Below are 56,969 nucleotides of genomic sequence, written 5' to 3'. Positions count from 1 at the left end.
CATCCCGCAGCTGTTCATGCAGTTCGGTGTCGACAAGGGCTTTTACAAAGACGAAGGCCTTAACGTCACCGTCACCCCCATCCCTGGCGGTTCCCAGCAGGTTACAAGCGTCCTGTCCGGTGCGACCGACCTGACGGGCAACGACGTGGTCACCTGGGTCAACGCCCGCGCCCAAGGGCTCCCGTTGAGCCTCGTGGGACCGGGTAGCGCCGCCACAGCAGATCCCAAGGCCGACTTCTCCACCGTCCAGGTGCCCGCCGACTCTCCGATCAAGAAGCCCGGCGACCTCGCAGGTAAGACCATCGCGGTCAACAACCTCAACAACATCGGGACCATCACCATCCGGGGCGCCCTCGACAAGGCAGGGATCGACTCCTCGCAGGTCAAGTTCGTGGAGGTCGGTTTCCCGGACATGCTTGCCGCCCTGGCGAAGCAGTCGGTCGATGCGATCTGGATTATCGAGCCCTTCAGCAGCATCGGCCTGGCCAAGGGCAACCGGGCCATCATGTACCCCTACGCGGAGTACGACCCGAGCATGCAGATCGGCCTCATCGCCACCTCGACCAAGTGGGCGGCCGCGAACCCTGATGCCGTGACGAAGTTCCAAAAAGCGCACACCCGGACCGCCGACTACGTCGCCAAGAACCCTGACGAGTTCAAGGCGGCCCTAGCAAAGCTGCAGGGCGTCCCGGCAGAGAAGGTCGCCGGGGTCTCGCTACCGGTGTGGAACCAGAACGTTGACTTCGGATCCATGCAGCAGGTCGCCGAGAGCATGGTCAAGTACGGCATCCTGACCGCAGTGCCCAATATCAAGGACAACGTGCTCCCCGGCGCCTGAGGGCCCGCTCAACGCACAGTTCGCTCGACCGCCCTCTGGTGCCTGTCCGTGCGTCCGCACGGACAGGCACCAGGGGCGCTGTGCGTCACCAAGTCTTGTTGCGCGGCGCCCTTGATATTCCTCCTGACAGAATCGCGTTCCCTGCTTGTTCCGTAGGAGGGGTCATGGGTGTTCACTGCGTCACATGGCTCTCATCACCAACCTCGCCTCAGGGCAACGGGCGGGGTTTGCCCGCGGGTCGAAGACGCCGTGGCTGCTCCCGGCGGCCGCGGTCCGCGGAGGGCTCGGTGTCCTCGCCGCTCTGATTCTCCTGGAAGCGGCGAGCCGCAGCGGGCTCCTGCCGGCGCAGTACTTCCCCCCGGTCTCCTTGACCTTCCTGCAGCTACTGCACGAGCTCACGCAGGCGACACTCTGGGTGGCGGTCGGCCAGACCATGGCGGGCTGGGCCGCGGGCCTGCTCCTCGCGGTGGTTGTGGCCGTCCCGGCTGGTTTGCTGATCGGCTCGGTCAAGCCCCTCTTCCATGCTTCCCGCATCGTCGTGGAGTTCCTCCGGCCGATCCCCTCGGTGGCCCTGGTGCCCTTGGCCGTGCTGGTCTTCGGGGCCGGCCTGGAAATGAAGGTCTTCCTTGTGGTCTTCGCCTGCACGTGGCCGCTGCTCTTCCAGACCATGTACGGCGTTCGTGACGTTGACCCGACGGTCCTCGCCACGGCTCGCGTCTACGGGCTGCCTGCCCACGCACGGTTTGTGAAGGTGGTCCTGCCCAGCGCCATGCCCTACATCGCCACCGGCTTGCGCATCAGTGCGGCGATCGGGCTCATCCTGGCGGTGACGGCGGAGATCGTCGTCGGTGCGCCGGGGATTGGTCGCCTCATCTTGGACGCCCAGTCGGTCAACGCCACGACCACGATGTACGCCCTGGTCGCTGTCACCGGCCTTCTGGGGCTGCTGATCAACCTCCTCGTCCGCCTCGTCGAGAAGCGCGTGCTGGCGTGGCACGTCTCGGTCCGCGGGGTCACCCTGTGAGCCGCCTGCGGATCATCTCCCTCGAGCTGATCGGGCCGGTCGCGGTCCTGCTCGCCTGGTTCCTCATCACGCAGTCCTCGCACTCGTTCTACCTCGCCACGCTCGGCGACATCTGGAAGGCCCTGCGGGTGAACTGGCTGCCCGGTGGCCTCGTCAACAACGGGCTCCCCAGCCTGTACCGGTTCCTGATCGGGTACGGATTGGCGTGCCTGCTCGGCGCTGCGGGCGGACTGCTCATCGGGCTCAACCGCTGGCTCGCCGACGCTCTCGACCCGATTGTGCAGTTCCTTCGGGCACTGCCGGCGCCGGTCCTCATCCCCTTCGGCATCCTCGTCCTCGGTATTGGCGACGGGATGAAGATCGCCATCATCGCTTTTGGTGCCGTGTGGCCGGTTCTGCTTAACACGATCGACGGCGTTCGTTCGGTCGATCCCACACTGCTCGACACCGCACGGGCCTACCAGATGCCCGTCTCGGCACGGGTCCGGCGCGTCATCGTGCCCGCCACCCTGCCGCAGGTCTTCGCCGGCATGCGTACCTCGCTGTCGATCGCACTAGCCCTGATGGTCATCAGCGAGATGCTGGCCAGCACCGACGGTATCGGCTACTTCGTACTGCTCAGCCAGCGCCAGTTCCAGATTCCGGCGATGTGGTCGGGCATCGTCGTGATCGGCGTCCTCGGGTTCGTCTTCAACATCTTGTTCCTGGCCGCGGAGCGACGGGCCCTTCGGTGGCACGCCGGCCTGCGCGGCCATATCGATGCATGACCCACGACGCTTGACCCACGACTACGGAGACTCACGATGCTGGAAGTCCACAACCTGTCCAAGTCCTACGGGCACGGCGCCGGGGCCACCACCGCAGTTGGCGACGTCTCGTTCACCATCGAAGCCGGGTCCTTCACCTGCCTCGTCGGCCCATCAGGATGCGGCAAGACGACCCTGCTGCGCTGCCTGTCCGGCCTGCTCGAGCCCACGTCCGGGACCGTCCTGTTCGACGGCCAGCCGGTCACCGGGCCCCCTGAGAAGATGGCCTTCGTCTTCCAGGACTACAGCCGTTCCCTCATGCCCTGGATGACGGTACGACACAACGTGGAGCTTCCCCTCCGGTACCGCAGCATGGACAAAAAGGAACGGGCGGCGGTCACCGACGAGGCGCTGGCGGCGGTACGACTAACCGCGGCGGCCGAGAAGTACCCCTGGCAGCTCTCCGGTGGCATGCAGCAGCGCGTCGCCATCGCCCGGGCGCTGGCCTATCGGCCCGAGGTGCTGCTCATGGACGAACCCTTCGCCTCCGTCGACGCCCAGACCCGCAGCGAGCTCGAAGACCTCATGCTGGACCTCTGGTCCACCTATGGCATGACGGTGCTGCTCGTCACGCACGACATCGACGAGGCCGTCTACCTTGCAGACCGGGTCCTCGCCCTCAGCACGTCCCCATCGCGAGTCACCGGCGAGTTTCACATCGACCTGGCGCGTCCGCGGAACCAGATCAACACCAAGGACCTCCCGGCGTTCGCGCACCTGCGGACCGACGTCCTCAAGCTGATCCAGAACTCCTCGTCAACAGCACAGCACGCCCCGGCTCCGGCCGCGGTCGCAGGCCACGCCTGAGGCTCCAGCGGCACGGCCGGCAGCGTGAACGCCGACCGCTGCTGCCCGCACGCTCTGCGCCGAACCGCCCCCTGCCCTCTCGGCCTGGGTGGGGTGCACCCGTGAAGACGACAGCGAGGAAACACCCATGGCCATGAACAGTGCGGCGGCACCGATCAACGACGAGCGCACCCTGGAGCGCGCGCTCCAGGACGCCGAGCTCGTACCCCTCATGGCCACCCTGGCCTACGTCACCGGAGACCTGAGCCTGGTCGCGCCCGAGCTCCAGCCTCCCCGGCGGGGCAAGAACGCTCTGATCGCGCCTCAAGGGGGCATGCCCGCCGATCTGCAGGCTCTCTGTCGTGCACGCGCCCTGACCGCGCTGCGCCGCTTCCGCGACGGCGGGTCGGTCGTGGCCGACGAGCCCACACCGGAGACCCTGCGCGCGATCGTGCAGTACGTGACGGGAGAGCTTGCCGAGGGCTACGAAGACCTCGCGCTGCAGGAGCTGGGGATCACGACAGCCGACCAGGAGGGGCGCCGCTGGACGAAACCGGCGGTGGCACCCGACGTTGAGCTGTCCGTCGTCGTGGTCGGTGCCGGAATGTCCGGCCTCGCCGCCGCCCACAAGCTCCACGAGGCTGGCATCCCCTTCACCGTGCTGGAACGCAACGCGGACGTGGGGGGCGTGTGGCTCGAGAACGACTACCCCGGCTGCCGACTCGACACGAACAACTTCGCCTACAGCTACTCCTTCGCCCAGAAGGACGACTGGCCCCAGCAGTACTCAAGGCAGCCGGACATCCGGGGCTACTTCCACCGCATCGCCACCGACTTCGACCTCCGCCCACACATACGGTTCGGCGTGGAGGTAACGGCACTGAAGTTCAACGAGACGGACTGCTCCTGGTCGGTCTCCACACGCGGTCCCGACGGACAGGCGTCAGAGCTACGCTGCCAGTCCGTCATCAGCGCCGTAGGACAACTGAACCAGCCCTCCTACCCCTCAATCCCCGGCCGAGACCACTTCCGCGGACCCTCCTTCCACACCGCCCGCTGGGATCACGACGTCGACCTCGCTGGTCTCCGCGTGGGAGTGGTCGGCTCCGGCGCAAGCGCCTACCAGGTCATCCCCAGCATCGCCGACGAGGTCGCCGAACTGCGCATCTTTCAGCGGACACCCCCCTGGGCCCTGCCCGCACCCAGCTACCACGACGACATCGCCGACGGGCTCAAATATCTCTTCCAGCACGTGCCCCAGTACCACCGGTGGTTCCGCTTCTACCAGTTCTGGATCGCAGTCGAGGGCATGCGGGACTTCGCCGTGGTCGACCCCGAGTGGAAGGGCGCCGGCGCAGTCTCTGCGGCCAATGACTCCCTACGCTCGGTCCTCACCGACCACATCCGCAACCAGTACCTGCACCGGCCGGACCTGCTGGACAAGGTCCTGCCGGCCTACCCGCCCTACGGAAAGCGGATGCTCCGGGACAACGGAGTCTGGGCCCAAACGCTCCACAAGGAGCACGTGATGTTGGTGACCGACGGGATCGAGGAGGTCACCGAGAGCGGAATCCGGACCACCGACGGAGTGGAGCACGAGCTCGACGTCATCATCTGGGGAACGGGCTTCTCAGCGTCGAACTTCCTCGCGTCCATGTCGGTGACCGGTCGCGGCGGTGCTGACCTGCACGAGACATGGGCTGGTGACGCACGGGCCTACCTGGGGATCACCGTGCCCGGGTTCCCAAACCTGTTCTGCCTGTACGGACCGAACACCAACCTGGTCCTCAACGGCAGCATCGTCATGTTCTCCGAGCTGGCAATGAACTACGTCCTAGAGTGCTTGCACCTACTGCTCACAACAGGCCACCGGGCCATGGATGTCCAAGCCCCGGTCTTCGAGGCCTACAACCAGAGGGTCGACGAGGCGAATCAGCTGATGGCCTGGGGCGCCCCCGGCGTCACCAACTGGTACAAGAACGCGACAGGCCGGGTCTCGCAAAACTGGCCGCACTCAACCCTGGACTACTGGGACATGACCCGGCGGCCGAACGCATCGGACTACGAGTTCCTGTAACGGCGACCCCGGTGCACTGAGCGGCGCCCACGTCATTGGATCGGCACCGCGGGCCCCCAAGCGTTCGCTAAGTGCCTGCTGCTCGTCACCTCGCCGAAGTACTGTTCCACCGTGCTGACGGTCGCAGCATGGGCGCCGGCGTGGTAGCTGGCGCAGCAGTCCTCGACAAGCGACACGTTGTACTCGTGGAACAACCCATCGCGCAAGGTCGACTCCACGCAGACGTCGGTCGATACACCGGCAAGGAGCAAGGACGTAATACCCGAACTGCGCAGGACGACATCCAGGTTGGTCCCGGCGAAGGCGGAGTACCGGTGCTTGACCACGATCGGCTCACCCGGCTCCGGGCTCACACGATAAAGCTTCGCCCCCCATGAGCCAGTGCGGCAGATCGAGTCGGCGGCCCGCGTCGCCGCGGCAGTGATGGACCGCCGAGACACCCAAGCCGGGCTGTCCGTCGTGTCGTCGTGCGTGGTCTGGACGAAGACGACGAGCACTTTTGCGGCTCGTGCAGCCACGAGAAGGTGCTCCAGACGAGGGACCATAGCGACTGCGGCGGCGACGTCGTTGCCGGCAGCGGCGCAGACACCGGCCGGGTCGCAAAAGTCGTTTTGCACATCGACGACAACGAGGGCGGTCGTCCTCGGGTCGTGCCGAAACGAAAGACTTGCTGGTGGTCCCGCCAGCTCATCACCCAGGGGGTAATTCATCGAGGATTCTCTCCAAGCCGCCGGTCTCGGCGAAGCGCGTCGGGTAGATGCACGACGATACCAACTGTCCCATCGCAGCCCAGTCCTCACAGCAGAATTTGCCCCGAAATTCTTCCTTTATACCGGCGGTACCACTATTTTTCTCAGTGAACGGCTAGCTCCAGCGACGGAGGAACCCAAACGCCTCGAGTGCACGCCAGCAGCCCTCTGGCGACGCGCCGTCGACCCGGGCCGACCTGTCAGACCCCACGCCAGCGGGCTGTTATCGACCAGAGCCACGACACGACTCAGCACAGGTCCAATCCCTTCCCGAGGAGAGTCATGCTCATAGATGCACCGACGTCGACAGAACCCCTCACTGCGGCAAAGAACGTTCCGCGCGTGATCCGTGGTGCACCCCGCTGGATAGTTAAGCGGATTGCCCGCGCGCGCGCTGCGCACCCGTCGCCCCACGGTGCCCATACCCACACGGACCTGCACGAGAGCAGTAGTTGTGGCTGAGCGCGTACGCGCAGGAGGTGAAGTGCTCCAGCTCACTGCGGCACGCTCCCTTAGTCGGGAGAGACGTCCGGTACCAGAGGCGGCAGCGAACGAAGTCGTCGTCGCTCCCCTGGCCGTGGGGCTGTGTGGGACCGACCTCCACGCTTGGCGCGGACGGCTCGACCGGTGCCCAATCGTCCCTACGCACGATGGAGTGGCGGAGGTCATCGAGGTCGGGCCCGGTGGCGACACCTCGCTGCTCGGTCGCCGCGTCGTGATTGATCCTGTCGACGCCTGCGGCGCGTGCACCTCGTGCCGTCGTGGTCACGTGGGCGTCTGCACAGACGGTGGTTACCTGGGTATGACCATCGACGGTCTTCTCGCAGAGCGCGTAGCACTTCCCGCCGCCCGGGTCGTCCGCGTGCCGAACCACATCTCCGACATGGACGCTACGGTGCTCGAGCCGGTCGCGATCGGTTGCCGCATCGTGGCACTGACGCAGGCTTTAGGGTCGCAGCCCGCGGCTTGCGTGATTATCGGCGGTGGACCGCTGGGCCTACTTGTCGGTTCCGTTCTGCTCCACGTCGGATGGTCGGTCACCGTCGTCGAGCCGCAGCCTGCACGGCGTAAAATTGCAGAGCAGCTACGTATGTCTGCAGTTGCACCCGACGACGTATCGGACTCACGCGCGCACCTCGTGGTGGAGACGTCCGCCGCGGCGCCCGGCACTGCCGCAGCGCTGCGTGCGGCAGCGCCAGGCGCAGTGGTCGTCATCCTCGGCAGATCAACGGGGGGCATGTCCTCCGCAGAAATCCTGCTTCGCGAGCTCACCGTGGTGGGCCTACGCGGCGGCTCCGGGTTCTACGCAGCCGCTGTTCAGCTGGTCGCGAACGGAGCGGTCACCCCTTCCGCCGTCATCAGCCATATTTTCGACCGCAACGACGTGGAGCGCGCATTCGCTGCGCATGACGGGGACGCCTCTCCCCTGCGGGCGGTGCTGCGCCGCTGACCTCACCCCCAGGACGTCGGCGGGCCCTAAGGTCGACCACCCCTCGGGAGGCGGCGATCCCGGTTCGCATCTTTACAGGCGGGCTGGGGTGAGGTCGGCGAGGGCCGGGAGAACTTCTGTGGCGAGGAGCTGGACGGTTTGGGCTGATTCGTCGTAGCTGGTGTCACCGAAGGCCACGTCGACCGCGACGTAGGTGATACCCGCCTGCTGCGCTTGCTCGGTGAGGTAGGTCAACGCGTCCTCGGGGGTCCCCGCGAACGCTCCGCCCTTGTCGTGCCACTCCGCGAAGTCCTTGCCCGTGCGCTTGTCGAAGGGCGAGGGCAGCCCCGCCTTGAGCCAGGTGTGGTCGGTGTTCGCCCGCCACGGGCCGAAGGCCCGGTTGGCGGTGTGCATGGCTTCCTCGGCGGTTGGCGCGACCACCATGTTGCGGGTCACCGCGGTCAACGGCAGCTCCGAGGCTGGCCTCCCCAGCTTCGCCCACTCGGCTCGGAACCGGTCGGTGATGGGCCGTACCGACGCAGCGTCGAGCAGAGCGGCCACATTCAGGCCCAGTCCCGCAGCCCACCCGGCCTTCTCCGGGTCAGCGATCCCGTACCAGAGGGGCAGCGCGCTCTGCACCGGGGCAACAACCATGGGCACAGAACTGATGTCGTAGAACTCGCCATGGAAGTCCAGTACCGGGCAGCTCAGGCCGCGGCGCACGATCTCGACCAGCTCGCTGAAACGTGCGCGGGTGGTGTCGTGGTCGATGCCGTAGTAGCCGACCTCGACGGGGGAGATCCCGCGACCCATGCCGATTTCGAGGCGACCGCCACTGAGCTGGTCCAACATCGCGATCTCCTCGACTAGCCGCACCGGGTGGTACATCGGCAGGGTGTTGACGAAGGTACCGATACGCAGGTTCTCCGTCCGCTGGGCCACCGCCGCCAGGAACAGGTTCGGTGACGGGGCCACACCCAACGGTGTGCCGTGGTGCTCAGCCAGGTGATACGCACGAAAACCCAGTGCGTCGTAAAGCTCCGTGAGCCGCAGCCGCTGCTCATACTGCTCACCGGGGCGCAGCCCGTTGGCATCGATGTGATCCATGATTCCCAGCTGCACGCCTTCTCCTGTCCGCGCCACCACGCTCAGCGCAACCCATCCCAGAAAGTTCGTACCAGGCCCCGCCGCCACGACCAGCGCTACAACAACACCCTCAAGGGCATCCCCGCTAATAACCAGTCGAGCACCACAGTCACCGTGCCACGACCACGAACAGAGCGCGTCACCACCCCACCGTTCCCGCGCGATGGCACCGCCCGGACGGCACCAGCCACTGCCACAGCCCGGCGCCCGGGTCCATCCCCGCGCGGCAGCACGCCGTGACCCACGGGGCGTCAGGACCGTTCGCAAGTCCGGCTCGCACGCTCCCGTCAGCCTGAAAAGGGTTTGCTGCAGGTTCGAAGGGGAGCGTGGCCTGGCCCCACGCCGCGCCACACAGGGGCCAGTTCAGGGTCGGTGCACTCACTCCCTGAGCGACGAGCAGCGCGTCGACGGCATGCTCAGGTCGCTCGGCGGGGAGCCCCCCATGCTGATCGCCGTGGTGGTGCTGCTCGTGCAGTGGTCCCACCACGACGGGCATGGCCCCGTGCTCGAGGGCCAACTTGCCTCGGCGACCGATCTCGGGCTCCACCGTGTCCACAACCTCGAGCCTCACCTCCCCCGGCGGCGAACGCACTTGAGCGAGCTGCGCGGCGACATCTGACGACCCAACACCGCAAGGCGGACCACCCCGTTCGCAGCCACAGGTCGGTGACCGAAGCCGGATGGACAACTCGGACAGCCTAGACCCCAACGTCCCGTACGGGATACCATACTGAATTATGGTCCAACTACTCCGGGCGGCTACTTGGCTGAAGGAGCACGGTAAGATAACGGCGGCAGCAACAGTTGTAATCGCGGGAACCGGGATTATTACGCCACTTGTTGTTGGCGGTGGCTCGGGCGAAGGCTCGACCACCAACAATATGAGTGCCACGGGCGGGAACAATAATTTTTGCGCCAACTCCAACTGTGTCATCAACCCGGCCCCGACCACTCCTGCGTTGTCACTTGCTCCGCCCGTGTCCGTCAACGTGGCCCAGAACTGCCCTCTGCCGGACTCGAGCGTTCCCACACCGCTTTCAGTCACCCTATGCGTGACCTTCTGGTGCCATGCCCCAGTTCTAGCTTCGAACGGCGAGAGCATCTCAAGCGAGTACCAGATTAAGCTGCGCCCGCTAATCTCAAACCAGGGTGACACGGCGATTAACATAAGCACTGATAAGTCTAGCGCCCTCCGCTTACTTGTGAGCGGGAGCGACATCGTTAAGAACTGGCAGCCACAACGGGCAACCCTCGATTACGGCGACATGCCGTTCCAGATCAGTTACAACGGAACGACAGCCTGGGCGGTTGCGCCTAACCGGCCGCGCACCGAGGTCCCAACAAGCAACGGCGAATACACCGGATTTGCCAACACATGGAACCAACCAGCAGAGCTGGGAGCGCACGAGAACGCAGGTTCGATCGAGCCCGTCAAAGATCTACAGGACCTCGTTTTCAACGTTCCACTTCCGACCATTCCGACGATCGGAGCGGTGCAGGGCGTCTACGGTCTAGCGTTGGTGAGCTACGCCGCCGGGGCGCCGAAGGTGACTGCATACGCGCCGATTGGCGACTGGCAGCATCAGGTAGTCGCCAGCAGCTTTTAGTAACGTTCGAAGTCGGACCCGCAATTGCTGGTGGTCGTCCAGCGGCAGTCGGGTCATAGCAAGTGACCGTCATGTTGGGGGGTACGACCCCTTCGATGCCGCCGCGGTAGGGGCACGGTGGTTTCGACCCCCGTGTCGGCGTCTCACAGGGATCGGACTCCGGGTCGGAACGGTCGTCCGTCGGGAAGGCCGCACGGCGGGTCTGATCGGGAGTGGTGCGACAACGCTTTCTTTAGCGCCAACTGCTCCTCGGGTCAAATACCGTGCTTGGCGAGGGCGCTCAGGTGGTCCGCCCCGCGCCTCGGGCTTCGAAGTGGACAGCGCTCAGGTTGGAGAGGTGACGACATAACAGAACGGCCGGCCGAGCTGCGGTGGATCCACGCGCGGAAGTGGCAGGCGGTCTTCGCGGCCATTGTGCTGTCAGGCGTCGTGTACGTCGTCCTCAGCGCCGTGACATCGCGTGGTTTCGCCGTCGGTCCGTTGCTTTCGACGCTGGGCATTGCAGCGGTCGGAATGAGCTCGGCGACCGGTCGTCGCCAGATCACCGGCCGGTGGTAGCCCACCGCGAGGATCCGTTCACCGATCCCTGACCGGGCGCCGCCGAGGCCTCGATCAAAAACCGTCATCCGGTGGGCGAGACCCGCTCACCCGCGCCATAGGGCCCGTTATGCATCGTTCGGCAGGCTGGTTAGGGCGCACGGATCGATCGCTAGGTGCGGCCGTGCCGACACCGGACGACCGTAGGCCCGGCGACACGAAATGCCGCCGTTGCCGGCGCCGGACGGCCGGTGGTCATGGGCCCTGAGCGTTGTGGCGTGCCCGCGCAATCAGACGAGGCTTGGCGGGAGGACGATGTCAGCCGGGTGTGCGAAACTTCCGGGTACAGGAGGGCACGTGTCTACATCATCACGATTTGATCGGTTCATCGGCAATGTTTCGCTAAATGCTGCTCAGCGGCAGGAGGCTCAGGATCGAGTCAAGTCGGTGGCGTCGAAACTTAATGAGCGCTACTACCCGAACGTGGCCTACACGGGCTCGACGAAGCTGCTGATCGGGTCGCACGCCAAGCGCACGCGGGTGCGGCCACCCCGCGATGTCGACATGGTCTTCATCATGCCGATCTTGCAGTACAAGCGTTACGACGAGTACGCAGGCAACGGACAGTCGCAGATGCTCCAAGACGTCCGCGCGGTCATCGCACAGCGCTACCCGAGCACTTCGATTAGCGGAAGCGGGCGAGTCGTCGACGTCAAGTTCACCAACGGACACTCAGTGCAAGTCGTCCCCGCCTTCGAGGTAACCGGGAAGTTCCTCCTAGCAGACTCGCACGACGGGGGCAGTTGGCAGCTCTCCAACTACCGCGAGGAAGCGGCGTTCGTCGACCGGTCGGACAAACGAACCGCTGGCAACACCCGTAAACTAATCAAGATGCTGAAGGTGTGGCAGCAGGAATGCAACGTGCCGATCAAGTCGATCGTTCTTGAGTTGAGAGCGGTCAACTTCCTCAAAGACTGGCCACACGCCTCCAAGTCCTCGACATATCACGACTGGATGATGCGCGACTTCTTTAAGGAGTTGCTGAACTACACAAACGGAACGTGTAAGATTCCTGGCATTGACGAAAAATGCCAGTACGGGGATGCATGGGCTGCCAAAGTTCGACGCGCGTACGCCAACGCTCTTGAGGCGTGCGAGGACGAGGCCAGTAGTTATGAGTACCTAGCGACTGAGCACTGGCAGAAAATCTTTGGATCGATGTATGTCGGCCCCTGACGAAATAAACATCGCCAATTTACGCGAGAGTCTCGGCCGCGTGGTCTATAGCCACAAAACGCACGAAAAGGCGCGCGAGATCGAAAGCGCCAAAACGGCTGTGATTAAGTGGTTCAACATCATCCTCACCGCGTTGACCGCCGGCTCTATCTTCAGCGCGCTAACGACGGATGAGCACGTGCTCCTCGTTATAGGCGCGGTGATCTCAATGATCGCCGTCGCCTTCGTCGTGTTCCAGCTGAGCTTTGATCCGAGGGGTTCCGAGGAACGTCACCGTGCCACGGCGAAGCAGCTCTGGCTGATACGCGAGCAGTATCAGTTGCTGCTCGTTGACATGATGGAGACGCAGACCGCGGGCCAGGATCTGTTGGTACGGCGGGACACGCTCGTTGCCGACCTGGGGATCGTTTACTCCCAAGCACCGAACACGAGTCCACGCGCCTACAAGAAAGCACAGACCGCGCTGCAAGTGAAAGACGACATGACTTTCAGCGATGAGGAGATCGATCGCTTCCTCCCGTTAGTCCTTCAGACGACGAATCGCAAACCAGACTGACCAGACGAGCACTCGGCACAATCGGCGCTCGCGCCCATCCTCACTGCGCTCCGTAAGCGCAACCCGGACCGGAACCGTGGGAGCGCTACGGGGGTGCAACTGCCGGTTGGTCCCGTAGGCCCTGTCCGGAGGTCGTCCCGGGAGCGGGGCGTGCTGCGGCACAAAGGAGCGGGCACGCACCGTTGCGGGCCGTGCCGCGGGCGCCTCGGGTGGGGCGGTCCCTCCCCGCGCCTAGCGTGGACTTCCGATCACGTTCGGAATAGGGTGGGTCCATGACCATGGCGTACCTGCCCGCGGCGACGCGGCGTTCCTCGGACCTGAGCAAGCACGCGGCCGAGGTGTTCGCCGAGGCCGAGGACCACCCCGTGACGGTGACCCGGCGAGACGGCGAGTCCCTGGTGCTCATGTCCCAGCGCGAGGCCGAGGCCCGTGCCGGCCTGCTGAACTTCGCCGCGCAGCTCATCACGGTGACCCTGGAGGACGGCGGCACCCTGGCCGAGCGGATGTCCAAGCCCTTCCCCTGGATGCTCGCGTTGTCACCCGCGGACCGAACCACCTGCGCCCACGAGCTCGTCGACGCCGCGCGCGCCTCCTTCGCCACCGACCAGCCGCACCTGGCGATCGCGGAGCTGACGTCCTGGCAGGAGACAGCGGTCGCCATCGCGGCCGGGCTGCGCAGCGTGGACGTCGACTGGCTCGACGGCGGCGACGTCGTGGCGCGCCCGTAGGCGTGGCAGGCAAGCGGGGTGAGCTGGTACCGCGCCCACCCAGGAAGCTCGAGTACGAGATCCGCTTCGGCACCACCAGTGCACAGCGGGGCTGGCAGGACCTTGTTGCCACCACCGGCAACCAGATGGCCGACGTCTGGGACTTCCTGACCCGCACCCCCGACACCACGACGCCGACCAACTACCGGCTCAAGGGCGAGCTGGGCAGCATCCACCGCGGTGGGGCCACCCACCAGCGGTGGCAGCACAAGCCCACCGAACGAGGAACCGCCCGGATCTGGTTCTACATCGAGGGCCAGACGGTGCACCTAGAGCAGGTGCACACCAGCCACCCCCACCAGACGAAGTAGCGGCAGGGCCACGCCCGGCTCGCCGCCGGCCTGCGTGCGGCGCTCCCCGCCCTGCACTCGGCCATGTGCGCAACAAGCTGTTGCGCACCTTCCGGGTTGCTCTCAGTGCTCGGGGCACACCAGCTCGGGGGCCGTCACCCACCCGGCGGCCACCAACCACCTCCGTGCGGGGTAGGCCACCGACCCCGGGGCGCTGTCCTCGGCGAGGGCCCCGGTGATGATGGGCCCGTCGCCGCAGCGGGTGCACTCCACGTCGACCACCGCCCCCCGCGGCTGGCAGGTCCGGCAGTGCCGGGCCTCGACGACGGCACCAGGGGTGGTGGGGTCGGGGTGCAGCCACCGCACCGCCAGGTCCGCCCGCAGCTGGGCGGCCTCCTGCCGGGTGCTGGGCTCGAGCCCGCAGGAGGGGCACGACCGCCCCGACCGCTCCCCCACCACCGGCGCGACCGACACCACCGGGGGCAGGACCGGTGCCACTACCGGTGCGGTCACGACGGCGGGGGTGGTCTTGAGGTGGCGGTACAACGTCGTGCGGCTGACCCCCAGGACGTCGGCGACCTCCGTCAGCGGCGTCCCCGCGGTGACCATCCGCAGCGCCTGCTTCGTCTTCGCCGCGGTCATCACCGTGGGCCGGCCCCCGACCCGACCCCGCCGCCGGGCGGCGGCCAGCCCGGCCATGGTGCGTTCCCTGATGAGATCACGCTCGAACTCCGCGAGTGAGCCGAAGATGTGGAACACCAACCGGCCCCCGGGGGTGGTGGTGTCGATGGCCTCCTGCAGCGACCGGAACCCGATGCCACGGTCGGCAAGACCGCGGACGGTCTCGATGAGGTGCGGCAGCGACCGACCCAGGCGGTCCAGCCGCCACACCACCAGGGTGTCCCCCGGACGCAACGCGTCCATCACCGCAGCCAGCTCTGGTCGGTCGGTGATCGCACCGGAAGCGGTGTCGGTCCACGACCGGAAGCACCCCGCGGCGCTGAGAGCGTCGTGCTGCAGCGCAGCGTCCTGCTCCAGGGTGGAGACCCTCGCGTACCCCAGCAGCTCACCCACGAGGCCGCACTGTTCCACAACTCACCGTCAGGCCGTCTGGCGACACAGAGGTTTCGGGCACCAGTTCTGCACCCACCACTCCCCCACCCTGTCGGGAGCAGCGTTGTGACTCGCAGCGTTAGTTGGCGCTGCCCTGGTCGAGGAATGTGGCTCGTCGGCATGACGCGTGGTGAGGCGTCAGGTCGATGAGCGGTGGCAGCTACCGCATCGAGTGCGTTCAGCGGTGCGCCTTCGCGGGTCCGTGTCGCCAGAACAGTTCCGTGTCACCGAGGCGTCGCCGATGGCCGTGGAACGAGCATGTCAGCCAGACGCACCGCACCGAGGTCGACAGGATGACCGTTCCACTTCCTTGGTAGTGGGACGGTGTCGTCGCCGGGCTGTCCGGGGTGCTGGGTTCCTGGTGGCGGCCATCCCACAAGTCAGGTCCACAAGTCCGTCTTAGAAGTGCCGTACGGATCCGACCTCCGGTACGGTGCGGGGGTGGAGCTGGGGTACGCGCGGGTGTCGACGGCGAAGCAGGACCTCGAGCGGCAGATCGACGCGCTGCGGGTGGCCGGGGTCGCACCGGAGCGGATCTACCTCGACAAGAAATCCGGGGCCACGACGAACCGGCCCGGCCTGCAGGCGGTGCTGGGCTACGCCCGCGACGGCGACGTGATCGTGGTCCACACCCTCGACCGGCTCGGGCGCACCGTGCGCGACACCCTGAACTTGATCCACGAGCTCTCCGAGCGTGGTGTCGGGGTCCGCAACCTCGCCGACCCGATCCGGGTCGACTCGGCGAACCCGGGCGACCCGATGGGTCAGCTCGCGGTCGTGCTGCTGGCGTTGTTCGCGCAGATGGAGCGCACCTACACCGTGGAGCGGGCCGCGCACGCCCGCGCGGTGGCGACGGCGAAGGGCCGCCGGATCGGGCGGCCGAGCGTCGTGGACCCGGACAAGCTCGCCTACGCCGCGCACCTGCGAGAGACCGGGCACACCATCGGTGAGATCGTCACCAAGAGCGGTATCGCCCGCACCAGCCTCTACCGGCACCTGCCGCCCCGACCGGCCGAGCAGCTCACGGTCGCCGCGCCCGCCGGCGACGACGCCAGCCCGCCGGCCACGTCGCCGCCAGCGTTGACGGCGCCAGCGTTGACGGCGCCGTAGGCCAGGAGGGTGCGTGGTGACCGGGCGGCTCAGCGCGCAGGACAAGGTCACCCTGTTGCGCGAGCACGTCGACGGCGGAGTGCCCCTGACCCGCCTGGCCGAAGACGCGGGTGTGCCGGTGCGCACGCTGAGCCGGTGGGCAGCTGCCTACCGCGACGGCGGCAGCGTGTCGTCGCTGGAGCGCAAGACGCGCAGTGACCGCGGCCGGCGGCAGCTGCCGAAGGACCTGGTGGACATCATCGAGGCCCTCGCGCTACGCCGACCGGCGCCGACCACCGCGTTCGTGCACCGCCGGATCAGCGACCTCGCCCACGACCAGGGGCTCCCGGCGCCGAGTTACTCCACGGTGCGAGGGATCGTCGCGGCCATCGACCCGGGACTGCGGACGCTCGCGCTGCACGGTGACACCGCCTACCGGGACCAGTTCGAGCTGGTCCTGCGGCGCACGGCCGCCCGCCCCAACGAGCAGTGGCAGGCCGACCACACCCTGCTCGACGTGCAGATCCTCGACCGACAACACCAGCCGGTGCGGCCCTGGCTGACCGTGGTCCTGGATGACTACTCCCGCGCGGTCGCCGGCTACACACTCCTGCTGGGCGACCCGACCGCCGAGCAGACCGCTCTCGCGCTGCACCAGGCCGTCCGCGGCAAGGCCAACCCTGCCTGGCAGGTCCAGGGCCTGCCCGACGTGCTCTACAGCGACCACGGCAGCGACTTCACCAGCAACAGGCTCGAACGGGTCTGCCTGGACACCCACATCCGGCTCATCCACTCCCGGGTCGGGGTCCCGCAGGGCCGGGGCAAGATCGAACGCTTCTACCGCACGATCACCAGCGAGCTGCTCCCGCACCTGCCGGGGCACATCCCGCACGGCACCCACGGCCAACCGATCTCCCCACCCACCCTCAGCACCGCCCAGCTCGACGCCGCGCTCGAGCAGTTCATCATCGGCGAGTACCACCAGCGGCCGCATTCGGAGACCGGGCAACCACCGGGGCGGCGTTGGCTCGGCGAGGGCTGGATCCCCCGCGCCCCGGGCCACCCCGAGGACCTCGACCTGCTGCTGCTCACCGCCGCGACAGGCCGGGTCGTGCAGCGCGACGGGATCCGCTTCAACAGCACCCGCTACCTCAGCCCCGTCCTGGCCGCCTACGTCGGTGAGACCGTCACCATCCGCTACGACCCCCGTGACGCCGCCGAGCTCCGCGTCTTCCACGACGACGGCTACCTCTGCCGGGCCATCGCCCCCGAGCTCGCGACCGGAGCCGTCACCCTCGAGCAGGTCCAGGACGCGCGCAACCGCCGGCGCCGAGCCCTCAAACAGCAGCTGCGTGAGCGCCGCAGCCTGGCCGACTCCCTACCCCCCGACCACCGCTACGTCCCGGACCCGGCGCCATCGCCCGATGCCACACCCGCTGGACCACCTGACCCGCAGGTCCCCGACCAGCCTGACCCTGGCCCACGACACCGGCTGAGGACCTATGCCAGCGACTGAGCCCACCAACGACCTCAGCATGCTCGGCACAGACGACGACGGCCGACGATTCCTCTCCGGCACCTTCGGCGAGCTCAGCCCCGCCACACCAGCGACCAACCCGCCGACGTTCCTGGTCACCACCGAGCACCGCCGGTTCGCCGAGTTCGCCGACACCGTCCGCACCCACCGCTACATCGGGCTGTGCTGGGGACCACCCGGGGTCGGCAAGACGCTGTCCGCCCGGCACTACGCCGGCACCGACGACTGGGCCCGATGGCAGCACGAGCTCACCACCGGCGCCGAGCCCGGACCGGTGCCCGAACGCGTCCGACAGAGCCGGACCGCGCTGTGGACACCGACCGTCAGCGCCACCACCAAGGAGGTCGACCAGGCACTACCCCGAGCCTGCCAACAGATCTCCTACGCCATCGACTACCACCAGCACGGCAAGGTCGACCCCTTCGTCCACACCGACTCCGCCGGGTCCGGGCTCACCGAGCTGCTCATCATCGACGAAGCCGACCGGCTCAAGACCACCGGCCTGGAACAGGTCCGCGACTACTACGACCGACACCGCCTCGGCGTCATCCTCATCGGCATGCCCGGCATCGAGAAACGCCTGGCCCGCTACCCCCAGCTCTACAGCCGAATCGGCTTCGCCCACCAGTACCGCCCCCTGACCAACGACGAACTCACCGCCCTGCTCACCCGCCGCTGGCAGGCCACCCCCACCACCGACGAAGGCGAGCAGCTCGCCCAGACCGTCGCCACCGCCACCGTCGCCCGCATCACCGGCGGCAACTTCCGACTCGTCGACCGACTACTCACCCAAGTCGAGCGCATCCGCACCATCAACAACCTCCACACCATCACCCCCGAAGTCGTCGAGGCCGCCCGCGAAGCCCTCCTCATCGGCCGCTGACCCACGGCCACATAACGCCGCCAGATATCCGCCAGACAGCGGTCCGAGTCACAGAGCAGCGTTTCGGGTGGGGGTGTGTGCCAGAACCGGCCGTGAGCGGCGCACCCGGCGCGGTAGTGAACCTGGCAACCGGGTCGGCGACCTGAAGGTGCCGGCAGTGCTCGCTCGGTGTTCCACAACCGCTCGTATTCGTGCTCATGAAGCGCACTGCATGAACATGCGGGCGGGTGGGGTGACGGGTCGCTCGGTTGGCTGGCTGCGCTCACGCGGAGCCCGCGGTGGAAGCCGCACGAAGGGGGCTGCTGCACGCCCACCCCAATACCTGACCTCCAGTAGCCGCGGAGTCGGGGCCTCGCGGGTGTTGACGCGTGTGGAGACCGGTGCTAAAAAATCGGCAGACACAGAGGGATCACCTGAGGCGCTGCACGGGGCAGCGCATGAGTGCGCACAACACAGTCCAGACCCAACCCGACGGAGGTGATCGCTGCGAGGCACATCATCTGGTTGCAGTCCTGACGTCTCCCCTACGTCGAAGGGCCCGGTTGCTTCGGCAACCGGGCCCTCCGCGCAGCGCGGGGTCCGCGCAGTGGTTCACAACCGAGCGAATATGCACCCACCCCGCTCGACTGTCGAGTTCTCCAGTTCAGCCCGGAACACGGGCCATGCGCACCAACGGGCGGCAACGGCGCCCAGCCGACGGCTTGGCCCGCGTTCGCCCCCGTGGTGGTGAACCGCACACGGAGGACACTGCACCTGTGAAGCCTGGTGAGCGGTTGGTGACCGTGCTCGTGACGCTGGCCGTCCCCGACACCGCTGACGCCGACGATGCCGCCACCCTCATCGCCGTGGCCGCCGACAGCACCGCCCTCACCGTCATCCACACCACCGGGGTCGAGGGCCACCTCCCCCTCCCAGGCAGCACCGTCATGCGCGGCCGCCAAGAACGACCCTGGCTGGTCCACTCCGTCAGCGCTGACAACGCGATCCTCACCGACCTCGCCGGTGGCGTCATACAGGTCGCCCTGACCTCCCTGCACCCCGACCAGGTCGACTCCCCCACCGACCCCACCGCGGACACCGAGCCCACCGCGGGCGCAACGGAGCGCTCCGCCGCCGACCACCGCACTGACCTCGCCTGAGCTTCGGGTAGCCGCAGCCGTAACAAACGCCCAGACCCCACGCCGGCGTTTCATAACCGACCGAATTAGACGCGCGGTCGGAGTGGTCACCCTGAGCAACGACCTTGGCCCGAGGTCGGACGACGACCACTATGCGACTGCTCGACCGCGTCGGTACTCGCCCCGGGGCCGACGTACCGTGGGGAGTGCCCGGAACCCGTCGACGACACCCGGCGACCCGACCTCTCGCCGCACTGGCGGCGGCCGTGACGGTGGTCCTCGTCGGTGGCTGCGCGGGCCGCACGGAGGCAGTACCCCCGCCTGCGACGGGTGCGGCGACCCGCCCGCCGACCACGGGTGCGGCGACGCGGCTGGTCGTGATCGGGGACTCGCTGAGCACCGGGTTCGCCACCCCCGGCGACCCCTGGACACGGCAGGCACTGTCACTGTTCACCGCACGCGGCCAGCACGTGCAGATCACCAACGCCTCCGAGAACGGCGCCGGATACGTCGCACCCGGCGACAACGGCAACGTCTTCCTCGACCTCGTCAACCGGGCCGTCCTCGCCCAGGCCCAGATCGTCGTCGTCTTCGGCTCCGACAACGACGCCGGCCAACCCGATGTCGCCCCGGCGATGGCCCAGACCCTGCACCAGGTGCGGGACCTCGCACCCACCGCCACGCTGCTCGTCGTGGGGCCCCCATCGGTCCCGGCCGACCCTGGCGTCGACCTGACCACCATCCGCGACGACCTCGCCACCGCCACCACACAGGTCGATGGGCACTTCCTCGACCCCCTCACCCTCGGATGGTTCCAAGGCCCCGAAAGCCAGTTCGTCTCCGACGACGGCGAACACCCCAACACCGACGGCGAGCTCTACCTCGCCCAGCAGATCGTCGACGCCGTCGAACCCCTGATCGTGCGCTGACCCCCACAGAACAACCACCAACAGACCCACCGGGGCCGGTCCGCCAGAGCCTGCCGTCAAAGTCCGGGCGGTGTTTCACAACCGAGCGAATGAGCAACACGGGTCCAGCGTTGCCACCGCCCGGCAACGGCGGTCCCGACGTGGCCGACGTGGCCGACGCGTGGTTTCGGCGCCAGCTGGGCCCTCGCTCGCGCGGGGCTCATCTGTATCCGCCAGGACCCGACAGCATGCGACTGCTACCAGCAACGCCCACGACGGAGAGCCAGCCGTACTGGTGGTCGGTGAGCACCTCGACCCAACCGCGCCCTGCGCCGCGTCGAACGGGCCGACAGAGGTCATCGACCGGCTTGCGCCCATAATGGGAGCCGCGAGCGTCGGTGCGACGCAAGCATGGGGAAAGGGCAGGGCGTGACCACAGGGGCTGGCAACGAGATATTGGGTCGGGCAAAGGCCGTCAAGAACGACGAATTTTACACTCAATGGGCAGATATCGAGCGAGAAATGAACGCATATCTTGAGTACGACCCAAACGTTTTTCGCGATAAAGTCGTACTCCTCCCATGTGATGATCCCGAATGGTCCAACTTTACAAAGTTCTTCGCTCTTCGCTTTATGGATTACGGAATTAAACGGCTCATCTCCACTTCGTTTGCGCCCGACAGTAACCCTGCCGGGGACCTTCTTACGCCCACGCTCTTCGAAACCGAAGACCCGAAATTTGATAGCCGACGAACGCGACTCAACGGCAAGAAATTTGTCCTTGAGCCAAAGGATCTCAATAAGGACGGCGTCGTAAATATCGACGACCTCCAGTGGGACTACCTGGAGGGGGACGGCGATTTTCGCAGTGCAGAGGTCACCGCCTTACGTGATGGGGCTGACATTGTCATTACGAACCCTCCGTTTTCATTGTTCCGCGAGTTCGTCGACTGGCTGGTTGAGGGCCGCGTGAGGTTCTCGATGATCGGCAACCAAAACGCGATTGCCTACCGAGAGGTATTCAGACGGATCAAGGACAACCAGATGTGGCTCGGGAAAGGATTTCCGCGCAACATGGCTCATTTTCACACGCCGTATTCTGTCCACAGTCCGTGGGTTGAGCAGCGGGGCGAAGGTATCGTCCGGGTTCCCGGTGTTCAGTGGTTCACCAACATAGAGCATGGCCGCCGCCACGAGCCACTCCAACTGATGACAATGACGGACAATCTAAGGTACAACAAGAAGCTGATCGGGACACTTGGTGGCGGGACTGAGTATCAGCGATACGACAACTTCGACGCGATCGAGGTGCCCTTTAGCGACGCGATTCCATCTGACTTTGACGGCGTCATGGGCGTGCCAATCACGTGGCTGGCTAAATACAACCCAGATCAATTCGAGATACTGGGTACAGACGAATCCGACCTTCGTCCGACGAAGACGTACTCGGCTAAGCGAAAATTCGTCGATGGTGTGCTAGCGAAATCAAATACTGGATCGAAGGGGTGCTACATCCGGGCGGACTCTTTCGGCGCTGGGACTTACTTCGACGTCGGGTACCCAGTCAAACGCATGTACAAGCGCATCTTTATCCAGCGAAAGACTGGCTAGTGAAGACCAACCTCAAACATTATACGGTTGCGAAGGCCCTCGACGGGTTTGTCTACAACGAGCTGGAAGGTAAGGGGCTGTTCGGGCTGTCCGGAGCACTTACGATTCAACCGGAGTACCAGCGTAACTACATCTATAACGACGGCAAGAAGGACGTCGCCGTCATCGACTCGCTCTTGAAGGGCTACCCGCTAGGCCTGATCTACTTCAACGTCACCGCTGACGGGCTCGAAGTCCTCGATGGACAGCAGCGCATCACGTCTGTCGGCCGGTTTGTCACTGGCAAGTTCGCGATCAAAGTTGAAGGCAGGGAGCAGACGTTCTCCTCCTTGCCACCTGAGGACCAAGGCCGAATCGTCGACTCAGAGTTGTTGGTCTACGAGTGTTCAGGAACAGAACGCGAGATCAAGGACTGGTTTCAGACCATCAATATTTCCGGCGTTCCGCTCACCCCCCAGGAACTCCTGAACGCAATCTACTCCGGTCCGTTCGTAACACTAGCCAAGGCAGAGTTCTCCAATTCGGCCAATGCCAACCTCCAGAAATGGGGCTCATACATCAAAGGCGACCCGAAACGGCAAGAAGTTCTCGCCGAGGCGCTTTCCTGGGTCGCCACCAGCCAGCAGCTCAACGTTGATGCCTATCTTGCGCAGCACCGACTCGACGACTCGATATCTGGCCTCAAGACCTACTTCACGTCGGTCGTGGATTGGATCGGGAGTGTGTTTATTCGGACACCAGACAAGGAGATGCGTGGCCTGGAGTGGGGTCGGCTTTACGAGACATTTCACTCGAAGTCGTACAATGCTTCGACGGTCAACGCTCGGGTCTCCAGCCTACTTGGTGATCCTGCGGTCCATAAGCGCCGAGGTGTCTACGAGTACGTTCTTGGGGGCGGGACTGACCCGCGCCTCCTTGCGGTGAGGGTCTTCGACGAAAAGACCATCGCGACGCGCTACGCCCAGCAAACGGTCAACGCTGAGGCCGGGGCTGCGTCGAACTGCCCGGTGTGCGCGGCCGGGGGAAATACCAACAAGACGCGAATTTACAGGCGGAGCGAGATGGACGCTGACCACGTAACGGCTTGGTCTAAGGGCGGCGCGACGGACTTGGCAAACTGCGAGATGCTTTGTATTCCACACAACCGCTCGAAGGGCAACTTCTAGTAAGTCGGTGCCGCGCGGTTGATCGTGAATTCATCTGGGCTTGGATGCGTCGTCGACACCCTCTCAGCACGTCTTAGTGCTCACTGAGGGGCTCCGCCAGCCCACCATCTCGCCACCCTCAAGCTGTCGTTCGTGATGTTCCGACATCCCGGCCGGGCACATGGAGATTGCTGCCGACCCAGTCCCAGCTATGCGAAACCAACGCAACAGCATGGCCTCTTGCGATCAGCCAGCACGCCGGGTAACGCTCTCGCGGGACCGCGTGCGTCTGTCGGAGACGGCGTATACGGTCCATCAAGCCGAAGGGAGGCAACGCCGTGCCATGGGATCCGCCGCTGGACCTTGTGGGCGACCGTGCCCTGCTCAAGATCTCGGCGACTAACATGGCCGACGACTGTGCATGCGGACGACGGATGGCGTTCAAAACGCGTCCGAAGGTCAAGGCGGCATCGTGGCACCAGACCTACTCGGACGACATGCCGTTCGTCCTGAGGGACGTGCACGAACTCGTGGCGGAGGCGCACCGAATTGATGGTATTGATGACTACGCCGCCCTTCACGCCTGGCTGCTGCGCCAGCTCGACGCCCGAGGCGTCCCTCGGCTGATCCGGCCATACGTCGAGACCGCCGTGGAGAACGTCCTCGATGTACACGACTCGATTGAGGCGGACCTCGGCCCGCTGCAGGTGCTGGCTCTAAACCCTGCCGTCGGGCCGCCCGCCCGACGGCTCACGGTGTGGGGGACGCTCTACACGACGGTCGACGGTGTGCGTGAGGTGCGTCGCGTCCGAGTCGGGTCCGCCCACGACGTCCCCACCGCCGCGGACGTGGCTTGGTCTACGACCGCGGCATACGTCGCCGCGACGGTCTCCAGCCTTCCTGCGGCGCGCCGGGTACGCGTCGTCGAAATCGGGGCCGGGGACGCCAGCTGTGCTGTCCTCTTCGACGGCACACCGGACGAGGCGACGACAATATTCGTCACCGAAGGCCGTGATCGAGCAAGGGCGCTGGTGGAGCAGGACCACGTCGTCCCATGCCGGTCGTGTGGTGATTGCAAGGTGACGGGTGTCTGCGGGGGCCCGGTTCAGGTCGACGGGATGCTCGGACAGACGGCCGTGGGCGTGGTCTCGCGCTCCGTATCGCCTACCGCGCTCGAGAAGTACGCGCGGTGCCCAGCGCAATGGCTCCTCGACGCGGAGGCCCACCTGCCGAAGGAGCCCGTTGATAGCGACGCGATAGTCCGGGGGGACGCGGTGCACCGCTGGTTGGAAACCGCACATCACCGCGGGACAGCCTGCAACGAGGCCGACCTACCTAACCCCGCGGGCGGCGCCGGGCTAGGGCTGGCGGGCGGAGTCCTGACACCTGACGATTATGCGGCGGCCTACCCCTACCTGCGCGGCCACATCGCCGTGTGCCCGCTCCAGACCCGCGGCGCGGCCGTTGTTGCCGTTGAGGAGACGATCTATGGCTGGGATGCTTCCGCGCAGGTCGTCCCGGCGACCAAGCCTGATCTGCTGTATCGGCTCGGGGACCGGCTCGTGATCCGTGAGACCAAAAGCATGCAGTCCCCGCCTGGGGACAAGGACGACGCTTACAGCCGGTATCTGCAGGTCCCGTTCATGCTGGCCCTGCTTGACGCTGGGCTTGCGGCCCTCCACGCCGCGGTGGCCGGTGTTGTCGAGCTCGAGATCCTTGGACCGGATGGTCCTGAGGTTTGGGCGTGGGCCACCGACGACCCAGTCGAGGTGGCTGTCGCCCGAGCCGACGTGCGTCGTGCCGTCGACGACTGGCACGTCGACACGACGTTTGAAGCCGCTCCCGGCCCGCACTGCGTCTGGTGTCCGGTCCGGAAGTGGTGCCCGGATCGTGACGCGCACCAGAACCCTTCTGGCGGCCAGTCCCTCTCGAGGCCCGACAGCTGGCGGGACGACGAGGATGAACCCCCACCGTTCTAGCGCTCAGCTGCGTAGGTCGCCCATCCTCAGGAGGACCGAAGTACATGCCTGACCCGATGGCTAGTCCGTCTCCGGCGCTCATGCCCAAGCGAACGGCGATAATCCCGCCTGCAGCGCGGCCGCCGGGACCACCGCATCCAGCCCTGTACGCCGTTGATCCGACGATCTCCCGGCGCGGTGATCCGCAGTACGTGGCCTGGCCCGACACCGGGGTTCTCCTGAGTATCCATGCGTCCCCAAACCCGCCCGACTCTCACGACGACTACGACATGCCCACTAAGTTCCGGGCCCACTACCGCAAGCGCACCCGACTCGCGCCTCGCATCACACGGGAGATCCGAGGGTTGGCCTTCGGAAGTGGAACGTCGGCCCGCGACTTCCGGGTCTCCAGCGCGGCGAGCACGGCCTACACCAAGCTCCTGCTGGGCGATGACGCTCTATCGCCCGTCGAGCTAACGACCGAAGACGCGAAGCAGGTCGAGAAGGTTCAGGCCCAGCTCCGTGCTCTGCCGGGCGCAGACCAGTCCCCGCACAAGCACGGCGGGGAGGCCGAGATCATCGTGTTGGCTGCGAAAGCCGCGGCGGGAGGGGGTCGACACGTCATCCTCGCCAACGACGTCGGCGCGAGCGTCGTCGCAAACGCACACGGACTGTCTAGCCGGCACGCCGCCGACGTCATTGCCGAGCTCTCATGCTCCGATCCGACCCTCGACCCCAACACGTGCTTACGGAGGTTCCGCCTCGGCAACGACGTCTCCGGGATCCCGGCGGCGTGCGCCCCCACGGACACGACTCCGTTCCAGTGCGTCAGCGGTGGCTCAACCTGTGCACTTTGCCCCTGACCAAGGCCAACACAACCGCTAGGACGAGGGCTGCCAGCCAGCAGCGGCAAGCTCACGCTCCACGGTCTCGATGTCACCACGCATCAGATCCGCGACAAGGTCCGCGCGGACCCACCCGTTGCCGTACGCCTGCGCTGCTCGCGAGACAAGCGTCGGCGAGCCCGACTCCGCATGCTCGGCTACGCAAAACTCGCGCCATTGGTCCACCAAGTTCGCCGCCGCCAGCAAATCGTCGACACGCGCGGACCGGACGGAGTCCAGCTCCACGGACGGCACGCCGCCGTCCTCCTGTAGCGCGATCACCGTGGCGTCTCGAGACACACCGAAGCGCGCCATAAGCGACGCTGTGACCTGTTGCCAGCGTCGAGGCCCCGCCGGCGCTCGGCGGACCGCCTCGCGCACGGAACGTGTCGGAAGCAAGAGGTGGCGGGCAAAGGACTCGGCCCGCCACTCCGGCAACGCCTCGGGCTCCTCTGCCCTGTCGACGATGACCTGGTCCTTGTCGTCGTAGAGCGCGTGGCAAAGCTCGTGCGCGAGCGTGTAACGCTGTTTTGCCCAGACGTCCGTCGACGACACCAGGATGACCCTGTGTGCTCCCCCCGTGCGCAGGTCGCGCACGTTCAGCCCGTGAACCCCCGCCGGGAGCGGCAAGGAAGCGACTGGGATACCGAAGCTCTCGACCATGGCAACCATGTCCGTGATCGGCCCGTCGTCCCCCAGGTCGAGGACCGCGCGGACCCGGTCGGCCGTGACCATGCCAGCCGCCTTGCCGAACTTGTCGCGCGAGAGCATCACGCGGCTCAGCGACTCGCGCAGCGGCGCGGCAGCGGGGCCAAACCAGCTGTCGAGCAGCGCCCCGTGGTCGAGCAACCGGTTTGCGTAGGCGAGCGGGCCGCTGAGGGCCTCCGCGCCACGAATACGCCCCAGACGAAGGCTCACCCCTAGGTGGCCACTCACTGGTAGCTCACCAGTGAGTACAGCAACAGGCACCTCAAGCACGTCGGCAGCACCAAGTAGCTCGCTGACCGACGGCTCATACGTCCCATCGAGTACTCGCTCGACCGGCACGGCCTCCGCTAGCAGCATGCCCACCGAGAGCTGCGCGGCCGTCAACTCCGAAACTGCCAAAAGCGCAGAAAGCCTGGCACCGGGCGTCGACAGCGAATCGTCGAGGGGCGTCAGCACGGTCGTCTCCTTCCCAGGGCAAGGCGAGCGCGACCCGAACGCGCGTCGAGAACTACTACGAGAAGTTGCCCGCCACCCGCATCGTCAAGCACCGTACGGGCCGGAGCCGTCACAACCGTATGCGGGACAGCGTCAGGCAACCACAACAGCCGCCGCAACCGCAGCAGCGTCGCGCAAATCACCCGCTGGAAACGACCTGCGCTATTGACCAACGGCCTGCACACGGCAGCGTCTGGCTTCGACGACAGCCGCCAGTCAACCGCGCTGTAGCAGAGGTTGGGAGCAGGAAGTCCCGTTCACACCCGAGGGTGCGAGGTTCGGGCGCAGCGCGGCGGGGACACCTCTCACGACGTTCCAAATACGAACGGTTTAGGCACGTAGGGTGGGGTTCGCCCTCACCGTCGGGCTGAGGCCGGGTCCTGGCAAGCACCCCAGTGCGGTGCCACCCCGAGGTACGAACACCCGGCCCGTCCCAGCGCCCGGTCGCCGTCCCACAGTCCCCGCGCGCCTCACCACCGCCACCAGGGTGACGCTTTTCCCGTCGGCGCCGACATCGGCCCGTTCCCCCTTGACGACGTCGGGGTCAAGGCCGTCGACAGCGCGCAGCCGCTCACGCTGCTCGTCACCCTTGACCGAGGCACGCTCGCCACGCTGCCGCCTTCGCGATGACCAGCACCGTGTCATCGACGCTCGGCTGGTACACGTGCAGGCAAGCGCCGGGGTCCGGACAGTCAGAAGGGCCGGGCAGCATCCGCTGCCCGGCCCTTCTGGTGACCACTCGCCTACCCGGTGCCGATGCCGTCGCTGGAGGTCACCGACTCACCCGGGTGGTGAGCTGTGACGCTCAGGCGCCCGGGGCCTCCGGGGCCTCGGCCGCACCCGGGACGTCGGGGCCGCTCTGGTCACCGTTCTGGACGTCACCCGGGCCGTCGGCGTGGTCGGCGGCGTCGGGGGTGTCCCCGGGGGTGGCGGGGGCGTTGACGCTGGTGGTCGTGGTCGGCGAGTTCGTGGTGGTGGCGGCGTTCGCCACGCCCGCTCCGATGCCGCCCACGGCCAGCACGCCCAGGGCCGCCACGGCGATCCGCTTGTTGAGCTTCATGAAGGGGGTCCTTTCCCGATCCGGCCCACGCTCTGCAGGCCGACAGGACTCACCATGCCCCCGCCTACCTGTACGCACGCTGAACGCCGCTGAGGGTGGTGGCAGGTCCGCCTGATGCGTGGCCAGGTCGTAACGATGCCCGGGGCCGGCACCACACACAGGACCCCACCACGGGCATGTGGGGGGCCACCCACCCCGGCCCGGCTCTACCGACGACCACCGCACGGACGACCACCGCACGGACGACCACCGCACGGACGACCCCCGAGCCGACCTCGCGTGAGCTGTTTCGGGGCCGGGTTGGTGGGGGTGCGCTGGTGTTAGCGTCCCCGGATGCCCGACTCGTCGACGGTGTGGCCGGTGCGTGTGCGGGTGCGGGTCGCCGCCCACAGCGTGGTCGGACTCCTGCTGGGCGTCGCGATCGTCGTCACTGTGGTGCACGGTGAGGTCACCGCGGCCGCCGCCAGCGCAGCAGCACTGGTGTTCTTCCTCGAGGCCCGCCACACCGAGGCCATGGTGGCCCGGGCCCAGCACACCACCCAACAGCACGCGGTGCGGGCGGCGCAGGCGCAGGTGGTCGCCGAGCAGGTCCGGGTGCGCGCGGAGCAGACCCTGGACCTGGTGGTCGCCACCGCCACGGCCAACCTGCCCCAGGACACCGCCGACGAGCTGATCCTTACCGTTCTGGCCTACCGGGAGAACCTCGACCACCCCCCCACCCCAGGGGCCACCCACGACGACCCATCCCGCCCATGAGCCCACCCAGTGGCGACAGCGGCGACAGCGCCAACAGCGACACGGGGGACGGGGCGGACGGGGGCGGGGGTCGGCCGCGGAGCCGGGCCGAGACCAGTGCCGCCACCTGGGAGCGCGGTGTGGCTGCACTGCACACCTACGTCACCGCCCACGGGTCGGCGACCCCACCGACCCACCTGGTGGTCGACGGGTTCGCCCTGGGACGGTGGGCGGCCCGCTGCCGAGACACCCACCGGGCCGGGCAACTCCCACCGGAGCGGGTCGCGGTGCTCCAGGCCCTGCCCGGATGGTCATGGGGGCGCACCCAGCGCGACCGGTTCCTGGAAGGCCTGACCCACCTGCGCACCTACGTGGCCCGCCACGGCACCGCACAAACACCCCGCGACACCGTCGTCGACGGCTTCCGGGTCGGGGACTGGGCACAACGACGACGACAAGCCCACGCCAGCGGGGAGCTACGCCCGCAGTGGGCAGCCGAGCTGGAGGCGTTACCGGGGTGGCGGTGGCGGCAGAACCGGCAGCCCTTCCACTGGGCCGAGGGGCTCACCGCCCTGCAGGGGTGGATCACCGAGCACGGTGACGCGGTGGTCCCGGAGCAGGCCACCCACCATGGCTACCCCCTGGGAGCCTGGGTGCACACCGTCCGCCGTGTCGACGCCGCGTGAAGACTGACCCCCTGGTGCCGGTGGAATGTTGACCCCTCGGTGACCCTGAGGAGTGATCACTGTGGAGCACTGGGCTGAGATTCGTCGGTTGCACCTGTCGGAGGGCATGCCGATCAAGGCCATCGCGCGTCGGCTGGGGGTGGCTCGGAACACGGTGCGCTCGGCGTTGGGTTCGGCGGAGCCACCTCGGTATGAGCGTCCCTCGCGGGGGTCGGTGATGGATGGTCTGGAGCCGCGGATCGTGGCCTTGCTGTCGGAGTTCCCGGACATGCCCGCGACGGTGGTTGCCGAGCGGTTGGGCTACACCGGGTCGAGCTCGGTGCTGCGGGCGCGGGTGGCGCTGCTGCGCCCGCGGGTGCGTCCGGTCGACCCGGCTGACCGGACCACCTACGAGGCGGGTCAGGTCGTGCAGTGCGACCTGTGGTTCCCCAACACGGCGGTGGTGCCGGTGGCACCGGGGCAGCTGCTGGCCCCACCGGTGCTGACGATGGTCGCCGGGTTCTCCCGGTGGATCATGGCCATGGCGCTGCCGTCGCGGACGAGCACCGACCTGACCGCCGGCATGTGGTCGCTGCTGAGCGGTCTGGGTGGGGTCCCGAAGATGCTCGTCTGGGACAACGAGGCCGGCATCGGCCAGCACCAGCGGCTCACCGTCGCTGCCCGCTCCTTCGCCGGCACCCTGGGCACCCGCATCTGGCAGGCCCCGGCCCGGGACCCGGAGACCAAGGGGGTCGTCGAGCGGGCCAACGGCTACCTGCAGACCTCGTTCCTGCCGGGGCGGCGCTTTACCGGGCCGGAGGACTTCAACGATCAGCTCGCCGACTGGCTGCCCAGGGCCAACGAGCGCCTGGTGAGGGCCACCGGGTCCACCCCGGCGGCGCGTCTCGGCGGTGACCGGGCCGCGATGGGGGCCCTGCCGCCGGTGGCGCCGGTCGTGGGCTGGCGCGCGCAGGTCCGCCTCGGGCGTGACTACTACGTGCGGGTGGCTGGCAACGACTACAGCGTCTGCCCGTCGGTGATCGGGAGGATGGTCGAGCTGCGCTGCGACCTGCACCGGGTCCAGGCCCGCTGCGCGGACGTCCTCGTCGCGGACCACCCCCGGTCCTGGGCGCGGGCACTGACCATCACCGACCCCGAGCACGTGGTGACCGCCAAGGGCCTGCGCACCGCGTTCCAGCAACGCCCGAGCAGCACCGCGGCAGCACCAGGTGGGACAGGTTCGGCCACGGCCAGGCAGGCCGGGTTGGTCGTGGCCCGCCGGGCGCTGAGCGACTACGACACCACCTTCGGGCTCGCACCCCGACCACCTGCACCCCCCACGCCGCCAGCGGCCGCGCGGCACCTGCAGGTGGTCACGCCATGAGCAGCGCCGCCCGCAACGTCGACGCCGAGATCGTTCTGCTCGCCCGCGAGCTGAAGACCCCCGTCATCGCCGACACCTTCGCCGACCTCGCCGCCCAGGCCCGCGCCGAGACGTGGTCGCACGAGACCTACCTCGCTGCTGTCCTAGCCCGCCAGGTCGCCTCCCGCACCGTCAACGGCACCCGCCTGCGGGTCGCTGGGGCGCACTTCCCGCAGACCAAGACCCTCGAGGACTTCAGCTTCACCGGCCTGCCCACCGCGACCCGCGACACCCTCGCCCACCTCGCGACGACAACCTTCATCCCCCGCCGGGAGAACGTCGTCCTGCTCGGCCCACCCGGGCTCGGCAAGACCCACCTGGCCATCGCGATCGGCATGAAGGCCTGCGAAGCCGGTTACCCGGTCGCGTTCGCCTCCACCACCGGCTGGCTGCACCGCCTCGCCGCCGCCCACGACCGCAACACCCTCGACACCGAGCTGCGCAAGCTCCACCGCTACCGGCTGCTCATCATCGACGAGGTCGGCTACCTGCCCCTCGACGCCGCCGCCGCATCACTGTTCTTCCAGCTCATCGCCAGCCGCTACGAAACGGGGTCGGTCATCGTCACCAGCAACCTCGCCTTCAGCCAGTGGGGCCAGACCCTCGGCGACGACATCGTCGCCGCCGCGACCATCGACCGCCTCGTCCACCACGCCACCGTCCTGGCCCTCGACGGTGACTCCTACCGCACCCGCAAGCACCGACCCCCCACCAGCTGAACGACCCCGAGGGGGTCAACTTTCAAACAGCATTAGGGGGTCAAGATTCACCCGGCGTTGACACGCCGCCGACACACCCGCGGCATCCTCACCGCCCACCAGCTCACCACCCTTAACGCCCTACCCGGGTGGGTGTGGGGTGAGCGCGACGCCCGCTTCCACCACGGGCTGGCCCTGCTGCGTGCCTACCAGCAGGAAACAGGGTCAGCGAGCCCCACCCAGTTCTACATCCACCCCTGCGGGTTCACCCTGGGGGCCTGGGTCGGCCGGGTCCGCACCCTGCACCGCACCGGTGCCCTGCCCCCTGGCCGCGTCCACGCACTGCAGGCCATACCCGGGTGGCAGTTCAACCCCAGGGCCGAGCACTGGAACACCACCCTCGCCCTGCTGCGCACCACCGCCCACGCACACGGTGGACTCACCAACATCCCCCGCCGCACCCACACCCAGGGCGTCACCATCGTGGTGTGGGCCGACAACCAACGCCTCCAAGGACGCCACGGGCGGCTCACCCCCCACCAGATCACCGCACTGGACACCATCCCCGGCTGGTGGTGGACACCCACCCCCACCCCCCCTGTCACCAGGCGCGGCAAGACGGCGGGGGCATAACCACCGCGAGCCCGTGGAGCCGGGAGGGTGGGCCTGATCCCCCAGGAGCACGGCAGGCCACGACCTGGACGAAGCGGGGCTGGACGAAGCGGGGTGGGGTTCAGACGAGGCCCGTGACGCACGAGGGTCTCCGTGCGCTCACCCGCCACATCCGTGGCCGCCCGGCACCCCCCACGGCGCCCCCCCATGGCACCCCCGACACGGTGGTCGACAACCATGGGCATGTCGAGGTGGGCGCCGCCCGCGAGATCGGGGGGGAACCGCGGACGGCGCACCAACCACCGTAGGTGTCGACTGGCCTGTCAAGGGGTGCGGGAGGAGTCCAGGGCGGTGGCCGCGTGCTGCAGGCGTTCGGTGGCGGTGCGCTGGGTACGCCCGATGGCCACGAGGTGGTCGAACAGGGCATCGGTGGGCAGCTGCCCCGCAGCCTGGGCCAGGGCGGCGGCGGCGGTGTGGAAGGAACGCCGGTAGGCGGCGCTGAGGACGTTGACCGCGTGGTGCCCGGCCGACTCGGGGGTGGCCCCGGCGGCGGTGGCATCGGCCAGGGCCCGGGTCAGCAGAGACCCCTGGTGGGCGCCGGTGCCCTGGCCGGTGATGACGGCGGCGATCGACGCCGGGTCCTGCGGGCGCCCCCGGCGCAGCTGCTCGGCGATCAGGGTGAACAGGGCACCGTGGGCGGGGCGGGTGAAGTCCCCCGCAGCCAGCAGCTCCACCACCGGGCCGGCGGCGGCCGCGGTGGACCACAGCACCCCACACAGGCACAGGGCCTCGGAGTCCAGGCGGGGGTCCTCAATGAGGTCGCCGGCGTCAAGACGCTCATCGACCTCGAGCCCGGCATGCTCACCCTCGTCCGGGCCCCCGGTGGTGCTGGGGTCGGTGCTCACGGGGTCCTCCGTCCTGCCGCCCCGCAGGGGGGCCGTGGTCGTATTCGCGGCTGATCTCGGGGTGCGTGGTCGCGGCGTGGGTGGCCGCGGCGTGGGTGGCCGCGGCGTGGGTGGCCGGGTGGGGGTCACCACCGCTGACCGGTGTCGGTCTCGGGGGTGGGCTGGGCGAGGTGGTCGCGGACCATGTCCATCATCACGGTGGTCCCGGTCAGCTCGTAGCAGCCCGCGTCGTCGCGGGCCGGGCCGATGTAGGCGTCGGTGGCCTCCACACAGATCCGCACCCCCTCCCCCGCCCCGGTCACCGGGTGCTGACGCCCCCAGTGCGCCAGCACCGCCTCGGTGGCCTCGGTCGCGGCCAAGGCGCGGGTGCCGGCGGCACCGGAATCGCCGGTACTAGGGCGTGTCTTCTAATAGGCGGAGCCAGCGGATGCAGGCCTGGAGCACGGTTGCGGAGCGGTAGGTGATGGCGAGCTTGTCGTAGCGGGTGGCCAGGCCGCGCCACTGTTTGGTGAGGCTGAAGGAGCGTTCGACGACGTTGCGGTTCTTGTAGGTCTCGGCGTCGAAGGCTGGTGGTCGCCCACCGTTGGAGCCTCTGCGTGTGCGGGCGGTGATCTCGGTGCTCTTCTGCGGGATGACCGCCCTGATCCCCCGGCCGGCGAGCATCCTGCGGTTGACACCGTTGGTGTAGGCCCGGTCGGCGATCACGGTGTCGGGGCGGGTCCGTGGGCGTCCGGGACCCACGCGGGGCACCCGGATGTCAGCCAGCACCTCGGCGAGCATCGCCCCGTCGTTGCGTTGCCCACCGGTCACGACCACCGCCAAGGGGCGACCGTGGCCGTCGACCGCGGCGTGGATCTTGGTGGTCAGCCCCCCACGTGAGCGACCCACCCCGTGACCTGCAGGTTCACGCTCACCCCCCAGCGGGCTGGCGACGAACCCGACCGGCAAATTCGTGTAATTCGACCGAGCCCCCTGTGTCCTGATCGGGGCGGGTCGTGTTCGTGGCGTGCTGATGGGCACGGCTGATCGTGGCGTCCACCGACGTCGACCAATCGATCTTGCCTGCCGCGTCGGCCTGGGCCAGGAGCTCGGCCAACACCCTGTCCCACGTCCCGTCCGCGGCGTAACGACGGTGCCGCTTCCACACCGTCTGCCACGGCCCGAACACCTCGCGGGGCAGATCACGCCACGCCATCCCGGTCCGATACCGGTAGATGATCCCTTCCACGACCCGACGGTTGTCGCCGAACGGGTGCCCTCTACGGCCCGCGTTCGAAGGCAGCAGCGCCTCGACCCGGGCCCACTCCTGGTCGCTGAAGGTCTCGAACCGAGACCGCTGATCCGTCACAGCTCCAGACTGCCGCGCACCTCAACCCCCGTATGGGAGACACGCCCTAGCAGTCCAGATGATCACAGGGGAGCTCCTCGAGGTCCGTAGTTCACGGTGTGGTGGGTGGTGTTCGCAGCGTGAACTACTGCCGGCGGAGCCGGGCCCGTGTCCGGGACCCGTGTGGACAGCTGCACCACCGTGTGGACAACCACCCCCACCCGAGCCGGCCGGGGGGACGGTGCGGGCGGGTGCTTGCCGGGCCCCCGGGGCCCGGCAGGCACCACCCCCCGGCCGGGGGTCAGGGTCCGAACACCGCCTCGGCGAGGGTGGCGGTGCGGGTGAGGATCCCCAGGGCACTGCGGTACGCGGTCTGGTCGTGGACCTGGAACGTGATGGTCCCGATGCTGATCGCCACGTGCTCGGTGATGACCCTGCGCCCGGGAGTCACCCGGTGAGGCTGGTGGGTGATGCCCACCGCCGGGGTCCCCCACAGCCGCACCACCGTCGACGTCCCGGTCAGGCGGTGGTCAATGTGCCGGTGAGCCGGGACCGCCCCCAGGGGCAGCCGGGCCGCCTGCTGGGCGGCCTGCGCCCACGCCTTCGCCACGTGGACCGCCTGGTGCAGGTCGCTGATGGTGAGCATGAGCGAGCCCCACAGCACCGTCAGGGTGGCCTCGGTGGTGCCGGCGGCGTGGGCGTCCAGGCGGGCCCGCTGCTCCCCGGTCAACGCCAGGGAGGTGCTGATGATCTGCGTGCTGGGCTGTCCAGACATCGGAGGCCACCACCTTTCGTGAGGCCCGGGACCAGTCGTGACCACGGGGTGTCAGCAGGGGTTCTGCCAACCACTCCCCCGGGCCGCCCGAGCACGCAGTGCTCCAGGGGCCCAGCCAGGGGCCGAACCCCGGTGAGGCGGTGCGGGGGTTCCGGCTCGTCCGGGCGGGTGGTCTCGCGCAGCGACCGAGCACCGCGAGGCTCGGATCACCGGCTCGGATGGGCCGGGTTCCTCGGGCCCTTGCCCTGGCAGGGCCGCCATCTGTCAAGGGCCACGGGTTTCTGCCCGGAGGCGGTCGTGAGATCTGCCCGGTGGCGGTCACGAGAAGTGCCCGGTGATGGTCATGGGATCTGCCCAGTGCTGACCGTCACCGGCTGGGGTGCTCAGCTCAAGGGGCTCACCCCTTGGCCGGCGAGGGCTTGGGCCTGCCGGACGCTCTCGCCGCTGGTCTGGCAGAGGTGGGCGTGGTGCAGGAGCCGGTCGACGGTCGCGGTGGCCAGGGTCTTGGGCATGAGCTCGTCGAACGCGGCTGGGTGCAGGTTGGAGGAGATCGCCACCGAGCGTTTCTCGTAGGCGGCGTCGACGAGCCGGTAGAGGCCCTCGGCGGCGTCTTGAGAGACCGGAAGGAGCCCGATGTCATCCACGACGACGAGGTCGGCGCGCAGGACCCGGGCGATGGCCTTGGTCACCGAGTCGTCCGCGCGGTGGCGGCGCAGCAGCGTGCCGAGGTCTTCCAGGGTGAACCAGGCCACGCGTAGTCCTTGCTCGACGGCGTGCTGGCCCAGGGCCTCGAGCAGGAACGTCTTGCCCGTGCCGGAGGGTCCGCAGACCACGAGGTTCTCGTGGCGGTGGACCCATTCCAGGGTGCGCAGGGCGTGCTGGGTCGGGGCCGGGATCGAGGACGCCCCAGGGTTCCAGGCGTCGAAGGTCTTGCCGGTGGGGAACCCCGCGCCGGCCCGCCGGGTCGCCAGCGCGGAGCGTTCGCGTCCGGCGGCTTCCTCGGTGAGCAGGGCGCGCAGCACCTCGACCGGTTCCCACCGCTGCGCCTTGGCGGTGGCGATCACCTCGGGGGCGTGGGCGCGGATGTGCGGCAGGCGCAGGCGGTGCAGGAGTGCTTGGACGTCGTCGGGCATCGCCGGTGCGGCCGGGACCCCGGCGACCGGCACGGACGTCCGGGTCGGGGCGCTCACGCGGTCACCTGCGTCGCGTCGGGTGTGGATGCGCCGAGTGTGGCCCAGCCCGCGGTGCCCTGGGTCAGGGACCGGTCCTCGCTGGCCTGGCTGACGGGCCCGGCTGCCGCGGTGATCGTTGCGTGGTGGTCCAGGATCGAGGCGAGGTCGGCCTCCGCGAAGCGGGCATGGACCGCCGCGTGACCCAGGGCCCAGTCGACGTCGGCGCGGGTGAACAGCTTCGCGAGCTGAACGGCTTGGGCCATCTTCACGCGCATCTTCGTGGTGCCGGCTGCGGCGGCCTCGGCCAACCAGACCCTCGCGCCGTCACCGAGGGACAAGAACGCGGCCTCGGACACGGTCCGGGCCAACGGGACCCGCCCGAGCGCGCCGGGCGGCGCGGGCGGGAAGTGGGCGTCGGTGATCTGCGGGCTGCCCGGCCTCGCGCGGGCGTGGCGGGCGACCTCGAGCGGGCCGGTGGCCCCGACGTGGACGATGACAACCTGCTCGTCGGCGCCGCGCCCGTGCACCCGCACCCAGACCGTCGCCCCGAGCAACTCGTGCGGCACGGAGTACTGCCCGGCCTCGAAGGTGACCATCGGCGTCTTGGGTGGCACGACCCGTGTCAGGCCGAACGCGACCGTGTGCGGGTCGGCCGGGACCGGGTGCAGACGCAGGCGTTCCTCGGCGAGCATCGCCTCCGGGGCCCGGCGCGTGACCCGGTGGACCCGGGCGTTGACCTGCGCGCAGAACACCTCACACGCGTCCTCCAGGTCCGCGAACGACTCGTAGGCCCCGAGGAGGTTGGTGTCGGTGGGGACCAGGTCCGCCTTGGCGACCTTCACCGAGGACTCGCTACCGCCCTTGGACGCCGGGTCCACCGGGACACAGGTGTGCAACGTGACGCCGTAGTGGCGGGCGAAGGCGACCATCGCGGGGTTGCGGACCGCGATGCCGGCGACGTGCTCGACGGTCACGGTCTTCTCGTTGTCGGTCAGCAGATACGTCGGCGCACCACCGATGCGGCGCATCGTCACGTCCAGGGCGGCCATCACCGACGGTGAGGTCTTGTCCCTGATCGCGAGCACCACCCGGAACCTCGACCACGCCAACCACGCCACGAACAACGTGGTGCGGACCCCGTCGATCATCGGCCCGTCGCCGAAGTCGTACTGGATCCACATCCCCGGCTCGGTGACCCACGGGCGGTGCACCCGGACCCGCCCGACCCGGAAGTTCGCCTTCACGACCGCGACCGCCCGGCGGGTGGTGCGCTCCGAACCGGTGAAGCCCAACGCGACGAGCTTGTCGTGGGCGACGTCGGCGCGGACCTTGCCCGCCGACCACTCGACCCACTCCTCGACCTTGGCCACGTAAGCGTCGATCAGCTGCGGGCGCGGCGCGCCGCGATCAGAGATCCCGCCTGCGTCGCGAGCCGCGACATACCGGGCGACGGTGTGGTGAGAAACCCCGGACAGCTCCCCGGCATCACGCAACGACCCGGTCAAGTCGAAAGCTTCCAACATGTTCATGATCTCCTCGGCAGACTTCACGGTGTCCCTCCTGGGGGCGAACGGCGCATCAGCACCGCCAACCGCACCCCAGGAGGGGCCTCCACCGCGAGAAGCGGCGAGGCGAACGACGTCGTGTCGGGCAGATCTCATGACCGCCAGCGGGCAACTCCCATGTCCGCCACCGGGCAGCTAATTGACCGTCTCCGGGCAGTTTCCCGTGGCCGCTGTCACCATCCTGGGCGAAGCCGGGCGGCCGGGGGATCAACACCGACGTCGTCAGTGAGGAACGAACGCCCGGCGGCGGCTCCAGCTGCACCGGTCGACGCAGGAGACCGGGGCACCCGTCCTCCTGCGCCGATGGGGCGGGGCGAGGAACGAGCCCGGCACCATCGGTGCCCTGCCGCAGTGACAACCCGGTGTTGCCCTGCCCGGGGTGGCGCGGCAGAAGCTGCGAGCCGGCGGCAGGGACGGTGGGTCGCCGCGTCAGGCCCGGCCCCGTCCGCCTCCCTCGCCCCGGCCGCCCTCCTGGTGGTGTCGGCGGGGTCGGATGGCGGTGGCGGGGACCCACTGGAGCATGGGCAGGACACCACGGTGGGCGGCCACCGGCACCTCCATGCGGACCAGGCCCACCCACCGGCCGTCGGTGACCCGCGCCCACCCCAGCAGCTCACCGTCCTGATCCCCGACCAGGCGCAACCCCGCCTGCACCACCCGCATCGGCAACCCCGTCGTCGGGGCGGTGTTCGCCGGCAACATCGCCCCCAGGTCCACCACCACCGCTCTCGGTGGGGTCACCGGGATCCGGTTCGGGCGCTCGAAGTCATCCGGCCACGATACAAACGGATCGAACACCTGTTCGATTATGCCGGACCGCCGCACCCCGAGGGGAATCCTTACACCACTGAGCGATCGCGAGACGGACACGGGGATCGATGGGTTCACTGGTAGCCACCACCCGAGCCTGAGCGGGAAGTGTCACCCCACGACCACCCACACCATCACCGATGTCCTGATGCAGAACCGTCACCCATGTCCTGCGACATGACAGCCGCGCCGTGTGGTCGCGACGACGTGGTTTCAGCTGCCCGCGGGCCCTACGTCTCGGCTAAGTGGAGCTCCAGTGCGGTGGCAATGAGACGCGAGCGGTTCGTGTGGTGCTCGGCGACGAGAGCAGTGATGGCCGCGTACTGGGCGTCCGTAACCCGGATGGTGGTCTGCACCGACGGCTCAGAGCTTGGCTTGTTCTGCGGTACGACGAACAGGTCGTCTCTGTGCACGCTTGGTGCCGGGGCTGCGAGCGCCGGCCCGAGGCGCGCGTGGGTGCTGTTGATGGCGCCAAGGATGAGCGCGGTGCGCGTCCCTCCCACGTCGGCAGCGGCGGCTCCGAGCTGTTGGTGCAGCGTGCGGGGTAGGTACAGCGCGATGGAGCGTAGGTATTCCCGCTGCTCTCCTACCGAGGCTGTCGGTGCCTGCACCGAGAACGCCTGAGGACCTGCGGGTGCTGAACTTTTGGCAACACCCTGTTCAGCCGTAGGTCCTTCGACGACATCCGGCCCAGCGGGCGGTGCTGCATCCAGGGTCGGGACGGCGATGGGCGACGAAACACCGCGCTCGGACGGCGGTTTGGCTGATTTTTTGGTCAGGAGCTCAGCCAAGTTGGGTGTAGCCATCGGCTGAGGTGAGCTCATGCCTTTACCGTCTCGTCAGCGTGCTCTTCGTCGCCCGCCGGCTGCTGCTCGAGTTCGCTGATGCGAACCAAGATCTCGTGCGACAGACTTGCATAGTCGCTGGCTAGAGCAGGTGCGGCTCCGGGCGATGTGGGTTTGCGACCCTCCTTGAGTGCCTTCCAGAACGGCTCCCCCTCGAGGCGTGAGGCTTGTTCGTGGATGAGCAGTCCGGCGCCGCGGGCATCTGTCGCCGCGACAGAGTGGCGGATGGTGCTGAGGAAGAGGGGCGCGGCACCCCCGAGAGCGTCGGTGATCTGGGCGCTAATTTCCCGCTTCACGCGGGTCGCCGAGCTGGCGATGCCGAAAAGGACGACACCCAGCAGCTCCAGTTTGGGGTTGTGCTGACGGGCCTCGACGAGGCGCTGCACGATCCGCACCATGCCCTTGAGGCTTGAGGCATCGCCTCGGGTGGGGATGATCAGCCAGCGAGCGGCCCCCAAGGCAAGCAACTGCAGGTTGGGCTCACCGGGTGGACTGTCGATGATGACCAGGTCGTAATCGTTTGCCTCAAGTAGTCGGCTGAGCGGTTCGGCAAGTACGTCAGCTACCGCGTGGCCGCCGCGGTGGCGGGACAGCAGCAGCCCCGCCAGGTCGTCTAGACGCTCCCCACCGCTGATCACGTCGATACCAGGCCTTGCGGCCTCCACGGTCACGGCCAGGGGTAGCCCTGCAGCGAGAGACCCCACAAGCCCCGCGCCATCATCACCGCGCCCAGCGCCGGTATAGCCGAGATCTTCACCAACGTTGCCCTGCGGGTCGAGATCGATGATCAAGATTCGATACCCGGCCTCGGCGGCCATGCCGGCGAGCGTGGTCGCGAGCGACGTCTTTCCAACCCCACCCTTGCCATTGGCGATGGTGATGACCCTGCTGAGCGCGTCTCGGTTCACGTTCACCTCATGATTTTCGTTGAACCTGCTCCAGGTTGGGCGGAGGCTCGCCGCAATATCTGCACACCGCTTGTGTTGCCTCCCGCTGCAGCACCTTCGCTGCGGCTCGTCTTCCCTTGCACTCGTTGTATCTCTCGTTGTATTGCTCACTGTACTGCTGGTTCGTCACCAGGCTTTAACAGTGGGGGTCTGTCTGTACGTGTCGGCGCCGGGGTTGCACGCACGTTGCCGGGAGACGAACCGTGCCCTCAAGCCGAAAATGAGCAGGTCATCGTTGGTTGCGGCGGTGTTGGACCTGCTCGGCCAGGGCCAACCGTTCGGCGGATTCGCGTTCGGATCGTCGGTGGGCTGCGGCGGTGGCGGTGGTGTGGGCGGCGGTGAGGGCGGCGGCTCGGCCGGGGCCGGTGAGGGCGGTGACCGCTGTGTGGCGGGCGGCGGTGTGGGTGTCGCGGGCGTCAAGCTGGGCGGTGGTGCGGGCGGTGCGGGCGGCGAGCTCGGCGGCGGCGTGGGCGTCGGGGATGGCGGTGGGGCGTTCGTTGATGTCGACGAGGCCGAGGAGGTGGCACAGGTAGGAGATGGGCCGGCGTGGTGCGGTGAGCACCTGGTGGCCGGTGGTGGTGAGGTCGGTGAGCAGCTGGTTGAGGTCGCGGGCGGTCCACCCGGCCGCAGCGACGGCGCTGAGGACCCCTGACCAGCGGTGGGCCCCGTACTGCCGTGCCCACCGGGGGCAGTGTTCGGAGGCCCGCCAGGCGAGCATCAGGGCCGTTGCAGAGGTCCTGGAGCCCTCCCACCCATCAAAATCATCCCGAGCGTGTCCTGGTGTCATGGCCCGGCGCGGAGCGCCGTTCTCGTCCCGCGCAGCGGGTGTTGTTGATTCGTTGGTAGTGGAGGTAACAACCATCCCATCGCTGCGCTCGGGGGAAGAACTACCACTACGTGGTGGGGTGCCACGCACCGTCTGACCTGCGATGACACGCCCAGGGTTGTCCACAGGGGTGGGGACGGGGTCGGGGAAGCGGGCTGAGAGGTGCAGGGCGTACTCCGCGGTCCAGCCTCGACGGGTGTCCCCCCGCTCCCAGGAGGCCAACCGCTCGATGAAGCTCCGGTGCCGGGCGGGCGCGACCTCGGTGGCCAGGCCGACCAGGCGCAGCCAGGTCCGGGCTCGGGTGACGGTCCGCTGGCCGAGCTTGGTGGTGGCGGTGATCCCGGTGGTGCCGCCGGTGACCCCGAGCAGGGGCCGTGAGCAGCGCCCGGTGCGGTAGTCACCGGCCCGGGCGTGGGCGGTGGCCACCGCCAGCACCGCCCGCAGCGACACCCCACCCCCCGTTGCGGTGACCAGCTGGGGGCGGGTCAGCAGGTAGCCACGGCGGTACACCGCCACCACATGGGCCAGCCAGCGCTCAGCCGACCACCAGCAGGGCAGGGCCGACCACGAGATCGGCTCCACACTCGCGCGGGCCAACGGCCGACGCAGCAGCGACGAAGCAGTGGGGGAGGAGGAGTCACGCCGAGACGGTGGACGCGTGTGCCGCGACGCGACACGCGAACCACCAGACCGGGTGTATGGACCGGATTCAGGGTAAGAGGTACCCTGAGACAAGGCAGCCAAGCCAAGTCCCTTCGGGGCAGTGCACCAAGCCAGCGAGTTGGTAGCTCACTGGTCCTAGCGTTAGCCAGGCCCTCCCTTGCCGGGGAGGGCTTTTGGCGTTCTAGAACCTTCTGACCGAGTGCTTGTGGAGTTGTCGGGGCGGCGGAGCCGCTGCGGTCAGGCGCTCTGAGGAAGCACCTCCTGGTCGAGTTGCAGCACGAGGTCGGGCCTGCCCACGTGAGTAGCCAGTACGTCGGCGACGTACTGGCTCATGGGCATGCCACGCTGGGCGGCCGCTGACTTCACGGCGACGTAGACGGGGTGCGCGAGTCGAGCCGCGACCTGGTCGCGGTCTCCCTTATGTGGCTGGGCCATGGAACACACCATGGTGGGTGCGTAACTGTTAGGGCCGCAGACACGCCCAAACCGCGAGAAACAACCGACTCTGGCCGCCTCGGCCGCAAGCAGGCTGTTGGCACCTCCATGACGGTCGCGGCTCGCCATGGCGCGGGTCCTACCCTCGACGACATGAGCTTCGATGCGCACCCCGACGTCGTGCGACTCACGGCGGCGCGCCCCTCGCGACTTGCTGATCTTGTTGCCCTCGTGACGCACCCAGCGGTCATGGTGGTGGCTGTGCTGGCGGTGGTTGCGGCCCACTCGACGGATCGACTGTGGTCGGCAGCACTCTGGACGGGCCTTGCCGTGCTGTTCTGCGTGGTGATTCCCTACGCAGTGCTGCTCGGCATGGCCACCCAAGGCCGAGTCCTGGACCAGCATCTGGTTGTCCGAGAGCAGCGCCGCGCCCCGCTGCTCGCGGCCCTGGCCTCCGTGATCGTGGGACTGCTCGTACTGGCCGGCCTTGAGGCGCCACGACCTGTTCTCGCTCTGGTGGTGGCGATGCTGGCGGGGCTGGGTGCCATGACAGTGGTGTCGCACTGGTACAAGGCGTCGTTCCACCTGGCGGTCGCTGGAGGAGTCACGGTCATCATCGGGCTCGTCCTCGGCTGGTCGGCCGCGGTCCCTCTGGCGGCGTTGCTGGCGGCTATCGCGTGGGCTCGCCTCCGCGCGGGCCGACACTCCCGGGGCCAGGTCCTCGTCGGTCTTGTCGTCGGCGCTGCCGCCGCAGCCATCGTCTACCCCGCGCTGGCCTAACGCCCGCTTACAAACCAACTCAACGGTGGATGACGGCACAGTAGTCGAAGATAAACTACAGTCCAGTTGGAGTCAACGCGCTGCACTGTAGGCCTGGGCGAGCCGAAGCAGCTGCTCGAGTGCCCCGGTCTCATCGACGGTGGAGTCGAGAACATCGCGGGCTTGGGTCGAACCCGGAGTTTGACGTGCGAGGGCTGCGCCTAGCGCGTTCGGGCCGGATCCGGGCCGGGCTTGGACGGTCTCGTGGCGCAGGGCGTCGTTGATCTCGATGATGACCCGCCTCTCCCGCAGCTGCTGCCGCCCTAGGGGACGTGCCGGTGACGGTAGTGACAGATGTACCTCGGGGTGGCGGGCGACCAAGTGTGCCCACAAGGGCCGCAGAGTGCGCCATCGGCGCTCGGCTGAAGCGACATCGACGAACCAAGGCATTGTCCACAAGGCGAGGATTCCCAGCGACAGGACCATAAGCGGCCATGGCACCAAGGCGTCACCCAGACGCCCGTACACCTGTCCGGAGTGCCCCGTGGCTGCCGGGAGGACGGCGCTAAGCGCGTAGAGCACCATCACCGGCATCGCCGCGGCGCAGGCCACGCCGATGAGAGCGAGGCTGAGGCGGCGGGTCAGCGCGGCCGGCCGGTGGGGTCGTGCCTCGCGGGCGCAGAACCGGGCGATGTCGCCCAGGGAGATGATCATGTATCCGTAGAAGGCGAGGTGATAGACGACGAGAGCGGGATGCCCCGGCGCCTCCGCCAAGCTCGCGTATTCCCCGGCGTGGATGGGGCTGAGCACCCAGGTCGCCATCATCATCGCTGCGACAGCAGCCCCGACGACGAGATAGCGGCGGACTCGACCGGGGTCGGGGTGCTCGTGGCGCAACGTCTCCAGGTAGACGTGGACCCAGGCCAGGCCCACGGCGAACACGAGGTGGACCAGGAGACCGGCAATATTCGGGATGTGCATGGTGGCATCGAGTTGGGCCCGGGAGAGCTGCAGGGTCATGGCGACGGCCACCGACACCGTGGAGACAGTAAAACTGATGCGCCACAGGGCGTGTGGTGACCGCACAGTCACCCACATGCGGTAGGAAGCGGCGACCCAGAGCAGCACCGCCGCGGCCTGGACGATCATCGCATCCTGTCGAACACCCGATCGCGGTGACGTTTGCCGGTTGTGTGCGCGGCCCCGAGCCGGGCTGCCAGACGGGTTCCGAGATACTCGGCGTCAGCCTCGGCCGCGTCGTCATACCCGTGGCGGTGCAGGAACCGGGCGGCTACCTGGGGGTCGATGCTCGGTGCGGCACGGGACACCATGGCTCCCAGGTCAGCTGTGCCGGGCTGCGGGTCGTGCTCCAGCAGCATGTGGGCGAGCTCGTGGCAGACGATGCCGGAGCGCCACTGGGCGTCCGCGTTATCGGGGTAGACGATGTAGTCCCGTGCTGTCGTGGCAACCCACAGCCCTGAGGGCGCGTCCTCGGGTAGCGGGGTCGGCATCAGCGTGATCGACCGAGACCGGCGGGCCGCGACCCTGTCGACGAGTTCGTCGAGGTCACCGCTGACCGGAACGAGGTGGGCGTAGCTACTGGCCTGTCGGGCCTTCCGGGTCCTGCGCAGCATCGAGCCCTTCCATCTGGCGTATCTGGTCGAGAATCGCACCGAGGTGCGCCATGTTCTGAGGGCTGACCCCGTGCGCACGCGTCAGAAGCGCCTTCACCCCCGAGTCGTGCAGCGCTGCAAGCGTAGACAACTCCGCGCTGACCCGTGCCTCGACCTCCGGATCTGAGAAGTACGCCAAGGGCACCCCGAACAGCCTTGCTATCCCGTCCAGCAGCCTGAACGACGGGTTGTCACGCTGCCCACCGCGGAGCAGCCAGAGGTGCTGAGCGCTGACCTGAACACCGAGCTCACCAAGCGCCTTTGCGGCCAACTCGTTGGTGTAGAGGCCGCCACCATCAGGCCGGGGGATTGTTTCGAACAGCCGGTTCAGGTTGGGCGCCAGACCAGGAACACCATCCCGTGGCATGAGGTGGCCTCCCGTCTCTGTCTCTGTCGCAGCGAGCATCGCACATGGGTGGCCCGCCAAGCGCAGTGCAGACAGACGACAGGTTGCCCCACCCAGCACTGTGGTTTAGCGTCAAGACTGTTAAGCAAACTACAGTTGATTCGCTGGTGTCACTCGCTCGCGGGTGGACGTTCCGAGAGGGGGAGCGCGATGAGTGAGGGATCCATGACATGGACCTGTCATCGATGGGGTGCAGCTATCGCCGCAAAGACGGGCGATAGATAGTGGCTCCGGGGACGCTTGCAACGGTAGCGGCCGCAATCGCTGTCGTGGTCGCGGTGCCGCTGGGCCTGTCGGTGCTGGCGGGCTCCGACACCCCGGCCGCCGCATCGGCCCACGGCCAGCTGGTGGCCGGTCAGGTACCCAACGGGTGGGAGCCGTGGGTGCTGCAGGCCGGGTCGATCTGCCCGGAGGTCAGTGCCCCGCTGGTGGCGGCGCAGATCGAGGCGGAGTCCGGGTGGAACCCGGAGGCCGTCAGTCCCGCTGGGGCGCAGGGGTTGTCGCAGTTCATGCCCGGCACCTGGCCCTCCTACGGCCGGGACTCCGACGGCAACGGGCAGGTGTCCCCGTTCGACCCCGGCGACGCGATCGTCGCCCAGGGCACCTTCGACTGCGCCCTGGCCGCGGAGATGACGACCGCTCTGGCCGCCGGGCAGGTCACCGGTGACGTGATCGACCTGGTGCTGGCCTCCTACAACGCCGGCAGTGGGGCGGTCCGGGCGGCCGGGGGCATCCCGCAGAACGGGGAGACCCCCGCCTACGTCACCCGCATCCGGTCGTTGGAGGCGAAGTACACCGCGGTCGGCACCGGCATCGGGGCAGGGGCGGGGATCGTCGCCGGGGGACCGTTCGCCGCGAACATGGTCGCCGCAGGCATGCAGTGGCTCGGGACGGTGTACGCCTGGGGCGGGGGCGACGCCACCGGCCCCACCCGCGGGATCCGCGACGGGGGTGTGGCCGACAGCTTCGGCGACTACACCAAGGTCGGCTTCGACTGCTCCGGGCTCGTCATCTACGCCGCCGCCCAGGCCAGCGGCGGCAGCCTGCGGTTGCCGCACTCCGCCGCCGCGCAGTCCCAGATGGGTCAGCCCGTCGCCACCAACGCCATCGTCGCGGGCGACGTCCTGTTCTTCGCCGACAGCGGCGGGGTCCACCACACCGGGATCTACATGGGCGGCGGCCAGATGGTCAACGCCCCCCAGTCCGGCGACGTCGTGAAGGTCTCCAACCTCACCGGGTGGGCCGGGGAAAACATGACCGCCAGGAGGTTCGGATGACCATCCACCGCGCAGCATTGCTCGCGGCTGCGACCACGGTCGTACTTGTGGTCTCAGGGTGCAGCTCAGCGCAGATCACCGCCGCCGGCGGCACCGAGACCACCCCCACCACCACCGGGTCCTCGGCGGCGGCGGCACCGCCGACGGTGTCGAGGTCGGTGCAGCCCGAGCGCAGCGCCCCGCCGGTCCCGACCGCCGTGGACCCCGCCCTGGCCGGGGTCGACCGGTCCAGCATCGACGCCGTGGCCACCGCGGTGGTGACCGCGTTCACCACCGCGAACACCGCCACGGACACCGGCCCGAACGATGCCGCGGCCCGCACCATCAGCCTGCTCACCGCCGACTACGCCGCCGCGATCATCACCACCCCACCGCTGCGGTCGCCGGGGGCCCGGTGGAACACCTGGTCCGCCCAGGGCGTCCGGCTCACCGCGACGGTGGAGCCCTTGGCCGATGACCGTCCGGCCGACACCACCAGCACCGCGACCCGCATCTACCTGGTCACCCAAACCCCCACGACCCGCACCGGGCAGGTCCTGGACCCGGTGGTCACCGTCGCCTACATGGGGCTGCGCCGGGACACCAGCGGGTGGGCCGTGGCCCAGGTGGAGCAGCGATGAGCCGCACGAGCACCACCGGGGCCCTGGTGTGGCCCCCGGTGCAGCGGGCCCCGATCCTCACCGGGGTCGCCGGCGGGGTCGGCACCACCACCATCGCCACCGTCCTCGGGTCCACCGACCGCGGCGTGTACCGGCCGGGGCTCAGCGTGGACGTCCTCGTCTGCCGGTCCACCGCCACCTCGCTCGCGTCATCGCTGACCGCGGTGCAGTCCGCCCCCGGCCGCCCCGTCCTGCTCGTCGTCGCCGACGCACCGGGCACGCCACCCAAGACCGCGGCGGCCCGGATGCGAATGGTGCAGGCCCACACCACCGCCGTCATCTACCTGCCCTGGGTCGCCCAGCTGCGCGACTCCGACACCCCCGCGCAGGACCTGGCGGCCGCGGTCCGCGCCGCCCAGCCCCCCAAATGGGCGCTGCCCGCGCGGGCGGCGTTCGCCGAGCTCCTCGACACCCTCGTCCCCCTGCTGCGGGCCCCGGACCCAAACCACCGCCCGGTACCCCGGGGACCCGACCCCGTCACACCTGCGCCCGCACACCCGCACCGCGGGTTCACCGCACCGACCACGTTCCACCACTAGGGGAGACACCATGTCCATCGCACTGAGCACCGTGACGACCTACCTGGCGCAGAACCCGGGCCCCAAGCCGCTGCCCGGCCAGCTCGGCACCTTCCTCAACGACCTCATCGGCTACACCCTGACCATCCTGTGGATCGCCGCCGTCGTCGGCGTCCTCGGGTGCGCCATCCTCATGGTCATCGGCCGCCAGGGCCGCAACGAGGTCGCCCTCCGCGGGCTCAACGGCATGCTGTGGGTCACCGGCGGGCTCATCCTCGGGGCATCCGCGGTCACCATCGTCAACACCTTCGTCACCGCCTGAGGCCCGCGATGAGCCTGACGATGCCCGAGCCCACCCCCCGCCGTCGGGGCCCCGTCCTCGCGGTGGCCGCCGTGGTGGTCCTCGCCCTGCTCGCCGGGGGGGTCTACCTCCTCACCCGCCCCAACACCGGCGGCGCCGGCGCCACGATGGGTGCCGCTGCCCCGACCACGGCCGGGGCCGGACCCACCTCGAGCTCACCGCCCCCCGCCGGCTCAGACGTGGCCTACCGGCCGTCACCCTCGCAGCAACCACTGCTGCCCTACTCCGCCACCTACGGACCCCGCTCCACCGACGGCGGGGTGGCCACCGGCTTCGCCCACACCGAGCAGGGCGCCGCCATGGCCATCCAGCACGCCATCTACGAGGTCGCCGGCACCGCACCCCCGTCGGTGTACGAGAAGGCCTGGGCCACCCGCTGGACCCAGGTGCCCCCCTCGGCGATCACCGACACCCAGCAGTCCTACGCCTCCTACGCCGCCACCACCGGAGCCACCTACGGGGACTACCTCACCGCCCCCGCCGGGATCGGCCTGTTCCAGGGTTATTTAGTTGCCGGCGACGGCACCGGGAACAGCGTCACCATCACCACCGTCTTCCTGAACCAGGCGCTCGCAGGTCAGCCCGAGCGCTGGTCGGGCAGCCCGGTGGAGATGCGCTGGGTCAACGGCGACTGGGTGGCGGTGTGGTCGGCCGCCCGGGCGATCCCGTACCCGGGCAAGCCGGCCGGCATGAAGGTGCTCTGATGCCCGATTGCAGCGGCTTGATCAACCAAGCCAACCCCCTGTGTTTGGTGCAGGGGGCGGTGTCGAGCGTGGCGTCGTCGACGTTCGACACCATCGCGCAGAAGGCAGGGGAGTCGGCCGGGGAGATGGTGGTCAAGGCCCTGACCTGGTGGGTGTCCACCCCGTCGATCGACCCGAACACCCCGACGGTGGAGAAGCTGCAGGGCTACCTGCTGCCCATCGTGGTCGCGATCCTGACCATGTCCGTGCTGGCACAGGCGGTGCGGGTGGTGCTCTCCCGCACGGGCAGCGCCCTGGTGGAGACCGGGACCGGGCTCGTCCGCTACACCGTGACCGTGGCCCTGGCCACGGGCCTGGTCGGTGGGGCCCTCTCCGCCGGGGACGCGCTGGCCGGGTACTTCACCGACACCGCCGCCACCGACTTCGGCACGAAGATGTCCGCGCTCATGACCGCGGCGGTGATCAGCAACCCGTTCACCCTGCTCGTCGTGGCCCTGCTGCTGCTGCTCATCGCCGCCGTGCAGTGGGTCATCGGGCTGTTCCGCCAAGCCGGGATCCTCATCCTGATCGTGCTGCTGCCCCTCGCGGCAGCAGGGTCGGTCGGGCGCTCCACCCGGACGTGGCTGCCCCGTCTCGGGACGCTGCTGCTGGCGCTGGTCGTCTACAAGCCCATCGTCGGGTTCATCTACCTGCTCGGGTTCGAGCTGGTAGGCACCGGCACCGACTTCACCACCGCCCTGACCGGGATCATGGTCCTGGGCATGGCCGTGTTCGCCCTGCCGCTGCTGCTGAAGTTCTTCTCTTGGGCCGACCTCGGTGGCTCCGGCAGTGGTGGTGCGGGTCTGGCCCTGGCCGCCGGCGTCGGCGGCGCGCTCCTCAACCGCGGTGGGGGTGGCGGTTCCTCCTCCGGTGGCTCGCCGGCGGTTCAGCAGGCCGACTACATGGCCGCCACCGGCCCCGGCTCCGGTGGGGGTGGGGGGCAGGCCCCGAGCGGGGCTGCACCGCAGCCCACTGGTGGCCCGACGGGGATCAGTCCCGCCGGGGGCGGTGGTCGCGCTGACGTCGGTGCCGTGGCGATGAGCGGCGCAGCCGCAGGCGGCGGGTTGGCCGCGGTCGGCGCGGGAGCCGGCGGTGGCGCAGCTGCTGCGGGTGCGGGTGCTGCGGGTGGGCCGTGGGGGATGGCGGCCTCGGCCGCCGCCCACGCCGTGGGCGGCGCCGTCGCCCACGAGGTCAACGACATGACCACACCCCAGGGCGGCCAGCCCAGTGGGGCCGAGCCGGCAGTTGCCGGTGACGAGGAGCAGCTGCGATGACCGAGACCAAGCCGAACCAGATGGTGCCGAGCCGGGTTCGGACCTACGGGGGGTGGCGCGAGCCCCGCGGGTGGGGACTGGGCACGCTCACCGGCGCCCAGAGCGCCCGCGTGGGTGGGGTCCTGCTGGTCGCGTTCTTCATGTTCCCGCTGGGCCTCGGTGTCGGGGTCCTGGCCCTGGTGGTAGCAGCGGTGCTCATCGCCGCCACCGTCGTGCCGTTCGACAACATGACCGTGTCGGCGCGGATCACCCGCGGTCTCCGCTCAATCTTTGCCCGCTCCTCGGGGGCGTCGACGTTCATCTCCGGTGCCCTGACCCGGCACGAGCGCAAGCACGACCTCCCGGGCCTGCTCGCACCCTTGGTCCCGTTGACCACCGACGACGGCCGCGGCGGCAAGCAGGTCCTGCTGTGGCACCGCATCACCGGCCACCTCACCGCGATCCTGCGGGTCTCCCCGATCGGCATCTCCCTGGCCGACGCCCGCGACACCGACCGGTGGGTCGCCTCCTACGGGTCCTGGCTCGCTGACCTCGGCTACAAGCCGATGGTGTCCTCGGTCGCGGTCACCGTGGACACTGCCCCCACCGGGGGCACCACCGTCGCCGACTACGTCGCCGGGCGCATCGACCCGGCCTCGGCGCCCCTGGCCCGGCAGATCCTGGGTGAGCTCGTCGCCGCCACCCCCACCACTGCCTCCGACGTCACCACGTCGGTGTCGGTGACCTTCGACCCCAAGAAGGCCTCCCCAGCCCCACCGGACCTGCTTGCCGCCACCGCGGAGGTCACCCGGTGGCTACCCGGCATCGAGAGCAAGCTCGGCTCCTGCGGCACCTCGGTGCTGGGCCGGGCGAGCACCCCGTGGCTGATCCGCCGGCTGCGCACCGCGTTCGACCCCATGGCCCGCGGTGAAGCCGCCCGCACCATGGCCACCACAGTCGGGGCCACGGTCACCGGGGACGCCACCGACGTGCTCCGCTGGGAGGACGGGGGCCCGGTCACCGCGGAGGACGACTGGGACCACTACCGCCACGACACCGGGTTCTCCGTCTCCTGGGCCCTGGACGAGGCCCCCCGGCAGGAGGTCACCTCGAGGGTGCTGGTGCCGCTGATGAGCCCGGGGGTGTTCCCCCGCCGGGTCACCCTGCTCTACCGGCCGTTCTCCGCCGGCGACGCCGCGAAGCTCGTGGAGCGGGAGATCGGCGGCCAGTCCCTACGCCGGGAGTGGTCGAAGAAGACCAAGCGGGACGAGACCCAGCGGGACCGCGACGACGCCCACCGGGCCCGCCAGGCCGCCCAGGAGGAAGCCCAAGGTGCCGGGCTCGGGCTGTTCACGGTGTGGGTGACCACCACCGTCACCGACAAGGCCATGCTCCCCGCCGCGATCGCCGACGTGGAGGAGCGGGCGGGGCAGTCCAAGCTGCGGCTGCGGCAGTGCCGCGGGGCGCAAGCCGCCGGGTTCGCCGCCTCCCTCGGCGTCGGCATCGACCCCTCCGTCATCGCGAAGCTCCGCTGATGACCACCACCAACGGACACCACGCCCCCGGGGGACACGACACTGAGGCTGACGTGACCCGGCGGATCTCCGCCCGGGTCATCGCCCAAGCCGCTGCAGCCGTAGCCCCAACGCCCGGCCCGGTGGACCCCGCCGCCGCGAGCCGGGGTCGGGGTCGGCCACCGGCCCGGGGGTGGCGCGGGCGTGGGGGTGGGGCCGCGGTGAACATCGACACCGGCCGCTCCTACCAGGGCACCACCACCCAGGTGTGTGGGCTGTTCCCCTTCGCCGCGTCCAGTGGTGCCCAGGTTCGGGGGGTGCCCATCGGGCGGGACATGCACACCGCCGAGCCCATCGGGCTGGACCCCGGCCAGTGGCTGCAGGACGGGCTCATCACCAACACCGGGGTGTGGATCCAAGCCCAACCCGGAGTGGGCAAGAGTGCCATCTCCAAGCGGATCTGCACCGGGTTGGTGGGGTTCGGGTTCGGCATGGTCGTCCCCGGCGACGTGAAGGGCGAGTACACGCCCCTCGTCGAGGCGTTGGGTGGGGTCGCCTACCGGATCGGGCGGGGCCTGCACACCGTGAACCCCCTGGACGCGGGGCCGTTGCGGGCGGCGATCGACGCCGCCACCGGGTCCCGCCGCCAAGAGCTGGCCGAGACCGTCCGGGCCCGGCGGTTGTCGCTGCTGGAAGCCCTGGTCGTCATCGTCCAAGCGGGCCCGGTGTCCACGATGGAGAAGCGGCTGCTCGCCGTGGCCGTGGACACCGCGGCGGCGACGGCGGAGACCGCCGGCAGCGAGCCGATCATCCCCGACGTGGTCCGGGTGCTGGCCCGCGGGACTGACGAGTGCCTGCGGATCGTGGCCGCCCGCGACGACCACGAGTACGCCCGGGAGACCCGCGCCCTGCGGGCCACCCTGGAGCTGCTCTGCGAGGGGGCGATCCGGGGGCTGTTCGACGGCCCGTCCACCATCGCCTACGACGCCTCCACCGCGGTCCTGTCGTTGGACATCTCGGCGCTGGACGGGGACGCCGACGACGTCGTGGCGGCGGCGATGATGTGTTCCTCGGCGTGGACCTCGACCATGGTCGAGTCCTCGCTGGCCTCCGGGCGGCGTCGCAACGTCGTCGAGGTTTCCGACGAGCTGTGGCGGCGCCTGCGGGCGGCCCCTGGTCTGGTGGAGCTCTCAGACCGGGTCACGAGGTTGAACCGGGCTCGGGGGGTGGTGAGCCTGCAGATCACCCACTCCCTGTCCGACCTGGAGGCACTGCCGACCGAGCAGGACCGGGCCAAGGCGAGGGGCATGGCGGCCCGCAACGGCATCGTCATCCTCGGGGGCCTGGATGCTGCCGAGCTCGACCGCCTGTCGGCGATCACCCCGTTGACGTCGGGGGAGCGGGCCCTGGTCACCTCCTGGGCCGCACCCCCCACCTGGCACCGCGGGCTCGCCCACCCCGGGCGTGGGAAGTACCTCATCAAGAGCGGGGAGCGCCTGGGCCTGCCGGTGGCCATGTCGCTGAGCCCGTCCGAGCGGGAGCTGTACAACACCGACGGGGCGTGGGCCACCACCGGTGGGGGAGTGGCGTGAACTCCGACAGCCCGTGGGTGCCCGCGGCGTTCCTGGTGGTCCTCGGTGGCGGTCTCGGTGGCTACAAGCTCTACGCCGCCCACCAGGCCGGCACCCTGACCACAGGCCTGCTGGTCCTCATCGCCGCCGGCGTGCTGCTGCTCCTGGCCGCGGTCCTCGTGGGGGCGGTGCGCATGCTGCGGGGCCGGGCCCGGGGTGACGGGAAGGCCCGGTACTTGGCCCCGCCCGGGGAGCTGTCCGGCATCAAACCCAGTGACGCCCGGCGGAGTGCGGCTCGGCTGTTGCCGGGGGGCGACCTGCGCAACCCGGACAACCTGGGGCTGCCCCTGGGGCGGACGGTGCGGGGGAAGGTGGTGCTGCGCCAGGACTGGGAGTCCGTCGGCTTGATTGTCGCCGGGCCCCGCATCGGCAAGTCGACCTCCTACTGCGTCCCCGCGATCGTCGGCGCCCCCGGTGCCGTGGTGGCGACGTCGAACAAGGTGGATCTGCACGACACCACCCGCGGCGTCCGCGAACTGGTGGGCCGGGTGTGGTTGTTCGACCCCCAACGTCTCACCGGGCGGGAGCCCGAGTTCTGGGTCGACCTCCTTGCCCCGGTGGTCTCGCTGTCGGCGGCCCGGGAGCTGGCGGGGACGTTCCACGCCGCCTACGTCGACCCCAAGGCGTCCTCCGATGCGTTCTTCACCCCCACGGGGGTCGAGCTGGTCGCGCTGGCCATGTTCGCCGCCGCCCTCGGGGGTGGTGACCTGATCCACGTCACCCACTGGCTCGGCCGGCCCTCCGACGACACCCCCGCCACCATCCTGGAGGGGCATGGTTTTCACGATGCGGCGGAGTCGTTGCGGGAGAAGTCCACCGCCGCCGGCAACCAGCGCTCCGGCACCTACGCCACCGCCCGGCTGGTCATGTCGGTGATGGATGAGCCGGTCTTCGCCCGCTGGGTCACCCCCACCACCCGGGTCGAGTTCGTGCTCCGCCACGACGCCGAGAGCGGCTACCAACGGGTGCCGCAGACCGCACTGCGCAAGAGCCCACCCCAGCTGGACCTCCTCGAGTTCGTCCGCTCGACCGACACCCTCTACGCCCTGTCCAAGGAGGGCCGTGGGGCCGCGACCCAGCTGACGGCGGCTCTGGTCGCCCAGGTCTTCGCCGCCGCTGAACGGGCCGCCGTCAGCAACGGTGGCCGGCTGGGCGTGCCGCTGGTGATGGTGCTGGACGAGGCCGCGAACGTGTGCCGCATCCGAGAGCTCCCCGACCTGTACTCCCACCTCGGCTCGAGGGGTGTCGTCGTCCAGACGGTGCTGCAGTCCTGGTCCCAAGGCGTCCGCGTGTGGGGCGATGAGGGGATGCAGTCGCTGTGGACCGCGGCCAACGTCAAGATCTACGCCGGCAACAACAGCGAGGACCGGTTCCTGCAGCTCCTGTCCAACCTCATCGGCCCGCACGAGGTGCGCCGACGCTCGACCAGCAGCTCGGCCACCGGGTCCTCCACGAGCTACTCGACAGCGTTGGAGCCGATCTTCACTGTCGCCGACCTGCAGTCCCTCCCGCGAGGACGGGCGCTGATGCTGTCGGCGGGGAACCGGCCCACCCTGCTGCGGGCGGTGCCGTGGATGGACGGCCCCCACGCCGAGGCCATCACCGCCTCCGCGGCCACCTACGCCGGCGGGGGTGGGCTGCCCGCGTTCGTGAACGGCCGCCTGGTCGGCCCGACTAAGCCGCCGTCGGTCGACCCGCTGGCGAGGCCCGCCCCGGTGAAGGCGCTGCAGTGGTGAGCACCGACGACCTCCAGCTCGGTAGTGGGGGAGGGGGAGGGGATGACTGGGCCACCGGCTACACCGCCCCGACCCTCGCCCCCATCACCACCCCGACCCGCGACGAGGGAGATGGCGGCGAGGTGGAGCGGTGCTTCCCTGGGCTGGAGGTGTGGGTCGTCGAATGGCTGGCCCCCACCATCCGACGCCAGCACAACGAGAACGCCTTCCGGTGGTGCCCGCACTGGTGGGCCCACCCCGAAGCCATCAGCCGGCTCAACGGCCTCTGGGAAGCGTGGGAGAACGCCCGCACCGAGGGCGCGGTGGCCATGCTCGGGTGGTGGCAGGTCCTCGACCACCACCTCACCATCCTGACCAGCACCGGCGGCCCGTTCGCCCAGTGCACCCACACCGGACACCGCAGCGACGGGACGCCCCTGAAGACGGTGCCGGCCCCGGCCGGCACCTGGGCGGAGGGGTAAACGGACGTTCTGTGCTGCGGTGACCATGTGCGTTGAACGCCTCGAACCCGGTTACACCCTCGTCTGTGAGGAGTCGCATGGAGGGCCCTGCGTAGACAGTGAATGGTGGCCCAGACGACCGCTGTAGAGCCATTAGGGGCGCGGTATTGGTTGGCAGTGCACCTCGCAGCGAGTCAGGCTTTGCCCTCCGGTGGAGCAGGGGCTCGAGGGCGAGAGTTAGCGGTTGTAGGCGGGCATTGGGCCGCGCAGTGTGGCGCCAACCTCGTCGCAGGCCGCAATGACGTCGGGTGGCAGGTGTCCAGCGGCTGCGGCGGCGATGTTCTGCTGGAGTTGGGCGGTCCGTGAGCCGCCGAGCAGTAGTGCTCCGACGTCGGGGGAGCCGAGCAGCCAACGCAGTGAGAGCTCGGCCAGTGGCATCCCGGCCCCGTCGGCGATGGTGTGGAGCCGGGCGACGGCGTCGAACAGCTCTGGGTTCCAGTAGCGCTGGGTGTACATCGCGGCGAGCTTCGAGCTGCCGAACCGGCCGCTGGTGGGGGCGTCGGAGAAGGAGTGCCGACCTGTGAGCAGCCCTCCGCCGAGAGGGTTGTAAACCATGGTGGCGAGGGCGTTCACGTGGGCGAACTCCAGGTATTCCTCCTCCACCCGGCGGGCGAGCAGGTTGTAGAGCTGTTGGGCGACGACCGGTCGTGGGCATCCCACCTCGTCGGCAGCGACGTTGAGCTCGGCGATCTGCCAGGCCGCCATGTTCGAGACTCCCAGGGCTCCCACCCGTCCGTCGGCCACGAAGCCGGCGATGGTCGACAGGGTCTCCCGGACCGGGGTGGCGCGGTCGGGTTGGTGCAGGTAGTAGAGGTCCACCCGCTCTACCTGGAGACGGCCGAGCGAACCGGCCAGCGATGCCTCCAGCCCTGCCCGGGACAGCGGGGCGTGCTCGCCCGCGTCGGGGTGCGGCATCCCGGCCTTGGTGGCCAGCACGACCTGGTCGCGTCGGGTGCGCAGCAGCGGTCCCAGGAGCGTCTCGGTAGCACCTCCTGCGTAACCGTTGGCGGTGTCCACCCCGCTGATGCCGGCCTCGAGGGCTGCGTCGAGCATCTCGGCGGACCCCGCCGCGTCCACGGTGTCACCGAAGGTCATGGTGCCGAGCACCAGCCTCGAGAGGGGGACCGGAGCCCCGGGGATCTCCACAGCGGGCGCCTGGTTCGTCTGGGGTGTGGTCAT

Annotated in this window: 57 protein-coding genes (1 of these 57 running past the window's edge); 37 read left to right on the top strand and 20 right to left on the bottom strand. The window is 68.7% G+C overall.

Features of this window, described 5'->3' with window-relative positions; all coding sequences use genetic code 11:
• The 5 genes from RHODO2019_RS18200 to RHODO2019_RS18180 form a co-directional block, all read left to right on the top strand.
• Positions 1–838, top strand: partial view of an ABC transporter substrate-binding protein gene (locus tag RHODO2019_RS18200; protein ID WP_265384920.1) — the 3' portion only. It extends 173 nt beyond the left edge of the window; 838 of the gene's 1,011 nt are visible here — the last part of the coding sequence; the start codon falls outside the window, past its left edge; its stop codon occupies positions 836–838.
• A gap of 184 nt (positions 839–1,022) precedes the next feature.
• Complete coding sequence (locus RHODO2019_RS18195) at positions 1,023–1,862, top strand: ABC transporter permease (protein ID WP_265385029.1); 840 nt, start codon at positions 1,023–1,025, stop codon at positions 1,860–1,862.
• Entirely contained in the window at positions 1,859–2,629 is a 771-nt protein-coding gene (locus RHODO2019_RS18190) for an ABC transporter permease (RefSeq protein WP_265385028.1), read from the top strand. The genes RHODO2019_RS18195 and RHODO2019_RS18190 overlap by 4 nt, the downstream gene beginning before the upstream one ends.
• A gap of 36 nt (positions 2,630–2,665) precedes the next feature.
• Positions 2,666–3,475: an ABC transporter ATP-binding protein gene (locus RHODO2019_RS18185; protein WP_265385027.1), complete on the top strand. Its 810-nt coding sequence runs from the start codon at positions 2,666–2,668 to the stop codon at positions 3,473–3,475.
• A gap of 88 nt (positions 3,476–3,563) precedes the next feature.
• Complete coding sequence (locus RHODO2019_RS18180; protein ID WP_265385026.1) at positions 3,564–5,531, top strand: flavin-containing monooxygenase; 1,968 nt, start codon at positions 3,564–3,566, stop codon at positions 5,529–5,531.
• Positions 5,532–5,563: 32 nt separating this feature from the next.
• On the opposite strand, the gene RHODO2019_RS18175 is transcribed toward RHODO2019_RS18180, so the two are convergent.
• Positions 5,564–6,241, bottom strand: coding sequence for a cysteine hydrolase family protein (locus RHODO2019_RS18175; protein WP_265385025.1), 678 nt, complete (start codon positions 6,239–6,241; stop codon positions 5,564–5,566).
• A gap of 454 nt (positions 6,242–6,695) precedes the next feature.
• Between RHODO2019_RS18175 and RHODO2019_RS18170 the strand changes: the two genes are divergently transcribed.
• Positions 6,696–7,730, top strand: a complete 1,035-nt coding sequence (locus RHODO2019_RS18170; RefSeq protein ID WP_354005614.1) for an alcohol dehydrogenase catalytic domain-containing protein — start codon at positions 6,696–6,698, stop codon at positions 7,728–7,730.
• 72 nt (positions 7,731–7,802) lie between these two features.
• On the opposite strand, the gene RHODO2019_RS18165 is transcribed toward RHODO2019_RS18170, so the two are convergent.
• The gene (locus tag RHODO2019_RS18165; protein WP_265385023.1) at positions 7,803–8,831 is read right to left on the bottom strand and encodes an LLM class flavin-dependent oxidoreductase; all 1,029 of its coding nucleotides are present in this window, start codon (positions 8,829–8,831) and stop codon (positions 7,803–7,805) included.
• 466 nt (positions 8,832–9,297) lie between these two features.
• Between RHODO2019_RS18165 and RHODO2019_RS18160 the strand changes: the two genes are divergently transcribed.
• The 6 genes from RHODO2019_RS18160 (at position 9,298) to RHODO2019_RS18135 (ending at position 13,869) form a co-directional block, all read left to right on the top strand.
• Positions 9,298–9,474: a hypothetical protein gene (locus RHODO2019_RS18160; RefSeq protein ID WP_265385022.1), complete on the top strand. Its 177-nt coding sequence runs from the start codon at positions 9,298–9,300 to the stop codon at positions 9,472–9,474.
• A 583-nt stretch (positions 9,475–10,057) separates the two neighbouring features.
• The gene (locus RHODO2019_RS18155; RefSeq protein ID WP_265385021.1) at positions 10,058–10,462 is read left to right on the top strand and encodes a hypothetical protein; all 405 of its coding nucleotides are present in this window, start codon (positions 10,058–10,060) and stop codon (positions 10,460–10,462) included.
• Between the two features lie 894 nt (positions 10,463–11,356).
• Positions 11,357–12,235 carry an SMODS domain-containing nucleotidyltransferase gene (locus RHODO2019_RS18150; protein WP_265385020.1) on the top strand — a complete coding sequence of 293 codons (879 nt, stop codon included), beginning with the start codon at positions 11,357–11,359 and terminating at the stop codon, positions 12,233–12,235.
• Entirely contained in the window at positions 12,222–12,791 is a 570-nt protein-coding gene (locus tag RHODO2019_RS18145; protein WP_265385019.1) for an SLATT domain-containing protein, read from the top strand. The genes RHODO2019_RS18150 and RHODO2019_RS18145 overlap by 14 nt, the downstream gene beginning before the upstream one ends.
• A 272-nt stretch (positions 12,792–13,063) precedes the next feature.
• Complete coding sequence (locus tag RHODO2019_RS18140; RefSeq protein ID WP_265385018.1) at positions 13,064–13,519, top strand: prevent-host-death protein; 456 nt, start codon at positions 13,064–13,066, stop codon at positions 13,517–13,519.
• A 2-nt stretch (positions 13,520–13,521) separates the two neighbouring features.
• Entirely contained in the window at positions 13,522–13,869 is a 348-nt protein-coding gene (locus RHODO2019_RS18135; protein ID WP_265385017.1) for a hypothetical protein, read from the top strand.
• A gap of 102 nt (positions 13,870–13,971) precedes the next feature.
• Here the strand turns inward: RHODO2019_RS18135 and RHODO2019_RS18130 are convergent, their stop codons facing one another.
• Entirely contained in the window at positions 13,972–14,922 is a 951-nt protein-coding gene (locus RHODO2019_RS18130) for a recombinase family protein (RefSeq protein WP_265385016.1), read from the bottom strand.
• A gap of 480 nt (positions 14,923–15,402) precedes the next feature.
• On the opposite strand from RHODO2019_RS18130, the gene RHODO2019_RS18125 reads away from it, so the two are divergent.
• From RHODO2019_RS18125 to RHODO2019_RS18085, 9 genes are all read left to right on the top strand, one after another.
• Positions 15,403–16,071 (top strand): recombinase family protein, encoded by a 669-nt coding sequence (locus RHODO2019_RS18125; protein WP_265385015.1) that lies wholly within the window; start codon positions 15,403–15,405, stop codon positions 16,069–16,071.
• A gap of 16 nt (positions 16,072–16,087) precedes the next feature.
• On the top strand, positions 16,088–17,566 hold the full coding sequence (locus tag RHODO2019_RS18120; protein ID WP_265385014.1) for a TnsB C-terminal domain-containing protein: 1,479 nt from the start codon (positions 16,088–16,090) through the stop codon (positions 17,564–17,566).
• Between the two features lie 19 nt (positions 17,567–17,585).
• Positions 17,586–18,470 carry an AAA family ATPase gene (locus RHODO2019_RS18115; RefSeq protein WP_265385013.1) on the top strand — a complete coding sequence of 295 codons (885 nt, stop codon included), beginning with the start codon at positions 17,586–17,588 and terminating at the stop codon, positions 18,468–18,470.
• A gap of 776 nt (positions 18,471–19,246) precedes the next feature.
• Positions 19,247–19,609, top strand: a complete 363-nt coding sequence (locus tag RHODO2019_RS18110; protein ID WP_265385012.1) for a hypothetical protein — start codon at positions 19,247–19,249, stop codon at positions 19,607–19,609.
• Positions 19,610–19,965: 356 nt separating this feature from the next.
• Positions 19,966–20,517, top strand: coding sequence for an SGNH/GDSL hydrolase family protein (locus RHODO2019_RS18105; protein ID WP_265385011.1), 552 nt, complete (start codon positions 19,966–19,968; stop codon positions 20,515–20,517).
• A gap of 390 nt (positions 20,518–20,907) precedes the next feature.
• Positions 20,908–22,107, top strand: a complete 1,200-nt coding sequence (locus RHODO2019_RS18100; protein WP_435532253.1) for an adenine-specific methyltransferase EcoRI family protein — start codon at positions 20,908–20,910, stop codon at positions 22,105–22,107.
• On the top strand, positions 22,107–23,273 hold the full coding sequence (locus tag RHODO2019_RS18095) for a GmrSD restriction endonuclease domain-containing protein (RefSeq protein WP_265385009.1): 1,167 nt from the start codon (positions 22,107–22,109) through the stop codon (positions 23,271–23,273). Before RHODO2019_RS18100 ends, RHODO2019_RS18095 begins: the two co-directional genes overlap by 1 nt.
• 413 nt (positions 23,274–23,686) lie before the next feature.
• Positions 23,687–25,231: a PD-(D/E)XK nuclease family protein gene (locus RHODO2019_RS18090; protein ID WP_265385008.1), complete on the top strand. Its 1,545-nt coding sequence runs from the start codon at positions 23,687–23,689 to the stop codon at positions 25,229–25,231.
• Positions 25,232–25,275: 44 nt separating this feature from the next.
• Complete coding sequence (locus RHODO2019_RS18085; RefSeq protein WP_265385007.1) at positions 25,276–26,073, top strand: hypothetical protein; 798 nt, start codon at positions 25,276–25,278, stop codon at positions 26,071–26,073.
• A gap of 18 nt (positions 26,074–26,091) precedes the next feature.
• On the opposite strand, the gene RHODO2019_RS18080 is transcribed toward RHODO2019_RS18085, so the two are convergent.
• Positions 26,092–27,258, bottom strand: coding sequence for an ImmA/IrrE family metallo-endopeptidase (locus RHODO2019_RS18080; RefSeq protein WP_265385006.1), 1,167 nt, complete (start codon positions 27,256–27,258; stop codon positions 26,092–26,094).
• 844 nt (positions 27,259–28,102) lie between these two features.
• The gene (locus tag RHODO2019_RS18075; RefSeq protein WP_265385005.1) at positions 28,103–28,357 is read right to left on the bottom strand and encodes a hypothetical protein; all 255 of its coding nucleotides are present in this window, start codon (positions 28,355–28,357) and stop codon (positions 28,103–28,105) included.
• Between the two features lie 333 nt (positions 28,358–28,690).
• Here RHODO2019_RS18075 and RHODO2019_RS18070 point away from each other — a divergent pair, with 333 nt between their 5' ends.
• Genes RHODO2019_RS18070 through RHODO2019_RS18050 form a run of 5 tightly spaced genes read left to right on the top strand, consistent with a single transcriptional unit; the run spans position 28,691 to position 32,511 of the window.
• Entirely contained in the window at positions 28,691–29,113 is a 423-nt protein-coding gene (locus RHODO2019_RS18070) for a hypothetical protein (RefSeq protein WP_265385004.1), read from the top strand.
• A complete protein-coding gene (locus tag RHODO2019_RS18065; protein WP_265385003.1) occupies positions 29,110–29,778 on the top strand; it encodes a helicase associated domain-containing protein in 669 nt (222 codons plus the stop codon). The genes RHODO2019_RS18070 and RHODO2019_RS18065 overlap by 4 nt, the downstream gene beginning before the upstream one ends.
• 52 nt (positions 29,779–29,830) lie before the next feature.
• Positions 29,831–31,141 carry an IS21 family transposase gene (gene istA / locus RHODO2019_RS18060; RefSeq protein ID WP_265385002.1) on the top strand — a complete coding sequence of 437 codons (1,311 nt, stop codon included), beginning with the start codon at positions 29,831–29,833 and terminating at the stop codon, positions 31,139–31,141.
• Entirely contained in the window at positions 31,138–31,899 is a 762-nt protein-coding gene (istB, locus tag RHODO2019_RS18055) for an IS21-like element helper ATPase IstB (RefSeq protein ID WP_265385001.1), read from the top strand. The genes istA (RHODO2019_RS18060) and istB (RHODO2019_RS18055) overlap by 4 nt, the downstream gene beginning before the upstream one ends.
• 57 nt (positions 31,900–31,956) lie before the next feature.
• Complete coding sequence (locus RHODO2019_RS18050) at positions 31,957–32,511, top strand: helicase associated domain-containing protein (protein WP_265385000.1); 555 nt, start codon at positions 31,957–31,959, stop codon at positions 32,509–32,511.
• A 302-nt stretch (positions 32,512–32,813) separates the two neighbouring features.
• Here the strand turns inward: RHODO2019_RS18050 and RHODO2019_RS18045 are convergent, their stop codons facing one another.
• The 11 genes from RHODO2019_RS18045 to RHODO2019_RS17995 all read right to left on the bottom strand — a co-directional run bounded on the left by RHODO2019_RS18045 (position 32,814) and on the right by RHODO2019_RS17995 (position 42,760).
• The gene (locus RHODO2019_RS18045; RefSeq protein ID WP_265384999.1) at positions 32,814–33,395 is read right to left on the bottom strand and encodes a DnaB-like helicase N-terminal domain-containing protein; all 582 of its coding nucleotides are present in this window, start codon (positions 33,393–33,395) and stop codon (positions 32,814–32,816) included.
• Positions 33,396–33,520: 125 nt separating this feature from the next.
• Positions 33,521–33,754 (bottom strand): hypothetical protein, encoded by a 234-nt coding sequence (locus tag RHODO2019_RS18040; protein ID WP_265384998.1) that lies wholly within the window; start codon positions 33,752–33,754, stop codon positions 33,521–33,523.
• A 34-nt stretch (positions 33,755–33,788) separates the two neighbouring features.
• A protein-coding gene (locus RHODO2019_RS18035) for an IS5 family transposase (protein WP_435532252.1) occupies positions 33,789–34,743 on the bottom strand; the annotation gives its coding sequence in 2 pieces (ribosomal slippage) (positions 33,789–34,311 and positions 34,310–34,743; 957 coding nt in all).
• 280 nt (positions 34,744–35,023) lie between these two features.
• Positions 35,024–35,497, bottom strand: a complete 474-nt coding sequence (locus RHODO2019_RS18030) for a hypothetical protein (RefSeq protein ID WP_265384996.1) — start codon at positions 35,495–35,497, stop codon at positions 35,024–35,026.
• Positions 35,498–35,880: 383 nt separating this feature from the next.
• Entirely contained in the window at positions 35,881–36,630 is a 750-nt protein-coding gene (gene istB, locus RHODO2019_RS18025) for an IS21-like element helper ATPase IstB (RefSeq protein WP_265385030.1), read from the bottom strand.
• A gap of 53 nt (positions 36,631–36,683) precedes the next feature.
• Entirely contained in the window at positions 36,684–38,219 is a 1,536-nt protein-coding gene (gene istA, locus RHODO2019_RS18020) for an IS21 family transposase (protein WP_265384995.1), read from the bottom strand.
• A gap of 444 nt (positions 38,220–38,663) precedes the next feature.
• The gene (locus RHODO2019_RS18015; protein ID WP_265384994.1) at positions 38,664–38,975 is read right to left on the bottom strand and encodes a hypothetical protein; all 312 of its coding nucleotides are present in this window, start codon (positions 38,973–38,975) and stop codon (positions 38,664–38,666) included.
• Positions 38,976–39,274: 299 nt separating this feature from the next.
• Positions 39,275–39,868: a hypothetical protein gene (locus tag RHODO2019_RS18010; protein WP_265384993.1), complete on the bottom strand. Its 594-nt coding sequence runs from the start codon at positions 39,866–39,868 to the stop codon at positions 39,275–39,277.
• Entirely contained in the window at positions 39,865–40,803 is a 939-nt protein-coding gene (locus RHODO2019_RS18005; RefSeq protein WP_265384992.1) for a ParA family protein, read from the bottom strand. The genes RHODO2019_RS18010 and RHODO2019_RS18005 overlap by 4 nt, the downstream gene beginning before the upstream one ends.
• Positions 40,804–41,065: 262 nt before the next feature.
• Positions 41,066–42,259, bottom strand: a complete 1,194-nt coding sequence (locus RHODO2019_RS18000; RefSeq protein ID WP_265384991.1) for a hypothetical protein — start codon at positions 42,257–42,259, stop codon at positions 41,066–41,068.
• Between the two features lie 303 nt (positions 42,260–42,562).
• A complete protein-coding gene (locus RHODO2019_RS17995; protein ID WP_265384990.1) occupies positions 42,563–42,760 on the bottom strand; it encodes a toxin-antitoxin system in 198 nt (65 codons plus the stop codon).
• Positions 42,761–42,913: 153 nt separating this feature from the next.
• Here RHODO2019_RS17995 and RHODO2019_RS17990 point away from each other — a divergent pair, with 153 nt between their 5' ends.
• Positions 42,914–43,540 (top strand): hypothetical protein, encoded by a 627-nt coding sequence (locus RHODO2019_RS17990; RefSeq protein WP_265384989.1) that lies wholly within the window; start codon positions 42,914–42,916, stop codon positions 43,538–43,540.
• Between the two features lie 72 nt (positions 43,541–43,612).
• Here RHODO2019_RS17990 and RHODO2019_RS17985 read toward each other — a convergent pair whose 3' ends face one another.
• The 3 genes from RHODO2019_RS17985 to RHODO2019_RS17975 are packed head-to-tail and all read right to left on the bottom strand — an operon-like array spanning position 43,613 to position 45,559.
• On the bottom strand, positions 43,613–44,668 hold the full coding sequence (locus RHODO2019_RS17985; RefSeq protein ID WP_265384988.1) for an MAB_1171c family putative transporter: 1,056 nt from the start codon (positions 44,666–44,668) through the stop codon (positions 43,613–43,615).
• Positions 44,665–45,153 (bottom strand): hypothetical protein, encoded by a 489-nt coding sequence (locus tag RHODO2019_RS17980; protein ID WP_265384987.1) that lies wholly within the window; start codon positions 45,151–45,153, stop codon positions 44,665–44,667. The genes RHODO2019_RS17985 and RHODO2019_RS17980 overlap by 4 nt, the downstream gene beginning before the upstream one ends.
• Positions 45,116–45,559, bottom strand: a complete 444-nt coding sequence (locus RHODO2019_RS17975) for a helix-turn-helix domain-containing protein (RefSeq protein WP_265384986.1) — start codon at positions 45,557–45,559, stop codon at positions 45,116–45,118. The genes RHODO2019_RS17980 and RHODO2019_RS17975 overlap by 38 nt, the downstream gene beginning before the upstream one ends.
• Before the next feature lie 308 nt (positions 45,560–45,867).
• On the opposite strand from RHODO2019_RS17975, the gene RHODO2019_RS19235 reads away from it, so the two are divergent.
• The 10 genes from RHODO2019_RS19235 to RHODO2019_RS17920 all read left to right on the top strand — a co-directional run bounded on the left by RHODO2019_RS19235 (position 45,868) and on the right by RHODO2019_RS17920 (position 55,751).
• The gene (locus tag RHODO2019_RS19235; protein ID WP_290428907.1) at positions 45,868–46,875 is read left to right on the top strand and encodes a C40 family peptidase; all 1,008 of its coding nucleotides are present in this window, start codon (positions 45,868–45,870) and stop codon (positions 46,873–46,875) included.
• Positions 46,872–47,495: a hypothetical protein gene (locus RHODO2019_RS17960; RefSeq protein ID WP_265384985.1), complete on the top strand. Its 624-nt coding sequence runs from the start codon at positions 46,872–46,874 to the stop codon at positions 47,493–47,495. The genes RHODO2019_RS19235 and RHODO2019_RS17960 overlap by 4 nt, the downstream gene beginning before the upstream one ends.
• Complete coding sequence (locus tag RHODO2019_RS17955) at positions 47,492–48,073, top strand: hypothetical protein (RefSeq protein WP_265384984.1); 582 nt, start codon at positions 47,492–47,494, stop codon at positions 48,071–48,073. The genes RHODO2019_RS17960 and RHODO2019_RS17955 overlap by 4 nt, the downstream gene beginning before the upstream one ends.
• A gap of 10 nt (positions 48,074–48,083) precedes the next feature.
• The gene (locus RHODO2019_RS17950; RefSeq protein ID WP_265384983.1) at positions 48,084–48,374 is read left to right on the top strand and encodes a hypothetical protein; all 291 of its coding nucleotides are present in this window, start codon (positions 48,084–48,086) and stop codon (positions 48,372–48,374) included.
• A 20-nt stretch (positions 48,375–48,394) separates the two neighbouring features.
• The gene (locus RHODO2019_RS17945) at positions 48,395–49,117 is read left to right on the top strand and encodes a DUF8175 domain-containg protein (RefSeq protein WP_265384982.1); all 723 of its coding nucleotides are present in this window, start codon (positions 48,395–48,397) and stop codon (positions 49,115–49,117) included.
• Positions 49,117–50,430, top strand: a complete 1,314-nt coding sequence (locus RHODO2019_RS17940) for a hypothetical protein (RefSeq protein ID WP_265384981.1) — start codon at positions 49,117–49,119, stop codon at positions 50,428–50,430. Before RHODO2019_RS17945 ends, RHODO2019_RS17940 begins: the two co-directional genes overlap by 1 nt.
• On the top strand, positions 50,427–51,944 hold the full coding sequence (locus tag RHODO2019_RS17935; protein ID WP_265384980.1) for an SCO6880 family protein: 1,518 nt from the start codon (positions 50,427–50,429) through the stop codon (positions 51,942–51,944). Before RHODO2019_RS17940 ends, RHODO2019_RS17935 begins: the two co-directional genes overlap by 4 nt.
• A gap of 200 nt (positions 51,945–52,144) precedes the next feature.
• A complete protein-coding gene (locus RHODO2019_RS17930; protein ID WP_265384979.1) occupies positions 52,145–53,515 on the top strand; it encodes a putative type IV secretion/conjugal transfer ATPase in 1,371 nt (456 codons plus the stop codon).
• Positions 53,512–55,290, top strand: a complete 1,779-nt coding sequence (locus RHODO2019_RS17925) for a type IV secretory system conjugative DNA transfer family protein (RefSeq protein ID WP_265384978.1) — start codon at positions 53,512–53,514, stop codon at positions 55,288–55,290. The genes RHODO2019_RS17930 and RHODO2019_RS17925 overlap by 4 nt, the downstream gene beginning before the upstream one ends.
• Entirely contained in the window at positions 55,287–55,751 is a 465-nt protein-coding gene (locus tag RHODO2019_RS17920) for a DUF4913 domain-containing protein (RefSeq protein WP_265384977.1), read from the top strand. Before RHODO2019_RS17925 ends, RHODO2019_RS17920 begins: the two co-directional genes overlap by 4 nt.
• Before the next feature lie 216 nt (positions 55,752–55,967).
• Here RHODO2019_RS17920 and RHODO2019_RS17915 read toward each other — a convergent pair whose 3' ends face one another.
• On the bottom strand, positions 55,968–56,969 hold the full coding sequence (locus RHODO2019_RS17915) for an aldo/keto reductase (protein ID WP_265384976.1): 1,002 nt from the start codon (positions 56,967–56,969) through the stop codon (positions 55,968–55,970).

It is taken from the genome of Rhodococcus antarcticus (assembly GCF_026153295.1).
In the GTDB taxonomy this organism is placed as follows: domain Bacteria; phylum Actinomycetota; class Actinomycetes; order Mycobacteriales; family Mycobacteriaceae; genus Rhodococcus_D; species Rhodococcus_D antarcticus.
The sequence above is the reverse complement of the archived record's forward strand: the minus strand, read 5'-3'. Positions and strand labels throughout refer to the sequence as shown.

Excerpts from the sequence above, each read along its gene's own strand:
- RHODO2019_RS18075 (WP_265385005.1), bottom strand. The coding sequence starts at position 28,357 with ATGAAGCTCAACAAGCGGATCGCCGTGGCGGCCCTGGGCGTGCTGGCC.
- RHODO2019_RS17950 (WP_265384983.1), top strand. The coding sequence starts at position 48,084 with ATGTCCATCGCACTGAGCACCGTGACGACCTACCTGGCGCAGAACCCG.
- RHODO2019_RS18100 (WP_435532253.1), top strand. The coding sequence starts at position 20,908 with ATGGGGAAAGGGCAGGGCGTGACCACAGGGGCTGGCAACGAGATATTG.
- RHODO2019_RS17975 (WP_265384986.1), bottom strand. The coding sequence starts at position 45,559 with ATGCCACGGGATGGTGTTCCTGGTCTGGCGCCCAACCTGAACCGGCTG.
- RHODO2019_RS17995 (WP_265384990.1), bottom strand. The coding sequence starts at position 42,760 with ATGGCCCAGCCACATAAGGGAGACCGCGACCAGGTCGCGGCTCGACTC.
- RHODO2019_RS18195 (WP_265385029.1), top strand. The coding sequence starts at position 1,023 with ATGGCTCTCATCACCAACCTCGCCTCAGGGCAACGGGCGGGGTTTGCC.
- istB (WP_265385030.1), bottom strand. The coding sequence starts at position 36,630 with ATGCCCGACGACGTCCAAGCACTCCTGCACCGCCTGCGCCTGCCGCAC.
- RHODO2019_RS18090 (WP_265385008.1), top strand. The coding sequence starts at position 23,687 with ATGGCGTTCAAAACGCGTCCGAAGGTCAAGGCGGCATCGTGGCACCAG.
- RHODO2019_RS17940 (WP_265384981.1), top strand. The coding sequence starts at position 49,117 with ATGCCCGATTGCAGCGGCTTGATCAACCAAGCCAACCCCCTGTGTTTG.
- RHODO2019_RS18085 (WP_265385007.1), top strand. The coding sequence starts at position 25,276 with ATGCCTGACCCGATGGCTAGTCCGTCTCCGGCGCTCATGCCCAAGCGA.
- RHODO2019_RS18160 (WP_265385022.1), top strand. The coding sequence starts at position 9,298 with ATGCTGATCGCCGTGGTGGTGCTGCTCGTGCAGTGGTCCCACCACGAC.
- RHODO2019_RS17960 (WP_265384985.1), top strand. The coding sequence starts at position 46,872 with ATGACCATCCACCGCGCAGCATTGCTCGCGGCTGCGACCACGGTCGTA.
- RHODO2019_RS18065 (WP_265385003.1), top strand. The coding sequence starts at position 29,110 with ATGAGCCCACCCAGTGGCGACAGCGGCGACAGCGCCAACAGCGACACG.
- RHODO2019_RS17980 (WP_265384987.1), bottom strand. The coding sequence starts at position 45,153 with ATGCTGCGCAGGACCCGGAAGGCCCGACAGGCCAGTAGCTACGCCCAC.
- RHODO2019_RS18185 (WP_265385027.1), top strand. The coding sequence starts at position 2,666 with ATGCTGGAAGTCCACAACCTGTCCAAGTCCTACGGGCACGGCGCCGGG.
- RHODO2019_RS17945 (WP_265384982.1), top strand. The coding sequence starts at position 48,395 with ATGCCCGAGCCCACCCCCCGCCGTCGGGGCCCCGTCCTCGCGGTGGCC.
- RHODO2019_RS17955 (WP_265384984.1), top strand. The coding sequence starts at position 47,492 with ATGAGCCGCACGAGCACCACCGGGGCCCTGGTGTGGCCCCCGGTGCAG.
- RHODO2019_RS17935 (WP_265384980.1), top strand. The coding sequence starts at position 50,427 with ATGACCGAGACCAAGCCGAACCAGATGGTGCCGAGCCGGGTTCGGACC.
- RHODO2019_RS17915 (WP_265384976.1), bottom strand. The coding sequence starts at position 56,969 with ATGACCACACCCCAGACGAACCAGGCGCCCGCTGTGGAGATCCCCGGG.
- RHODO2019_RS18175 (WP_265385025.1), bottom strand. The coding sequence starts at position 6,241 with ATGAATTACCCCCTGGGTGATGAGCTGGCGGGACCACCAGCAAGTCTT.
- RHODO2019_RS18070 (WP_265385004.1), top strand. The coding sequence starts at position 28,691 with ATGCCCGACTCGTCGACGGTGTGGCCGGTGCGTGTGCGGGTGCGGGTC.
- RHODO2019_RS18140 (WP_265385018.1), top strand. The coding sequence starts at position 13,064 with ATGACCATGGCGTACCTGCCCGCGGCGACGCGGCGTTCCTCGGACCTG.
- RHODO2019_RS18115 (WP_265385013.1), top strand. The coding sequence starts at position 17,586 with ATGCTCGGCACAGACGACGACGGCCGACGATTCCTCTCCGGCACCTTC.
- RHODO2019_RS18145 (WP_265385019.1), top strand. The coding sequence starts at position 12,222 with ATGTCGGCCCCTGACGAAATAAACATCGCCAATTTACGCGAGAGTCTC.
- RHODO2019_RS18010 (WP_265384993.1), bottom strand. The coding sequence starts at position 39,868 with ATGAGCTCACCTCAGCCGATGGCTACACCCAACTTGGCTGAGCTCCTG.
- RHODO2019_RS18030 (WP_265384996.1), bottom strand. The coding sequence starts at position 35,497 with ATGTCTGGACAGCCCAGCACGCAGATCATCAGCACCTCCCTGGCGTTG.
- istB (WP_265385001.1), top strand. The coding sequence starts at position 31,138 with ATGAGCAGCGCCGCCCGCAACGTCGACGCCGAGATCGTTCTGCTCGCC.
- RHODO2019_RS17990 (WP_265384989.1), top strand. The coding sequence starts at position 42,914 with ATGAGCTTCGATGCGCACCCCGACGTCGTGCGACTCACGGCGGCGCGC.
- RHODO2019_RS17985 (WP_265384988.1), bottom strand. The coding sequence starts at position 44,668 with ATGATCGTCCAGGCCGCGGCGGTGCTGCTCTGGGTCGCCGCTTCCTAC.